Raw genomic sequence first — 57,671 nt, 5'->3', positions numbered from 1 at the left:
CACCCGCGACGAGGTCCCAGGCCATTCCACCGACCGACTTGTCGATCTTCGCGTTGCCGACGAACGAGACCGCCTGCGCGCCGCCGTCCGCGGCGCGGCCGACGAGCTTCGAGAAGCCGTCGATCGCACCGGGTTCCACCCGAAAGTTCACTTCTCCCCCATTGCCGGGATCAGAGCCGCGTACAGCCGCTCGGTACCGGGGCCGGCCACCGCTCGGTTCGAGGGCGAGGACCGGCCTCCGCTCGTTCAGGATCCAGCCGCCCCTAGTACAGGGACCAACCACGCCCGTCGTGACGCCGATTGCCGCCGGAACGGTTCTCGGACTCCGTGCGCCGCTCCTCCTCGAGCTTCTGGCGCTCCTCCTCCAGCCGGCGCTCTCCCTCCGCGGCGAGGGCCTGACGCTCGCTGTCGGACATGGCGGCCCACTTCTCCGCCAGCGGCGCCGACTGCTGCACGGCCTCCTCGGCGTACGCCGAGACGTTGGCGGCCTCGCGCAGCCCCATGCGCCCGGAGAGGACTTCCTGGGCCATCTCCTTGAGGGCCGGACCGCCCAGTCCCGAGGCGAGATGCTCCAGGGACTGCCGCAGGATCTTCGCCTGGGCGGGGTCCTGCTGGGTCATCTCCAGAAACTCGGAGTCGTCGACGCTTTTGTCGGAACTGTTCTCGGCGTTGTCCAAGGGAAACCTCATCAGGAGGGTCGGCGGGTCTCGACCGGCGTGAACCTACCAACGCATCTGCGAACGCTTCAACACACGCCCCGCGGGACATGCCCGCCCGGCGCTTCAACTCCACATGGGCCAGTAATGGTTGGCGCTCGACGATCGGTATCCCTACGTATCCCCGTGAACAGGCCCACTCGCGGCAAACGGGCTCGATATGCCTGCGTTTCTCCGGTACTCCTGGAAGATGCGACGGGCATGCCCGGTGTGAAAATTCCTGGGAGAAATCGTCACAAGCTCTTGAGGTCCGCCGACGCAGAGGCATCGACGGCTCACCCGAACTCGTTCCGAGCCCAGTCGTCGCCGACCCCCGACGCAGCCGGAGGGCCGGCGGGACGGGAGCCTGCCGAGGATGTCGCAGCCGTGGGCGCGCCGGCCGCCGCAGGTACGGCGGGCGGGTCGGCGGGTGCGTCTGTGGACGGGTCGGCGGGCGGGTCGGCGGGCGGAGTCGATTCAGCGGACCCCTGCTCCCCGCCCGCAGCCCCACCACGCCCGCTCAACGCGTCGACTCCCCGCTGCACACGGTCGCCGGCCGCGCCCGTGATCGCCTCCGTCCCACGGTCGATATACGTCTGCGGGTCGACGTAGCCGGCGAGCGACGAGCCCTCGCCCCCCGTGACCTCCGTCTTCAGGCCGTCCAGATACTCACCGCCCGCCTTCTTCGCGACGTCGGCCGTCTCCCCGAGATCGACGCCGGAGCGGGCGTCGAAGTAAGCCTCGATGCCCTGCTGGCCGACGTTCTGGGCCATGCCGACGGCGGCCTCGCGGGCCTTCTCCTTGGCCGCGTCGACGACCTTCTCCTGGACGATCTGCTGGACCTGCTCCTTGACGACCCGCTTGGCGACCTTCTTCAGGGCGTCCACGGTGGCGTGCTGCATGGCCTTGGTGACGGCCTCCATGACCTCCTTCTTCAGGCGGTCGAGCAGCTCGCGGACGATCACCCGGGTGGCCTGGGTCGCGCCCATCGCCCCGAGTTCGGACAGTCCGAAGGTGAAGGGCGCCGCGGCCTGCGCCGCGATGATCTCGATGGCCAGGGCGATGAGCTGGGCGATGACGGAGAGCTTCGCGGTGAGGACCGCGATCGCGGCCGCGTCGAAGGCCAGGGCGATCACCTCGCACGCGAGCTTCGCGTCGGGCAGATACCTGTCCTCGCCGTTGGCTCCGGTGTAGGCGCCCCAGTCCTTGCTGAAGCCCTCGATGGCGGAGCCGACGTTGGCGGCGACGACGGTGCGGGCGAAGCCCTCGCCCTCCGCCTCGATCTTCTCGAGTTGTGCGCCGAAGCCGCGCCAGGTCTCGGCGACCTGGTGGAGCGCCTCCTCGTCGGCCTCGGGCCAGTTGTAGCCGAGCAGATCCAGGACCCAGACGAGCTCGCCGGGCAGAGTGAGCGACATGTGAAGTACCCCCGCCCGACTCAGAGTTGCCCGGCGATGCCGCTCAACAGCCCGCTGTTCGACGTATCGGAGGCGTCGTACGTACGGGCGTTGTCCTGAAGCGTGTGCCCGATCTGCTGGAGCCGTTCGGCGAGGCTGTCCATCGAGGCGAGGATTCCGTCCCGGATCGGCGTGTAGATCTCACCGAAGACATCTCCGAAATCAGCGTCTGACCAGGGCTCTCCCAGCCCTTCCAGAGCAGTCCCCAGTTGTTTGGACGCCTTGGCGAAATCGGCTCCGAGGTCGGTGAAATTCTGGCCCTGCCGTCGCAGCACAGCCGTATCCACGTCAAATCCGCCGAACGTCATCAGTTCTCCCCCGAACTCCTGGTGCAGCACGCCATATTGCACGACAGGCCGGTAGCTTAGACTCCTCGCGCACGACCCGGAAAGTCGACGGGTCAAGAGATCGTCAAGTTGACCAAAGGACCCCCAAGTGGTGACGTCACCGCCGCATCGCCCCAGCTCAGCGGCCCTGTGGACAGGACGGCTCATCGGGCTCGGAGCAGTGCTCGCGGCGATCCTCATCGCCGCGGTGGCGATTCCGGAACTGCGCAGCGAACTTGGCGGAGAAGGCACCGAAGGAACCCTCACCGTTTCTTCATGCGAGGCACACACGAAAACGCGTTACGGCGGCGGCTCGCACCGGCGTAGCACCGAACTCCGGTTCAACTGCGCCGGAACCTGGACCGCTCAACACGGTGACCTTTCTTACGAAGACGTGGAAGTGGACACTTCATCGCGTTTCGAGACGGGTTCCAAGATCCCCGTGATACAGGTCGACGACACATTCGAACTTCCCCGGGACCGCGACCCCGGAGACGACGCCGCCGTCGTCGCGCTCTGCCTGTCCCTGCTGGCGGCGGGTGCCTACTGCCTGCTCACCGGCTTCGGCGCCCGCAACGGCCTCGGCTTCGCGGCCTCCTGGCACCGTCTGCCGGCCGCCACCGTCACCGGCCCGCTCCTGGGCGGCCTCTTCGGCCTGGGCCTCCTGGCGGCCCTGGTCTGCGCGCTCGCCCTGTGAGACCCGCCCGTACGACCGCACCTGGTCCCGATCCCGCCATCGGGACCGACCCAGCACCCGTTCCAGGACCCGCTACGGGCCCCATAGCCGCCCCGGCCATACCCACCGCACCCTGAGGAGCACCCCCATGACACAAGCACAAGCGAACTCGGCCTCATCGGGATCGTCGGGGTCATCGGGAGCTACGGGAGCCTCGGGATCGAGGAGCACAGACGGCCTCGGCCGGCTCATCGGCGTCGGCCTGCTCCTGGCCGGCGTGGTCCTCCTGGCCATGGGCGCCTACCTGGGCCCGTACACCTACGCAACATCCACTCCGGGCAAGCTGACGGTCGAGACCTGCACGGTCGACTACAAGCATCGCAGCACCAGTTCCAGCAGCTCGCGCAAGCGCACCAAGACCAAGTGGTGCTATGGCACGTTCACCGCGACGGACGGCTCCGTAAAGGACGTCAACGCCGAGTTGCGCAGCGACTCCCTGCACCAGCGGGGCGAGGTGATCGACGCCCTCGGGACGGGGGATACGTCGTACCAGCAGGACAGCGGCTGGGTCGGCTCGATCGCGCTGGGCTGCGCATGGTGGTTCGGCGCCCTGATCCCGCTCGCCCTCGGCCTCCTCTGCACCACCACCGGCTTCGCCTTCGGCGGCGCGTCCGACTTCAACCGGGCCAGGCAGGCGGTGGCACCCAGACTGCTCAGCACGGTCTACACGTTGCTCGCGGTGGGCGCGATCGGGGTCGTGCTCAGCCTGCTGGTGATGTTCTTCGCGTGACGCGGACCCCGGCGCAGCCTCTGTGAGACGAACGCCGGGTACGACCGTTCGGAACGGGCGGCGGCCCGTCAGGCGGGACGCGGAACCGCGTCGAGGTGGCTGAGCCGTACCGGAAACACGTCCGACACCTGGCTCCAGCCCTGGCCCGAGAAGTGGACCGAACACCACGAACCATCGACGAAGCCGATCTCGTGGTCACCGCCCACCACATCGCTTCGGTCCCGGATCCAGGCCACATTGCGGATGTCCGTGCCCCACCCGGCTTCGACCGGGCCTGGCTGGCCGGTGAGGGAGCGCACACGGGACACGTACACGATGTGCAGACGGCGGTCGGTCACCTGCATGACCACGAGCGCGGGGTTCGCCGGGTTCTTCGTGCGAGGGACAAGGCCGCGGGCAAGATGCCCGGCCATGCTGTTCCAGCCGCCGTGGAACGGCTTGCCCGGCTTCCTCTTCTCGCGCTCCGTGAACGCCTCGGTCAACCGCTCGAACGGACTCAAGGTGGCCGTGACAATTCTCAGGAGCCAGGCGAACGGGGTCAGCAACCAGCTTGTGAGCGCACGCCGTTCGGACGGAAGAACGCGCGGGCGACGGAAGTAGCCGGGCGAAGGCGCGCGCACGGCCAGACCGAGTATGTGCTCGGCGCGCAGCACTTCACCGGCCGGCACCGACGCCCTCGCCCGCTCAACCGTGTCACGAACGAAGTCCGCCTGCCCCATCCTGCTCACCCGAATTTTCCCCTCACAGTCCTTGCCGCGTCCGAAGGCGCGACGTCCGACGTCCGTACGCTCGCCGAGCCTTTCGGAGTCGGGACGCTGATGGTAGTCAGAACAGGCTTACACCTTCGTAGAACGCTTCCGGTCAGCGTCGTCGCTCGCAAAGAAGCCAAGGGCCCCCCACACCCCCAAGATTGCGACGATTCCCGTTGCCCAACGCCATACGCCCCGCACGTCGAAGGTCAGTAGTGCCGTGCAGGCGATGACCACCGCACTGGTTTGCAGGATCAAGGGCTCGACGAACAGCAGCCACTGTGAGCGGACGTCGAACAGCCGAAGCGGCCGGTCCCCTTGTGGAGTGGTGTCATTCCTGCTCATGGAGAGACTGCTGGCGTCTAGTTCCCGCGCCTCCTCGACCTTCATCATCCCGTGCAGGACCAACCCGTTGTCGAAGACCAACGCCGCAGGAGTCCGGCTCGGCGAGAAGCGCGTGCCACGCGCGCCCCGGCGCGCATCCCAGCACAGCCAGAGAGGCCAACCTCCCATGAGCTCGGGGAAGCCACGCCTGTCGATGTCCGCATGGAAACGGGCAACTCCGGCGTCGGTCTGAATCTCGAGGCAGGCGGGTCCTCCCATGGGCTTTCGTCCGCCTGCGGCGTAACGAATGGCGACGCGGACGTACCGCCCTCGAACAGCCATGTCCCTGTCTCCCAGACGGGAATAGGCCCGAAATGCAAATGTCGCCGACACATGGCCGACGGCACCCAGACAGCTGAGCACCCAAGCCCCGACGAACGACCAACGCAGGTACGCGGGCATGGTCTGCCCCCGCAGCGCGGCACCCAGCCTGCGCTCATCCCCGGCCACTGCACCCAGCTGCGGCTGCGAGGGCGCGTACAGGACGGACACCTTGTCCCCGACGCTCAACGGTTGATTGGTCGTCGGCTTGACCACAGCGGACACAGGCTCCTCACCTGGCGCGCCCGGCAGCCGGACGACCACTGTCGCTGTGTACGGGTCCTTGCCCCTGGACGACTTCCGCCCCACATCGCTGATCTTCTCCGCCGTCGCGAGGCCGAACTCGGCTCCTGCCCCGTGCAGACGTTCGACCCGCTCCGACCTCTGGGGCGCACCCGCCACGAGAGCGAGGATGCTCAGGAGTGCGGTGGAGCTCCCGACCACCCAGGCGAAAGCGCGCAGTTGCTGGCCTCGCCGTGAAGGAAGCACCCGCGGCAGAGCGGCCGGCTCGAGGGTTGAGTCCGACGTCTCCTCGGCCGCACGGACACACGCATCCTGGGCGACTTCACTCACCGATCTCTCGCCACCCAACGACCGTTGTCTCCAGGCGACGATCACGACGCAGACCAGCAGACCGGCGAGGCAAACCAGAATCAGAAGTCGACGCCGGTCCGGGGTCGTGCTGAACAGCCACAGGCCGAACACGGACAAGATGGCCATGAATGCCAGTCCCGCACACCATGGGCCCACCGCGGTCGAGGAGGTGCGGGGCGTACGGGCTGCCTCCACGTTCTTCGTCATCCGAAGTCCTCACGAATCCGGTCCGTGGCTGTCCTGCCGGCCCCGTCGCTGCCCCGCCCGGCAGACTTCCGCGCACCTTGGGAGCCCTCGTCCACCCCGTCGAAGCCGTCTTTCGCCGCGTTCGCTGAGACCCCTCCCGCGACCGGCGTGGACGCCCCGAACACGGCGTCCGTACCCACCTGCTGATGCTCCGGCCGATCGCCGGAGTAGGCGAAGTCGTTGTCGTTCCTCAGCCCCCGGGCCATGTCGTCAAGGCCCCTGTCGAACGCTCGAGCGCCACCGCCGAGCCCTCCGGCGGCGCCCCCTGTGATCCCCGTGACGGCGCTCTGCCGAAGGTCGAAGTCCTCGCCCTTACGCAAGGAGTCCAGGTAGTCCCCGGACATCCCACCGGCAGCGCCTCCGGCCATGCCGCTGAAGAATTCCTTACCGCCCACCGCGGTCGCCGCCCTGCCGGCGACGGTCCCGACGGTGGCACCGGTCAGCCCGCCGATCATATTCGTGCCGACCTCCCAGCCTTTGCCGCTGAACTGGCTGGTGATCATGCCCCCAGCCGTGCCACCGGCCCAGTTCAGGAGCCCCTCGGCCAGGATTCGTCGGGCCTTTCCGGAGTTGTAAAGGGTGCCGAATCTGGAACCGATCAATCGTAGGAACCGGCCGAGCCGTCCCGCAGCGTCCAGAGCCCTGGCGGCGAGCATGGTCACACGAGCTGTACCAACTGCGGCAGAGACACCCAGGGTGAGGAAGGACATTCCGACGGACACTCCGATGGAGATCCCGATCTCGACATAGATGTCCTCGATCTCCTCATTGACCTCGCGAATGCCCTTCGCGGCGTCGTCGAGACCCTTCGCAGCCTCGTCGAACGTGTCAGTGGCGCCGTTCACGGCGGCCGCGAACTCATCCCAGTGAGCTTGAAAGGCACGGGCCGCCTCGCCGCGCCAAGTGTGTCCCACCGTCGCCCGAACATCCTTGTCCAGGGCTTTCACCATGCCCTCGACCTCAGACTTCAGTAGGCGCCAGGCCTTCGCTGCGGCCTCCAGCTCCCCCGGACGTCCACCCGGCCTGACGACCTCGATGCCGAGCTCGACGATCTCTTCGCCAAGGGACTCGCCTCCGCTCACTGTTCACCGCCCGTCGACTTCCCGAAGAGGACCGCGAGCTCCTCGTCGGTGGTCTCGCTGTTCTGGTTCACCTTGCGCAGGGCGTCGGCGATCCTGTCCAAGTGCTCGTGCACGACCTTCATGGCACTCGCGACATCCGCCGAATAGGCGATGTAGGCGTTGGTGACCTCCGCAGACTCCGTCAGGACTCCGAAACCATCAGTGATGGCCTCTTCCCCCGTCTCCTCCTCGAACTTCTTGAGGTGGGCCCTCAGGTCGTATGCGTGCATCTCGAACGTGCGGGCCAGGCTTCTTCCGGCGGAGGTGTCGTAGTAGGAGGCTCCGTCGTCAGTCATCCACGGTTCTCGTTTCATGACGTGCCATGACGAACGAGGCAGACTGATCTCACGCCCGAGCCGGATTGGCGAGGGAGTACCCCTCGGTTCGCACGCTCACGACCGCGCTGCTTACTGGTCCCGGATGCGGGCTGCCCCGGTCGATCACTGGCCTTGGTGTGGCGGCATTTGGGTGTAGGGGTTCGGGGCCTGCGGTTGCGTCTGCTGTCCCGGAGAAGCCGGGTATCCCTGGTGCGGGGCCGGCGGGTACGGCCGCTGGACGGGCGGATACGTCGGCTGCTGGTAACCCGGGTGAGGCGCGTGAGGCCCAGGCCACGGCTGGCCGGGGACCGGACCGGCGTTGCGCCGGCTTCGACTCTTGGCGGCGACGACTATGGCGATCACGGCCCCTAGTACCGCTATGCCCACGACGAGGACGATGGCGCCCATGGGAAAGTCCCTTCTATATCTCGGACCGGATGCGCTGCCTGTCGTCTCTAACGACAGGTTCAGGCGGCGAGTAGCGCCGGCCAGGCACCCGTGTTGTGCCGCAGGGTGCACGGCCAGGTGCCGCGCGCCCTCAAGTTGATCTTCTGCTGGGGCGGCAGTCTATGAGCCTCGGTGCGGAGGCATCTGGGCGTAGAACCCCCAGACCGAGTTGCGACTCGACACCGTTGCTCTCTGCCGAGCTCTGGTCCGCGCGAGCAGGTATCCGATCACACAGGACGGGTCACGGCAGCACTGGGGTCACCGTCGGGCTCGAGACCCTGTAGGTGCCGCCTGACCAGACCTGCCGCTCGCCTTCGCCCTCTCACCACCGCGAGGCCGGAGGCGACGGCGAGAGCAACAGCCGCCACGTCACTGACACCAAACGTGATCACTGCCAGGGGCACGAGCGCGACCAAGACGCTTTGAAGAATCACGGAGTTGGCGTTCGTCACTACTCGGGAGGTGGGACGTAGGGCTCGTGGCTCTCCAGCGATGGGCAGCTCCCGGTGTGACGGGACGAGCGCGCTTGTCGGAAGGGGGACGGAAGCATCCGGTGACTCGAGCCATCCGCAGAGGTAGCACTGCCCGTCCAGGAGCACCACGGCATAGCCGACAGAATCCGCGTACGGGAGTTGCCGCGTAGGCGGTCGCCAAAAAACTCGGCCTCGAACGCCCACGAGCTCCTGCGCCAAGGGAACGGGGTCGACGATGTCATCGAGGTAGAAGTACAGCTCGCCGAACCCCGTGCTCGTCATGCGAATACGAGGCTTCAGGTGCTTCCTGCTCGACGCCGAGGCCGGGCGCTCATCGATTGCCACTCCCACACCTGCGACGACGATCGGGAGCTCGTGCAGCGTGCCCTGCTGCTTTGATCCGTGCAAACCAGCCACGGGATCTGACCGCCAGCGGCCGAACAGGTTCATGAACCAGCAGAACGCCAACCACCCGATGGCCAAGAACACAGTCCACAGATCGGCCCGTCCGCCGACCTCCTCCTCGAGCGACTGCCGGTCTCCGACGAACACGCCCAGTTCGGGCGACGAGGGAGCGAAGAGTACCCACACCTCTTCACCCGGAGTCGGCTTGTCCCCCGAGGTCAGAGCCACTTCGGTGATGCGTGGCCCTTGGTCGAACGGCACCGAGACCAACACTGTGGAGGTGTAGTGACCGGTGCGCTGGCTGCTCACGTACTTCGAGGACACAACCTTCTCGATCTCGGTCGTTCGCATCGCGGAGCCCGCGTCAACGATCTCCCAGGCTGCGGGCGTGGGAGACAGCGCGGCGTACGCCACGAAGAATGCCAACGCCGCCCAGGACCAGACGGCAAATCCGACCCAGCTGTTGCGCTGCTCGACCCACCAGTGCCGGCCTGCCGTCTCCCGACCGCCGGAGGCGCTGCGACGCAGGAGAAGAACTCCCACGCTGGCAGCGATCGCCGCCACTACAAGGCAGGACAAGAGATCCCACCGCGGAGGCCGAATGGCGGGCTGGATGAGTACGACGGCAACCGCCGCAGCGAGACTCAGGCCCAGCAGAGCCATACAGCGAGCCAATGCACTACATCTCGTCATCATCCGAAATCATCCTTGTAACTGGGCTGCTTGCAGCCGAACCGTCCTCGGCCGTGCGGCGACGTGTCCCAGCCCCCTCGCAAGGGGATGCCGTCCCTGTAGTGACCGGCGCCCCTGATGGCTCCAATGGCGCGACTTGGGCCAAGTAACGAGAGAGGCGCACCCACTTGAGACAACCGGGTGCGCCTCAGATCCCGCCGCCCAGGGTCTTCCTGCCTACTGCCCCTGATAAGGGGGCTGCTGGGAGTAGGGGTTCGGCTGCTGCGAGGACTGGCCGGGCGATGCCGGATACCCCTGGTTCGGACCTGGCCTGCCGTACTGCTGGTAGCCCGCGGGGGGCTGAGGCGGGTAACCCATTCCCTGAGACGGGGTCCCACCGCCTGAGCTGGAGCCACCGCTACCGCCGTTGCGGCGGCTGCGGAGTGCGGCGACGAGGATTCCGACAATGACCACCGCTGCCGCGATGCCACCGATCAGAAGAATGTTGCCGGAGGAGGACTTCTTCTTCTTTTTCTTGGCCTGGGTGTCGCTGTCGCTGTCATCCGTTCCGGCCGCTGAATTCGTCGAAGCCGACGACGACCCCTTGAGGAGCGGTCCCTGCTTGGGGCCTTTGGGGATGTCCATGGTCAGGGCAGTCCCCGGACGGGCGATGCCGTAGCCCATTTCACGGTCCGGGGCCTTCTTACCTTCATGCTGAAGGAAGGACGCAGATTTGACCAAGCGGTTGACGATTTGTCCGGCAGTCAGGTCGGGGTACTTGGATCGGAGGAGTGCGACGATGGCCGAGACGTAGGCAGTCGAGCCCGAGGTGCCATCTGCCACCACATAACCGCTCGGGCTGGTGGGATCAGCTTGAGGGGTCTCTACACCGGGCGCTGCGACTGTCACGGCGCCGGTATTGGACTTCGACCAGAAGTTCAGGCCCTGATCGACAGCAGATACGGCGACCACACCGGGGAGCGCAGCAGGATAGTTAACGGAACCGGCGTCATTCCCTGCACCAGCCACTACTACTGCGTCATGATCTTGCGCGTACTTGATCGCCTTAGCCGCCTTGGATCCGGGATAGGCCGAAGAGTCGACCAGCGACAAGTTGATTACAGTGGCGCCATGATCCACCGCGTAGCGGACACCGTCGGCCCATTCCGTCGTAGCGAGCTTATCGCCCCCAGCGCCGAAACGAATCGGCAGAATCTTTGCCCTCGGTGCAAGGCCTACGACTCCCGCGGAGTCATTCACCCCATGCCCGTGGCCAGCGATGAGGCTGGCCATGCCGGTTCCGTGCCCGTCATCATCCTTGTGCGGCTCGCCAGCGCTGGTGAAATCCTTTCCGGGCAGGACCTGACCAGTGAGATCGGGGTGACTGGCATCAACCCCCGAGTCGATCACCGCAACCGTGACGCCTTCCCCCCGAGACGTCTTCCACACTTTCTCAGCGTCATAGACGGTCAGAGGCCACTGAGCGTCTCTTACCTGATCAGCCGACGCCGTCGGCGCCAAGATGAGGAGCAAGGCTGCCGTCAGCGTTATGACCCCGGTAGTGGCTCGGGCTCGATTGACACCCATCCCCTGCTCCTTGCTCTGCGTTCGGCCACACGAGCCTGGCTCGCTGGACGAGGCTTTGCCGTCCTATCAATGATCTGCGGCATGCCGCGGCCACGGTCGTCCTCGGAATCTAGGTTTTGCCGCCCTTTGATGGGGCTCATTGCAGCCGGTTGTGCCACTCTGCATCGCCAACTCGCGGCGGCGCGCAATTCGCTATCTGACCGGTACTCAAACTTCCCGAATCCCACATGCTCGCGCCCCGGGCGTGTTTCTGCCCGGGGCGCGGGGCGAAGGGCGTTCCTTCTTGCGGGGAACTGTCAGGAGTAGGGGTTCGGGTTCTGCGGACCCTGGCCAGGGGCGGCATGGGGGTTCGGCTGGTAGCCCGGCCCCTGAGAGGGCGCGCCACCACCAGGTCCCGAGCCACCGTTGCGGCGGTTGCGGAACACCACGAAGCCGACGGCGCCGATGATCACGACTGCGGCGATGCCACCGATGAGAACAAGACTGCTGGAGGAGGACTTCTTCTTCTTTTTAGCCTGGGTCGAGGAGGCGGTTCCCTTGGATGACTGGCTGGAGACAGAGGACGACTGGAGCTGGCCAAGTGGGTTCTTTTTGGATCCGGCGGGGATGTCCATTGTGAGCGCCGAGTACGGTCGAACGATGCCGTAGCCGTACTCCTCGTCGGGCGCTTTCAATCCCTTGTGGTGGGCGAAGGTAGCCGTCTTGATCAGACGGTTGATTACCTGGCCTGCGGAAAGATTGGGGTACTTGGAGCGTACGAGGGCGGCTGCGGCGGAAACGTAAGCCGTGGCATCCGATGTGCCAGTTGACAAACTATAGTCCTGCGACCCAGTCGGATCTGCGGCCAACACCTTCACGCCGGGAGCCATGAGGGCAAGCCCTTTTCCGGTGTTGGAGCCATCCCAACGATTGGCCTTTTCGTCGATGGCGCCGACAGCGATCACGCCGGGCAGGGCGGCTGGCTCTTCGACAGCAACAGAACCGTCATTACCTGCGCTCGCAACAACGATGACGTCGTGAGCTTGCGCGTACGCAATTGCTGCACGACCGTCGCTACCTGTCCTGCTGCCATCACCGCCGAAAGATAGATTTACAACCTTCGCGCCTTGGTCGACTGCGTATCGAACCGCCGCAGCCCAAGTCTCGTCATGGTTGGCGTCCTTCTCCGTCTGGAGGGTACGCAGTGGCAGGATCTTCGCCTTCGGAGCTAGACCCATCATGCCGGAGGATCCTCCTGCGCCGTGGCCGTGCGCAGCGATAATGCTGGCCATGGAGGTGCCATGACCCATCGTGTCCTCTTGGGCGTTTCCTCCGTCGGTGAAGTCTTTGCCCTTAAGGACTTGACCTGCTAGGTCAGGGTGAGCTGCGTCGACGCCAGAGTCGACGACAGCAACCGTGACTCCCTCCCCTTGGGATTCAGCCCAAACGTCTTGTGCTGCGAATGCGTTCAAGGGCCACTGCTGCTCTCTGACGTAGTCCGCCGATGCCGTTGGGGCTGTAGTGAGGAGCAAAGCTCCTGTCAGTGTCACGACGCCCGCCGTTGACCGGACTCGCTTGAAACCCACTTCTCTGCTCCTCACTCAACACCGACTGGTTCCGCCAGTCTGCATGAGAGCGAGCCGCACGGTCCGTCCGTGCGGCTCACTCGCGCCCCTACTCGATGGTTCGCGGTACGTTGCGGTTGCGGTCTTCTTCCGAAATCCAGGTCTCCTCGTCTTCGACCAGATAGTCGGGACGGTCTCCCCGGCTGTTCTCATCCTCAGACCGGCGCCCGCTGCGACCGCCGATGCCACCGGCTCCACCCATCATGGCCCCACGCTGTGTACCACCACGGCTGCCATGGAGACCCGCACCGCCACCGGATCCCTTGCCAACAAGCCCCTTGGCGGCGCCAACAACACCGCCGCGGGCCTTCGCGAGTGCTCCCCGTCCAGCGGCGCCGGCACCGCCTCGGCCAGCCCCACCGGCTCCCGCGCCACCCATGCCGCCCATACCAGCTCGGCCTCCGGCGCCGCGCCCTGAGCCAGCACCGCCACCCATTCCAGCACGTCCACCTGGGACGCCGATGCCGCCACGTCCGGCCGCGCCGCGGCCGAGACCGCCAGCCCCACCAGTGCCCAGGATGCCCGGACCTTGAGCCCCACCGGCCCCGCCGCCCCCACTGATGTTGGGGCCACCGGTTCCGGCATTCGGTCCGGGCCCAGTCAAGCCGGGGGAGATACTGTCGATCTTCGTCTTGGCAGTCGGAAGCTGCGAGCCTCCTGTGATTCCTGGATCACGGGGCACCGCAGGCGTCGGCTTGATGCTGTTGGTTGAGCCTGCAGTCCACGGCTTATTACCGGGTACGGAGCCGCTCGGCGATGTCGCACCCCCGCTCGGAACGGTAACAGGCGGCGGGTACTCTACGTTGCCGTTGGGCTCCTTGATGTTGCCCTTCTCATCGATGAGGACTCGGTTCCTATCCAGGTTCCCTTTAACCCGGATGTACTGAGCCGCAAGATTCTCCATGACGGCAACACCGTTGAGTTGAGCCTCCCGGCTCGCCCCGATTTTGCCCTCGTTGATTTGCGCTACTTCGGCGGCGGTGAGCTTGCGATCCTTGAGATCACTCGCAACTGCTTCGCCATTGTCCCACTGCCAGTCGCTGAGGGCGTCACCGAGCTTGGCCCAGCCGCTGGGCTCCTCGATCTCGTCGAGCTGCGCCTTGAATCTGCGCAGCTGCGAGCCGGCGTCGGCCATTTGGCCGCTGTTGAGATCGGCGTGCCAGGCTGCATTCCTGATGCTCTGAGAGATTTCCCGAGCTTTCTTCTCAAAGCTGCGGGCCGCATCCCCCTCCCAGTGCTCCAAGACATTATCGACAGCCTTGTCCAGCAGACCTGCGATGCCACCGCCCTCGCCACCGGCGAGAAGCTCGTTCACCTTGCCCCAGTGACGGCCGGCTTCCTCGATGGCCCCGGGATTGGTGCCATCGAGCATCTGCTTGAGTTCTTTCAGCGAATAGTCGATGAACTGAGTCTTGGTCTGAGGACGCCCAGGGTCCGCGACACAGGTGTCATTCACGATCTCAGGCTTGGGCAGATCTTTCTCACCCATTTTGAACTCCTCCCTCTAATAGGTGATTCTCGATCGGACTACTTTGCGAACGAGCCGTTCGAGCCCCCCGTGTTACCACCCATTTGGTTCTTGTTCGCGTACTCCTGCTCGCTGTACTTGTCCTTGACCTTGGAGGTGCTCGTGCCGAACTTGTCAATCAACCCATGCAGGCTCTTGATCGCGCCCTCGAGGTCGGCCTTCATGGTCCCGTGGGCCGCATGCAGATCACCGGCCTCCTTGAAGAGGCAAGAGTTCCCGAACGCATCCATCGGGATCTCCGTGTTGTACCGCGATGTCTGCCCCGCCTTGTCCATGTCGTCCAGCAGCGTCCACAGCTTTCGGATGACCTCGTCCAACGCGCTCAGGTCAACCCGCATTCCGTTACTCATACCCCGTTGTCCTCTCCCCTGTTGTCCAAGTCCTCGGCATCCCCGGATGCCTGCTCATCGCGTGGTGCGGCTGGGTCGGCGGGAGCGCCAGTCCCGTACGGCTACGCCGCTGCCGGCGATCACCAGGGCCAGGGCGACTCCTGTGCCCAATACGTAGATGGCCGTGCGGCGTTCACGTTCCGCCTCCGTCTCACCCATCGTCACAGCCATCGGTACGACACCGCCAGACCCGGCCTTCACGGGCGGGTCCGGCTCCGGGGACGTGCTCGGGGTCGAGTCGTCCGACAGGGCCGCCACCGGGTCGACCACGCCCCAGCCGATGTAGCCGTTGGGGCCGCGGCCCGGGCGCTGGGCGGTCTCCTCGATGCGGGTGGCGATCTGGGCCGCCTTCCACTCCGGGTGCTTCTGCTTCAGCAGGGCCGCCACGCCCGCCACGTACGGCGCCGCGAAGCTCGTGCCGTCGGCGGTGCACTGGCCGCCGCCCGGGACGGTGGAGACCATGCCGACGCCGGGTGCCGCGACGTCCACGAAGTCGCCGGACTGCGAGAAGAACGCCCGCTCGTCGTTGCGGTCGGAGGCGCCGACCGCCAGGACGCCGTCGTACGCGGCCGGGTAGGTGTCGGCGAACTTGCCGTCCGCCCCGTCGTTGCCCGCCGCCGCGACGATCAGTGCGCCCTTGCCCACGGCGAAGGCCACGGCCTGGCGCAGCCCCAGGTTGTCCTCCTTGTTCGCCGTGTCCGAGGAGATGTTGATGACGTCGGCCCCGGCGGCGACGGCGGCGCGGATCGCCTGGGACATCGTCCCGGAGTCGCCCTGCTTCTCCTGCCCGCCCGTGTAGCGGTAGGAGAGGATGTCCGCGTCGGGGGCGAGCCCCACGAAGCCGGTGCCCTTCAGCGGGCGGGCGGCGATGATGCCCGCCACACGCGTCCCGTGGCCCTCGATGTCCCGGGCGGCGGAGCCGTCGACGAAGCTCTTGCCGCCGGTCACCGCTGCCGTCAGCTGCTGGTTCCGCTTGTCGACGCCCGTGTCGATCACCGCGACCTTGACGTCCTTGCCCGTGGAGTGCTCCCACAGCTGGTCCAGAAGGATCCGCTGGAGCGACCAGGGCGTGGACTTGATGACGTCGCCGCCGAACACGCACTCGGTGCTGGCCGACAGTCCGAAGTCCGGGCCGCCGTCGGCCGCCGCGGTCGGGGCGAACGGCGACGCGGTGACGCAGACCCCCGTCACCGCGAGCACGCCGAGGACCCGCTTCAGTGCGCGGGTCCCACTCGTGCGGCTACGCGAACCGGCCTTGTGGCCCTCCACGTTCAGGCCCCTCATCGTCCAGGCCCCCAGGGCTTCCTTGTGTCGACGGTGTCCCGGCCGGTGACGCGCGCGCCGCGCCGTCGGCCGGTGTGAAGATTCGGCGGATTTACCGTGTGCGGTCCGGAAGACGGTGTGAACGACCCGGAAGCAGAGGTCGGCCCAGCGGACGCCATGGCGTCGGCTGGGCCGAATCTCCTCATCCGATGTCCCCCGGCTCGCCGGCTGGCTCAGCCCCAGGTGGAGGCGTTGCTCTTCTCGGTGGCCTGGTAGTTCTCGGCGGCGCTCTGCAGGGCCGTGGAGATCTTCAGCAGGGTGGAGTGCAGGTCGGCGGCGGTCTGGTCCCACTCGCGCTGCTTGCGCTGGTAACCCTCCTGCGCCTCACCTTCCCAGGTGTTGGCGACACGCTTGACCGCGGCCTCGAGGTCGTCCAGCTGCTGCTTGATGCGGCCGGCCGTGGACTTCACATCGGTGGACGCGTTGGTGATGGTTGCGTAATTGACGAGGATCGACATCGTCATTCCCTTTCAGGAAGATTCGGAGGAAAGTCGCTGGACAGAGGGAGGAGTGAGCGGCGGCCCCGGCCGGTGGACGGCACGGCGCGCGACCGGTACGGCTCGATCAGCCGAAGTCCGACATGATCTTGCTGATCTCGGAGTTCTGCTGCTCCTCGGACGCGGAGTAGTTGCTCCGCGTGGAGTCCACGGCTTCCTTGATGTCGTTGAGGATGTCGCTCATCTTCTTCGCGTCCGCGTTCCAGCGCTCCTGCAGCTGGCGGTAGGACTGGGCAGCCTGGCCCTTCCAGCCGCCCGCGATCTGGTCGATCACTCCGTTGAGGCGGCGGATCTCGCCCTGCAGCTGACCGTTGGCGGTGCTGATGTCGCTGGAGAGCTTGGTGAGTTCGTCCTCTGTTACCCGGAACTGGCCGGCCATGTGAACCTTCCCCCATGTCGTCGTTGGTCCGGGAAACCTCAATCCGTTGCCCGGAGCTGCTTCGCACGCTTGAGCGCTGCAAACACTCTATCGTCAGCCTGTCACTCATCCACAGGCAAGGCCAATCAGTTACACGGCTCACACACTTGAGCGACGAAGCTGTGACCCGTGCGCCGTCTTGGTTCAAATGGCAATAAACGGCGGGCTGTTGGGGCCGCCTCGCCGGTTTCCCGAGCCGGCCCCGAGTCGGCCACGAGCCGGTAGGGACCAGGAGACCGGCCCCTACCCTCCGTCACTGACTCTGCGGCTGCGACGCCCCCGCAGTGTCGAGCATCGGCCCCTTGGGGATGAACGTCGCCCACGTCTGCGGCACGACCGCCGGCTGGTTGAGGTCCTCGTAGCCCAGCCGGGTGCGGGCCTTGTCGGTCTCGCTCGCGTCGCCCTGGGACGCGCCGGCGCCCGTCGACGCGGCCGGGTTCTGGGCGGCGGCCGCGCTGTCGTTGTTCTTCGGCAGGGAGTACCGCAGGCCCGTGTCCGTCAGCAGATACGTCGCCCCGCCGCCGGCGGCCGTACCGGAGACCTCCTGGAACAGCAGGCCGGAGCCGGACGAGACGTAGGCGCTCAGCGAGTCGGTGATGACCTTCTTGGGGTAGTCGGCCCCCGCCCAGGCCGCCAGGCTGGGCGTACGGCCGTCGAAGGTGCCCTTGTAGACGCTGCAGGACGTCCTGGCCGCCTCACCGGTCGTCGGGTTGGTGCTGTTGGCCTGCCGGGGCACGATCTCGGGCCAGCCCTTGTCGGCGTAGAAGCGGTCGGCGCGGCCGCCGTTGGCCTCGATGACGGCGCGGGTGTCGACCTTGAGGGCGCCGTTCTCGTCGCGAGCCACGAGCAGGGCGGCGACGAACGGCGAGACGGCGGCGACCTTGTCCTTCAGGACGATGTAGAACTGCTCGCCCTGGGCGTCGCGCGCCCGCAGCACCTGGCCGATCGTGCCGGCCTCGGCGGGGAGTCCCTGGACGGAGGTCGGGCCGCCGGCACCGGGCACGACGGGGAAGGTGATGTCCCCGCCGTCGTTCAGGGTGTTGAGCCATTCCTGGCTCACCGGCTGCGGGTCCGTGGTGGCGCTGCTGCCGGTGACGGCGGACCGCAGTTGCTCCATGGACGTCGCGTCGAGGCCGGCCTTGCCGCCCAGGAGGAAGCGGTTCCCCTTGCTGTCGACCAGGTACTCGGCCTTGGTCCTGGTGTCGGTGACGTAGAGGGCCTCGCGGGGGTCGACCTTCCCGGCGTTCTCCAGGGACTTGGCGTCGCTGTCGTCGAAGACGAAGACGGCGCGGTCGATGGCCGCCTTGGAGCCGGGCGCCGGACGCTCGCACACCGCCCAGGTCTTGGTCTTCTCGGCGTCCTCCTTGGAGGGGAGCCGGTCGGGCGCGTACGGGATGCCGATGGTCGCGCCGTGCCGGATACCGCTCTTGTCGATCTCCTTGCCGGGGACCTCGAGGACGCTTCCCTTGCCCTTGTCGAGCAGCAGCTTCGCGGAGGCGTAGTTGAGGACCGGGTGGAGGACCTTCTCCACCTTGCTGTCCTTGGGGTTCGGGTCGAGGACCACGTACCGCGTGGTGGAGTCGCTGTCGACGATGATGTGCTCGCCGGGGGTGTCCCAGCCCTTGGGAGCCGTGGGCTTGATCACTCCCCACGCGATGAAGCCGATGACCAGGACGATGCCGACGGCGAGGCTCGGCATCACCGTCCGCACGGGGCGCGGGGCGCCCTCCTCCGAGCCGCCCGGCGACGGCGCCAGGAAGGCCGCGACGGTGCGCTTGCGAGCGAACGTGTAGGCGGCGAGCTCGTCCCGACGCTTTGCCATGGTCCCCGTATCTCCCGTTTGGTGGTGCTTCGATCGCGCTCGAAAAGGCCGCAACGGCCGTGCAGGCACCTACTATGCCCTGCGGCGCCCACCGACGATCCCTCAGGTGTGGACAGCCCCCGGCATCTTCACAGAGCTTCTCCACAGGCCTCCACCACGCGGGCGCGGACCATGGCAGGCTGGTCACCTGGGGCCGGTGTGCCGTCCTCGGGTTCGGGTGTCCCCTGTGTCGCCCGGCGTGCCGCAGCGGGTACCGTGAGCCACCCGCATGGATGGTGTGGGCCGATGAAGCCCCTGGCCCGGCGCCGGGATCCGGGACAGCGGATCCCGCCCGCCCGACGGCCACTACTTCGCGAAAGGGATGTCCCGGGGGATGAGCAGCGCTACGAGCACTCGGCGCGGACGCCGCGCACCGCAGCAACCGGGGGGTCCGGACGGCAGACGTACGCCTGCCGCGCCCGCTGCTCCCTCCGCCGCCTCGCCGCGCACGCTGCCCCGTCCGGGCGGCCTCGGTCCGGTCCGTCTGCAGCAGCTGATCCTGGTGGAGTTGGCCGCGGCCGTCATGGTCGCCGCCTGGGCCGTGGGGACGTCCTGGCTGCTGGCCCCGGCCGGTGCCGTGGCGGCTCTGCTGCTGCTCCTCGCCGTGCTGCGCCGCGGCCGCCGTCCCCTGCCGGAGTGGTGGGAGACGACGCGCGCGCTGCGGCAGCGCCGGCGCGACGCCAAACTGCCCGTGCCGCCGGGGACGGACGCGATGCTGGCGCCGGTCGTGGAGTGCGACCCGGCCCTGCGGACGTACTCGTTCGTCTCCCGTGACGACCGCTCGATCGGGATGATCGGCGACGGCACGTTCCTGACGGCCGTCCTCTTCGTGCAGCCCGGCGACCAGCCGCTGCGGCCCGGTGCGGCCGAACGGCAGCTGCCGTTGAAGCTCATCCAGGACGCCCTGGAGGTCGACGGGATCCGGCTCGCCTCCGTGCAGATCGTGCAGCACACCCAGCCGGCCCCCGCGCCGCACCTCCCGCCGCAGTCGCTCGCCGCGCGCTCGTACGGCCCCCTGCAGGCGCAGGCCGGTTCGCCCGCGCTGCGGCTCACCTGGGTCGCCCTCAAGCTCGACCCGGAGCTGTGCCCGGAGGCGGTCAAGGCGCGCGGGGACGGCGTCCCGGGCGCGCAGCGCGCCCTGCTGCGGGTGGCGGACCAGCTGTCGAGCCGGCTGGCCGGTGCCGGCTTCAAGGCGACGATCCTCGACGAGACCGAACTGGTGCAGGCGCTCGCGACGTCGAGCTGCCTCAACCCGCGCGCCAACCAGCAGCACGCCCAGGACGGCCGCACCCAGCGCCGTACGGTCGAGGCGGTGCGCACTTGGCGGGTCGACGACCGCTGGCACACGACGTACTGGGTGTCCCGCTGGCCGCAGTTGGGCGCCGGCGGGGTGGCGCTGCCCGAGCTGGTGACGCGCTTCACGTCGCTGCCGGTGCTGGCCACGACGTTCAGCATGACCCTGAGCAAGGCCGGCAACCGAGGTGTCGCGCTCGCCGGGCACATCCGCGTCACCGCGCGCGGCGACGACGAACTCGGCCAGGTGGGCAGGGAGTTGGAGCGGACCGCGAGCACCGCGAAGGTCGGTCTGGTCCGCCTCGACCGGGAGCAGGTCCCCGGGGCCCTCGCCACTCTGCCGCTCGGAGGTACGTACTGATGTCCCAGCCCGCTCCGACCATGCCCCCGGGCCAGCAGGGCCGGGCCCCCGGCCGCACCCCGGCCCATGTGGCCTCCCCCACCGACACCGGCATGATCCCGATCATCCGGCAGCCCGAGCCGGCTCAGCGGCAACGGCGCATCTTCAGCCCTGGGTTCGGGCTGCGCGGCCCGCGCCGCAACCGTCATGTCGTGACCGTCGACGAGCTCGCGGCGATCAGCATGCCGATCGGTGACGACGGCGTCCTCATCGGCACCGACCCGGAGTCGCAGCCGGCGGTGCTCGGCCTGTCCCGTCCCACGCCCTTCGACGTCGTACTCGTGGGCGGTCTGTGGCTGGCGCAGGTGCTGGCGCTGCGGGCCGCGGCGACCGGCGCGCGGGTGGGCGTCGAGACCGGCCGTCCGCAGGCGTGGCAGCAGTTGGCCCAGGCGGCCGGCGGCGGTCAGCAGTGTGTGACGGTGTATCCGGTGGGACGGGTGCCCGCGCAGGGCCCGTCGGTGTCCAGCCCGGTGGTGCTGATCCGGGACTGCGGTATCCGTCCGCCGCGCGGGCGGGTGACGTCGGTGCCGTGGCAGGCCGTGGTGACGGTCCTGCCGTTCGTCAGCGAGCACGCGCCGCGGTGGCTGTCGCAGGCCCATCTGGTCGGCATCCAGCGCATCTCGCCGTACGAGACCGAGGCCGTGAAGGACACTCTGGGCATTCCGGAGGAACACCTTCAGCATCTGCCGACGCTGCACGACGGCGTCGCGCTGTGGTGTACGCGCAAGCACCAGAAGTTCGTGATGACCGAGGCCACGGATGCGGAGACGGGGCTGCTCGGTGTGGCCCGCCGGATGGACTGAGCCGTCGTTGGCGCCGGGCACGGGGTGAACGGGGCGGTCGGCGGGGGGCGTTGAGCCCGAGGGTCGGCCGACCGTGTCGTCCGGGTCCGGCCGTCACGTCCGGCGGGATCGGCGGTCGGGTCCTCTCGGCGGCCGGTGATCGTGTCCCTCCGGGGGCCGGTGGCCGTCTTCCACCGGCTCGGCGGTCGGGTCCCTCCGGGCTCGGAAAACCCTTCCGTCCACGGAGTCCGGGCTATAGCGTCCGCGCACATGGGGCCTTTTCCGTCCCGCCAAGCGAGTGATTAGGCTTCTGGTGGTGCGGTGACGATCGCAGTCGCGTGGGACTCGCCACTCGGTCCGCCCGGCCGCGACGACGACACGCTCAGCAGCAGTGGCTGACCAGGAGGCAAGCAGTGAACAGGGATCGGTCCGAGTACAACGGCGGGAGCCCTTCCTCGGACGGGGACGATCACGAGGTGGATCTCACGGGCGAGTTCGAAATCGTCTACACACCTCCCGCCTGGTATGCCCAGAGCACGCAGGGTGGCTCCTCGCCGAGCGGTCAGCCGGAACCCCCGGCACCGCCACCGCCGACCGGCACGCCCATCGGTACGCCCACGGGTCCGCCCGGCGTTCCGGCCGGCCCGGGCCCCGCACCGGCCCAGGGCGCTCCGGCCGCGCCGCAGCAGGGGCAGACCGCGGGTGGCTACGGATTCCCCCAGCAGCAGTCCGGCCCGGGCGCCGCTCCGGCGTCCGGCGGCTACGGCTACCCCCAGCAGCCCGGCGCGCCCGCACCCCAGCAGAGCCAGGACACCTCCGGCGGATTCGGCACGCCTCAGCCGAACACCCCCGGCAGTTACGGCTACCCCCAGCAGCCCGGCACGCCCGCACCCCAGCAGAGCCAGGACACCTCCGGCGGACTCGGCACGCCTCAGCCGAACACCCCCGGCGGCTACGGCTACCCCCAGCAGCCCGGCACGCCCGCACCCCAGCAGAGCCAGGACACCTCCGGCGGATTCGGCACGCCTCAGCCGAACACCCCCGGCGGCTACGGCTACCCCCAGCAGCCCGGCCAGCAGTCGCAGCCCCAGCAGGCCACGCCCGCACCGGCCGCACCGGTAGCACCGCCTGCCGCGCCGGTAGCTCCGCCTGCCGCACCAGCCGCTCCCCCGGCCGCGGCCTCCGCTCCTCCGGCCGCCCCCGGCTTCCCGGTGCTGCGCCCGGTCGACGAGAGCGCCCAGGCACCGGCGGCGCCCGCGCCCGCCGCCCCGGAACCGCCCGCCCCCGTTCCCCCGGTGGCCGAGCAGCCGGAGGCGGAGCGCCCCGAGCCCGAGTCCGAGTTCAACCACGCCGCTGCCGACGCCGAGGCCGCCCGCCTGTTCGGCGGTGACGACGACGAGCCGGAGCCGGAGCAGAACACCGAGCCGGAGGCCGACGCCACGCCCCAGGCCGACGCCCCGCGGCCGGAGTCCGCCGCTCAGCAGGAGCCCGCCACACAGCCCGAGGCCGACGCGCAGCCCGCGCCCCCGGAGGCGGCCCCCGAGCCGGAGGCTCGGCCCGCCACGCCCGAACAGCCGCAGGCTCAGGCGCCGATGCCCCCGCACGCCCAGCCCGGCGCCCCCGCACAGCCGCCCGCAGCCCCGGGTGAGCAGCCGCACGCGCAGCCCATCGGACAGCAGCAGCCCACCGGGCAGCAGCAGCCCGGCCAGCCGCTCCCGCCGCTCCCCCAGGGCTTCGTGCCCGCGCACCCGCAGCAGCAGGGAGCACCGCAGCAGGGCGTCCCGCAGCCGCCGGCCCAGGGCGCTCCGCCGGTGCCCGGTTACGGCTACCCGCAGCAGCCCGGCCAGCCCCAGCCCCAGCAGCCCCCGGCACAGGGCGGCTTCGGCCCGGCCCAGCCGCAGCCCGGCCAGCCCGCTCAGCCCGTCGACCCGCGCCAGGCGGCCCCCCAGCCCGCACCAGCAGGCCAGCCGGGCCAGCCCCAGCCGTACGGCTACCCCCAGCAGCCGGGCCAGCCCCAGCCGCACCCCCAGCAGGCCCCGCAGCACCCCGCCCAGCCCCAGCCCCAGCCCTACGGCTACCCGCAGCAGCCGGGCCAGCCCGGCCAACCGCAGCCGCAGCCCGGCTACGGCTACCCGCAGCAACAGCCGGGCTACGGCTACCCCCAACAGCCCGGCCAGCCCCAGCCGCAACAGCCGCAGCACCCCCAGCAGCCGGACGCGCAACAACCCCCGGCCCAGCCGCAGACGCCCGCCGCCTACGGCAGCCAGGGCGGCTGGTCGGCGCCCCCCGGTCCGCAGGCCGGCCCGGGTGCTCCGCAGCAGCAGCAAGCCGCGCCCGGCACCCCCCTCGGCTACAACGCCGCCGTGGAGCTGTCGTCCGACCGTCTGCTGCGCAACCAGCCGAAGGCCCGCAAGAACAACCAGGGCCCGTCCCGCTTCAAGCTCGGCGCGAAGAAGGAGCAGGCGGAACGGGAGCGCAAGCTCGGTCTGATCCGTACGCCGGTGATGTCCTGCTACCGGATCGCGGTCATCAGCCTCAAGGGCGGTGTCGGCAAGACCACGACGACCATGTCGCTGGGTGCCACGCTGGCCACCGAGCGGCAGGACAAGATCCTGGCGATCGACGCCAACCCGGACGCCGGCACGCTCGGCCGCCGGGTGCGCCGCGAGACGGGCGCCACGATCCGTGACCTGGTGCAGGCGATCCCGCAGCTCAACAGCTACATGGACATCCGCCGCTTCACCTCGCAGGCGCCCTCCGGTCTGGAGATCATCGCCAACGACGTGGACCCGGCGGTCTCCACCACGTTCAACGACCAGGACTACCGCAGCGCCCTGGACGTGCTGGGCCGCCAGTACCCGATCATCCTCACGGACTCGGGAACCGGTCTGCTCTACAGCGCCATGCGCGGGGTGCTGGACCTCGCCGACCAGCTGATCATCATCTCCACCCCGTCGGTGGACGGTGCGAGCAGCGCCTCGACGACGCTGGACTGGCTGTCGGCGAACGGCTTCGCGGACCTCGTGCAGCGGTCGGTCACCGTGATCTCCGGAGTCCGTGAGACCGGCAAGATGATCAAGGTGGACGACATCGTCGCCCACTTCGAGACCCGTTGCCGCGGTGTCGTCGTGATCCCCTTCGACGAGCACCTCTCCGCCGGTGCCGAGGTGGACCTCGACATGATGCGCCCGAAGACGCGTGAGGCGTACTTCGACCTCGCCGCCCTGATCGCGGAGGACATCGCGCGGACCCAGCAGGGCTTCGGCAACCCGCACATGCAGTACCAGCAGCATCCGCAGCAGCAGGGGTATCCGCCGCAGCAGCCCCAGCAGCCGTACGCCCAGCCCGGTGGTGCCCCGCCGCCCGGGCAGGGCTGGCAGCAGGCTCCGCAGCAGCCCGCGCCGGGCCAGGAGTGGCAGCAGCAGGCGCCTCCGCCGCCGCAGGAACCGCAGCAGGGGCAGCAGGGGCAGCAGGGGCAGCAGCCGGGCGTCGTCCCGCCCGGCTGGACCCAGCAGTAGCGGGACGCGCGAACGGCGGAGGGCCGGCACCTGTACGGTGCCGGCCCTCCGCCGTCGTAAAAGGAAATGCGGGTCAGGCCGGGTCGCCGGCCTCCGCGATCAGCTCACGGCAGCGCTGCACGTCCCGGGCCATGGCCTCCAGGAGCGCGTCCAGCGAGTCGAACTTCTCCTGGCCGCGCACATAGGCGAGGAAGTCCACCGCCACATGCAGCCCGTACAGGTCGAGTCCGACGCGGTCGATGGCGTACGCCTCCACCGTGCGCTCGGTGCCGTCGAACTGCGGGTTGGTGCCGACCGAGACGGCGGCCGGCATGACCTCGCCCTGGGCGTGCAGCCAGCCGGCGTAGACGCCGTCGGCGGGGACGGCGGTGTGCGGCAGGGTCTCCACGTTGGCGGTGGGGAAGCCGAGTTCACGGCCGCGCTGCGCGCCGCGCACGACGACGCCCTCCACGCGGTGCGGGCGTCCCAGGATCTCGGCGGCGCCCTCGACGTCGCCCTCGGCGACCAGGCGGCGGGTCAGGGTCGAGGAGAACGGCTCGCCGCCGCCCGCCTCACCGCTCACATACAGGTCGACGACCTCGACCTCGTAGTCGTAGATCTTGCCCTGCTCCGCGAGGAACTCGACATTCCCTGCGGCGCGGTGGCCGAAGCGGAAGTTGGGGCCCTCGACGACCGCCTTGGCGTGCAGCTTGTCGACGAGGACCTTGACGACGAACTCGGCCGGCGACAGCTTCGAGAACTCGGTCGTGAACGGCAGGATGAGCACCGCGTCCACGCCCAGCTCGGCCATCAGCTCGGCGCGCCGGTGGTGCGGGGCGAGCAGGGGCGGGTGGCTGCCGGGGCGGACGACCTCGCTGGGGTGCGGGTCGAAGGTGACGACGACGGCCGGGACGCCCAGCTCGCGGGCCCGGTCCACGGCATGCCGAATGATCAGCTGGTGCCCGCGGTGGACTCCGTCGTAGGAACCGATGGTGACGACGCTGCGCCCCCAGTCCTGGGGGATGTCCTCCAAGCCACGCCAGCGCTGCACTGTGCCTGCTCCTTGTCGCAAACTCGTCGAACCGGTGTCCGTCATTGCCCAAACGGTCTTACGCAGGTCTAAGGGTGCCATGCCGACGGCTCCCTGCCCGCATCGGCATGGGCGCTGTGACGGGGTGCACGCGCCGGTGCCCCGTTCAGACGGGGACCCGGACGCCTGCCAGGTTCTCGATCATGCGGCGGGTGCTGGGGCCGACGACGGCCGCCCAGTCCCGCGGAGTGTCGATGAGCCAGCCGGCGACCCGCGCGGCGAAGCCGGGGACGTCCCGGGCGAGGTCGACGAGACCCCGGTCGAAGCGGGCGGCGCCGTCGGGGGTGCGGACGAGCAGCAGCCCGGTGTGATGGACGAGGTCGCGCAGGTCGTCGTCCGGTGCGCCGCCGGTCCGGCGTACGGCGGCGTGCAGCAGGGCGTCCAGCACGGGCGGCGCCTGCTCGTGGGTGAGCAGGAAGTCGAGCAGCTCCCGGCGCAGTCCGCGGGAGACGGGGGTGCCGGGGGTGGCGAGCACGGTCGCGAGGGCGGCCCGCACCTGTTCGGGGCCGCCGTCGAGGAGGCTGGTGACGAGCGGGAAGAGGACGGCTCGGGCTCCGGGCCCCTGGTCGAGGCACCGGTCGACATAGGCGGCGACGTCGGCGGCGGTCTCCGGGTGCCGGGCCACCGCCTCCCGGACGAGACCGGCGACACGGCGGGCGAGGGCGGGTGTGGTGACGTCGGCGAGGGTGCGCAGCACGGCGCCCGTGCCGGGCCGCTCCAGCCGGGCGCGGAAGGCGTCGAGGACCGGTTCGGGGTGGGTGGCGAGCGCGGCGACGAGGGCGCTGGGCGGGAACTGCGGGTCGGCGGCCGTGAAGTGCGCGAGGGCCTGCGGGAGATGGCGGGCGCGGGTGACGGGGTCGCGGACGAGGAGGGCGAGGGCGCCGCCGTGCAGGGCACTGTCGGCGGGGCGGGCGAGCAGCGCGAGGGCGGCGTAGCGCAGGAGTTCGCGGTCGGCCTCGGTGTGGACGTGGGGTGCGGCGCGCAGCCCGTGGGCGAGGGCGGCGACGCGCCGGGCGGGCCGTTCGTCGTGGGCCCAGCGGTCCACGGCCCGGCAGACGGCGGACGGCTCCTCCTCGGCGAGGGCGGCGAGCAGTTCGTCGGCGCGGGGGTGGGCGCTGGCGACGAGGGTCTCGGTGAGGTCGTCGAGGGCGCGGTGCCGGTGGGTGTGGAGCAGTGCCTGGGCGGCGAGGGCGACGGTGGCGTGCGGGGTGGCGGGCAGCGGCCGGTCGTCGTCGAACCAGCGGGTGAGCCGGGGCTGTACGGCGGTGGGGTCGTCGGCGAGGAGACGGGCGACGGCGTCCAGGTAGCGGGGCGGCCGGGGTGCCTCGGAGTCGTCGACCGGGCCGTCGGCGGGGACGAGGCGGCGCAGCAGGTCGAGGCGCTCGGCGCCGGGGAGCGGCAGCGCGGTCCAGAAGCCGGGGCCGAGGTCGGCGGGCGCGGGGTGCCCCTGCCGCCGCCAGGCGACGATCCGGTCGGCGGTCAGCCGCAGGACGTCCAGGTAGGGCGTGGCGTCGGGGACCCGCAGCAGGGTCTCGGTGAGCAGCCGGGCCGCCCACCAGTCGGTCCGGTCGGTGTCGAGCGCGTCGGACAGCTCGGTCAGCCGGTCGGCGAGGCGTTCGGTGCCGTGGAGCCGTGGGAGGAGCAGCAGGGCTTGGAGGACGGGGCCGACGCGGTCGTGCGGAACAAAAGGGGCGGGCCGGTCCATGATCCCGCTGGAACAAGGGCGGAGGAGGGCGCGCAGAGCCTCGTCGAGGTCGAGGTGGAGGCCCTGCAGCCAGTCGGCCAGTTCCTCGTGGGCGAAGCGGTAGCCGTCGCCGGCGGGGACGAGGAGTCCTTCGGTGAGGACGGCGCGGGCCCAGCCGGTGGCGCCGCCGAGCCAGACGGGTGCCTGGCCCCAGGGGAACACGGCCTCGAAGGTGGGCCGGTCGAGTTCTCCCTGTCCGCTGCCGAGGCTGCGCCGGGCGGCCTCGTGGACCTGGCCGGCGACGCGGGCGGCGAGCCGGCGGACGGCGGTGCCGCGCAGGTCGTTCTCGGCGGCGAGGCGGACGGCGACGCGCAGGCACATCAGGTCGAGGTGGGCGGAGAGGACGTCGTGACGGTCGGCCCGGTGGGGTGCGGGCGCCCCGGGCCGGGCGGCGCACACGTCGGCGAGGAGGCGGAGGGTCAGGGGGTGTCGGGCGTCGGCGTCGGTGAGGGCGTCGTCCGGGATGCCGTGGCGGGCGCGGGCCTGCCGGGCCTCCTCCGGGGTGAGGTCGCCGAGGCGGAGGCACGGCGGCACGGTCCGGTGAGGCTGACCGTCGTGACCGTCGGGCGCGTGCAGCAGGTCCGCGGGGAATCCGGCGCCGGCCGTCTCCCAGAACTCGGTCCGGCAGGCCACCACCAGCCGGGCGCCGTGGTCCCGCAGCCACCGCGCGGTGGCGCCGGTCCACTCGGCGAGGCGGTCCGCGGCGCCGGGCGGCATCTCCTCGGGGCCGTCGAGCAGGAGCAGCAGGGGGCGGCCCATGGCACGGGCGAGCCGGGCCGGCAGCTCCGGGGTGAGGTCACGGGCGGGCTCGTCGGGGCCGGACGCGGCGACGATGCGCGCGGCCCGGTCCAGCGCCCGGTGGGCGGCGTCGGCGACGGAGGTGTCGTCGCCGCGCAGGTCGGCGCCGCGCAGCCACAGCGTGGGAGCGGGCTCGGGTCCTTGGCTGCGCCGCGCGGCGAGCCCCGCGAGTTCCGTCGTACGGCCGCTGCCGGGTGGCCCGACCAGGCCGAGCACCGCGGCGGGGCCGGCGAGGAAGGCGTCGAACGCTGCGGTCACGGCGGCCCGGGGCACGGGCGCGGGGCCGGACCCGGCGGGCGGAGCGTCCTGGGCGACGGAGGTGGCGGTCAGCTCCAGCACCCCGGCGAGGTTCAGGTCGGCGCCGTGAGCGGGCACCGTCGCGGCGTTGTCGGCGAGCAGGGTGGCCAGCGGTCCGTCCTGGGCGGGCCGCAGGGGTGCGGCGAGCACGGCGTCGCTGTGGGCGGACTGCAGGGCGGTGCCGAGGACGCCGAGGACGGCGCCGGTCGCGGCGTCGAGCACGGGTCCCCCGGCGGCGCCTCCGCCCAGCCGCAGCGCGTCCCGGCCCGCGGTGCCGATGGCGAGCTCCAGGACGCCGTCGAGGCCGTGGCAGCGGTCGGTCGCCGTGTAGGTGGCGGGCGTGGCGTCGAGTACCCGGGCCTGCCGCCAGCCGCCGGCCGGGATGTCTACGTAGGTGCCGGTCTCGCAGGCGTCCCGCACGGTCACCGGCAGCGGGTCGACGCCCAGTCCCTCGGTGCGGACGAGGGCCAGGCCCCGCTCGGGCAGCGGGGTCACCGCCTCGGCGCTCACCACACAGCTGCGGCTGCCCCCGGCGGTGTGCAGGACGAGCCGGGAGAGTCCGTCGACGACCTCGTGCGCGGTGACGACGGTGCCGTGATGGTCGGCCATGAAACCGAGGCCGCGGGGCCGCCCGGCCGCGTCGTGGACACGGACCAGGGCATCGTCACGGAGGGCAGCGGTCGGCGCATCACCATCGGGGCGCCGGGCGTGCCGGGCGCGGCCGTCGTCGTGGCGGGAGCGTCGAGCCCGATGGGACGCGGTAGCCACGCGGGGCTGCTCCGAGCCGCCGCCCGTCCCCCGCGCCCCGTCCATGTCCGCGTCCGCGTCCGCCGCCCGCGGGCCCCGTCCCGCCATCGTCGAACCTCCCCGCCCCGCACCCGCACGCTCATCCCTCGCACGCCCTGTCGCTTCGACGGTAGGCCGCGGATGATCAGTGGGACAGGTCGGATGCCGAACGCGCCCCCTTGCACACCCTCGGTTCACTCCGAGCGCCTGCCCGGACGGGTGAACAGGCGGGGGTGGGTGGATACACCCTAGGGGTGGGGGAACCGAGGGGGGACCGTGGAGCGGCGGGCAGAGGACGACCCCGTGACCGCCGCTCCACGGGCAGGCACCCGTGCCGTGCGGGCGCTCAGCCGAACACGGCGAGGCTCTTGGCCTTGCCCTTGTGCTCCTCGACCAGGGCGAGGAAGCGTCCCTCGGGGTCGAAGACCGCGACGGGCCCGGCACCGGCGTACTCGTCGGGCATGTCGAGGCGGACGCCGTTCGAGAGCAGCCGGGCGCGCCGGGCGTCGATCTCCCAGCGGCGGAAGGCCGCCGACGCGGCCTCGGCGATCGGCATGACCGTCAGCTCCTGCTGGAGCTGGTCCAGCGTCTTCGCGGCGTCCAGCTTGTACGGCCCGACGCGGGTGCGGCGCAGCGCCGTGAGGTGCCCGCCGACGCCCAGGTCGGCACCGAGGTCGCGGGCGAGGGCCCGGATGTAGGTGCCGGAGGAGCAGACGACCGAGACGACCAGGTCGAGGACGGGGGTCCCGTCGTCGGCGACGGCGTCCCGGAGGTCGTACACCGAGAAGGACGACACGGTGACCGGTCGCGCGGGGATCTCGAAGTCCTCGCCGTCGCGGGCCCGCTTGTAGGAGCGGACGCCGTCGATCTTGATGGCGCTGACCTTGGACGGCACCTGCATGATCTCGCCGGTGAGCTGGGCGATCCCGGCGTCGACGGCGTCGCGGGTGACCTTCGAGGCGTCGGTGGACCCCGTGATCTCGCCCTCGGCGTCGTCGGTGACCGTGGTCTGGCCCAGGCGGATCGTGCCCAGGTACTCCTTCTCGGTCAGGGCCAGATGACCGAGCAGCTTGGTCGCCTTCTCGACGCCGAGGACGAGCACGCCCGTGGCCATCGGGTCGAGGGTGCCGGCGTGCCCGACCCGGCGGGTGCGGGCGATGCCGCGCATCTTGGCGACCACGTCGTGCGACGTGAAGCCCGACGGCTTGTCGACGATGACAAGGCCGTCGGGCGTGGTGTTCTTCTGCGTCATTCCGCGGTGTCGCCGTCCGTCTCGTCCTCGGAGCCCGGCTTGCGGTACGGGTCCGCCTCACCGGCGTACCGGGCGCCCGCGGACGCCTCACGGACCTTCTCGTCGGACTGGCGCGCCTTGTCGAGGAGGTCCTCGATGGTCTTGGCGGTGTCCGGCAGGGCGTCGGCGACGAAGGTGAGGGTCGGGGTGAACTTCACCCCGGCGGCCCGGCCGACCTCGGACCGCAGGACGCCCTTGGCGCTCTCCAGCCCGGCCGCGGCGGCCGCCCGCTCCTCGTCGTCGCCGTACACCGTGTAGAAGACGGTCGCCTCCCGCAGGTCACCCGTGACGCGGGTGTCCGTGATGGTGACGTGCGAGCCGAGCCGCGGGTCCTTGATCCCGCGTTGCAGCTTCTGGGCCACCACCTCTCGGATGAGGTCCGCCAGCCTCTTGGCACGCGCGTTGTCGGCCACTGGTCCGTCTCCTTAAGTGCTTACGTCGTGCTTCAGTCTTCGTCGCTGTGGAGCCTGCGTCGAACCGAGAGCAGTTCCACCTCGGGCCGTCCGGCGACCAGCCGCTCGCAGCGGTCCAGTACGCCGGTGAGGTATCCCATGTCCCCGGATACCACCGCGAGGCCGATCTCGGCCCGGCGGTGGAGGTTCTGGTGGTCCGTCTCGGCCACGCTCACCGCGTACTTGCGCTGGAGCTCGGCCACGATGGGACGGACGAGGGAGCGTTTCTCCTTGAGCGAGTGGACGTCGCCGAGGAGCAGGTCGAAGGACAGAGTCCCCACATACATGTGTGTGTCCGGATGTCCCGCCGGTTCGGGGTACGGGCGCCAGGCTCGGCGCCGATACGGGAACCGTACACGCAACGGCCGGGGCCGATCGACGGAGTTTCCCTTCCGGGAACTCCCGCCGACCGGCCCCGATCGCGTGCTGGGATCAGACGCGCGGCTTCTCGCGCATCTCGTACGTCGCGATGACGTCGTCGACCTTGATGTCGTTGAAGTTGCCGAGGTTGATACCGCCCTCGAACCCTTCGCGGATCTCGGTGACGTCGTCCTTGAAGCGACGCAGGCCCTCGATGTTGAGGTTCTCCGCGACCACCTTGCCGTCGCGGATGAGGCGCGCCTTGGTGTTGCGCTTGACCTCGCCCGAGCGGATGAGGACACCGGCGATGTTGCCCAGCTTGGACGACTTGAAGACCTCGCGGATCTCCGCCGTGCCGAGCTCGACCTCTTCGTACTCCGGCTTGAGCATGCCCTTGAGGGCCGCCTCGATCTCCTCGATCGCCTGGTAGATGACCGAGTAGTACCGGACGTCCACGCCCTCGCGCTCCGCCATCTGCTGCGCACGGCCGGCTGCCCGGACGTTGAAGCCGATGACGATGGCGTCGGAGCCCATGGCCAGGTCGATGTCGGACTCCGTGACCGCACCGACGCCGCGGTGCAGGACGCGGATGTCGACCTCTTCGCCGACGTCCAGCTGGAGCAGCGAGGACTCGAGGGCCTCGACCGATCCGGACGCGTCACCCTTGATGATCAGGTTCAGCTGCTGGACCTCGCCGGCCTTGAGCACCTTGTCCAGGTCCTCGAGCGAGACACGGCGCGTGCGCTTCGCGAAGGCCGCGTTGCGCTCACGGGCGGCGCGCTTCTCCGCGATCTGGCGGGCCGTACGGTCCTCCTCGACCACGAGGAAGTTGTCACCGGCGCCCGGGACGTTGGTGAGGCCGAGGACCTGCACCGGCGTCGAGGGACCGGCCTCGGCGACGTTGTTGCCGTTGTCGTCGAGCATGGCGCGCACCCGGCCGTAGGCGTCGCCCACGACCATCGTGTCGCCGACCCGCAGCGTGCCGCGCTGGACGAGGACCGTCGCCACGGCACCGCGGCCGCGGTCGAGACGGGACTCGATCGAGATGCCCTGCGCGTCCTGGTTCGGGTTGGCCCGCAGGTCGAGCGAGGCGTCGGCCGTGAGGATCACGGCCTCCAGCAGGGAGTCGATGTGCAGACCCTGCTTGGCGGAGATGTCGACGAACATGGTGTCGCCGCCGTACTCCTCGGCCACCAGCCCGTACTCGGTGAGCTGACCGCGCACCTTGGTCGGGTCGGCGCCCTCGACGTCGATCTTGTTGACCGCGACGACGATCGGGACCTCGGCCGCCTTGGCGTGGTTGAGCGCCTCGACCGTCTGCGGCATGACGCCGTCGTTGGCCGCGACGACCAGGATCGCGATGTCGGTCGACTTCGCACCACGGGCACGCATGGCGGTGAACGCCTCGTGACCCGGGGTGTCGATGAAGGTGATCTTGCGCTCTTCGTCGTTGACCTCGGTCGCCACCTGGTAGGCACCGATGTGCTGGGTGATGCCGCCGGCCTCGCCCGCGATGACGTTCGTCTTGCGGATGGCGTCGAGGAGGCGGGTCTTGCCGTGGTCGACGTGACCCATGACGGTGACGACCGGCGGACGGACCACCAGGTCCTCCTCGTCGCCCTCGTCCTCGCCGAACTCGATGTCGAAGGACTCGAGGAGCTCGCGGTCCTCCTCCTCCGGGCTGACGATCTGAACGGTGTAGTTCATCTCGTCCGCGAGGAGCTGGAGCGTCTCGTCGGAGACGGACTGGGTCGCGGTGACCATCTCGCCGAGGTTCATCATGACCGCGACGAGCGACGCCGGGTTGGCGTTGATCTTCTCCGCGAAGTCGGTGAGCGAAGCACCGCGCGACAGGCGAATGGACTCGCCGTTGCCGCGAGGCAGCATCACGCCGCCGACCGACGGGGCCTGCATGGCCTCGTACTCCTGGCGCCTCTGACGCTTCGACTTGCGGCCACGACGCGCGGGACCGCCGGGACGACCGAAGGCACCCTGCGTGCCACCACGGCCACCGGGACCGCCGGGACGACCGCCGAAGCCGGGACGGCCACCGCCGCCACCGGGACCACCGGGACGACCGGCGAAACCGCCGCCACCGCCACCGGGACCGCCCGGACGACCGGCGAAACCGCCGCCACCGCCACCGGGACGGCCGGCGAAGCCGCCGCCACCCGGACGACCGCCGCCGCCACCGGGACGACCGCCGCCACCGGGGCCACGGCCACCGGGACCGCCGCCACCGGGACGCGGGCCCGCTGCGGGACGCTGCGGCATCATGCCCGGGTTCGGACGCGGGCCACCGGGACGGGGACCGCCGCCCTGCGGACGGGGCATGCCGCCCGGCGTGGGACGCGCACCGCCCGGAGCCTGCGGACGGGGACCGCCCGCGGCGCCCTGGGGACGGGGACCGCCCTGGCCCTGGCCCTGCGGACGCGGAGCGCCGCCGGGAGCGCCGGGGCCACCCGGACGCGGGGCACCGCCGGGACGGGGCGTCTGCGGACGCGCCATACCGGTGGAGCCGCCGGAGGTGAAGGGGTTGTTGCCCGGACGGGGACCGGCCGGACGGGCGCCGGGACGCGGCGCCTGGCCACCCGGACGCGGCGCGCCGGTGCGCTCACCGCGGCCCTGGCCGCCCTGCTGGCCACTCGGACGGGGAGCACCCGGACGCGGGGCCTGACCACCCGGACGCGGGGCGCCCGGACGCGTGCCGGAACCCTGGCCCTGGGAGGCCGCCGGAGCGGCGGGCGCCGACGGGGGCGCCGTGAACTCGGGCGTGGTCGGAGCCGGGGACGCCGGGGCGGGCCGCGGCGCGGGCTTCGGGCCCGGGGTCGGACGGGGGCCGGAAGAGGCCGGCGCGGCGGGAGCCGCGGGCTTCTCGGCGGCCGGCTTCGGGGCCGGCGGGCGCGGGGCTGCCGGACGGGCGGCCTGCGCGGGAGAGGGGGCGCCCGGCTTCGCCGGGGCAGCCTTACGGGCGGAGGCGGGCTTGCCGCCACCGTTGCCCTGCTGGAGGGCGTCCGTCAGTTTGCGGACTACGGGCGCTTCGATGGTCGAAGACGCCGAACGGACGAATTCACCGAGTTCTTGGAGCTTGGCCATGACGACCTTGCTCTCAACCCCGAACTCCTTGGCGAGTTCGTATACCCGGACCTTAGCCACTTCGCTCCTTTTAGGTCCGGGTTGCGGCCGGACCGTCGCTACTTCATGGGCGTACTCATCGCGTACTCATCGAGTGCTCATCGCAATCTCGACCTACTTCCGACTCGCGAGGTACCTGGGCCGCACGGGGTTCCGCGCGACGCTTCTTACGGTGTTGCCTGCTCGACAACTGTTGTCTGCTCGACGTAACGGCGCAACGCCTTTGTGTCGAGCGCTCCCGGGGCACGCAACGCCCTCGTGAACGCCCGGCGGCGTACCGCCTGGTCGAGACAGATCAGGGCGGGGTGTACATACGCACCCCGGCCGGGCAGCGTACCGCGAGGATCGGGGACGCACTCGTCCTCGATCGCCACGATCCGCAGCAGATCAGCCTTGGCCGCTCGCTCCCGGCACCCCACACAGGTGCGCTCAGGGCATGCGCGGACGCGTGTCCGGCCAGACACAGCTAAGTCTACCTCCCCGTACCGACCTCACCCCTTTGGGGCAGGATTCGAACAGTTGCCGGGCGATAACCTGACGTGATCTGAGCGACCTGAGGTCTGGATCTATTCCCCGGCCTGCTCGGTGTCCGGCCGGATGTCGATGCGCCAGCCGGTGAGCCGGGCCGCGAGCCGGGCGTTCTGCCCTTCCTTGCCGATCGCCAGCGACAGCTGGTAGTCCGGCACGGTCACCCGGGCCGACCTGGTCGCCATGTCCACGACCTCCACCTTGGAGACACGGGCCGGGGACAGCGCGTTCGCCACCATCTCGGCCGGGTCGTCCGACCAGTCGACGATGTCGATCTTCTCACCGTTGAGCTCGCCCATGACATTGCGCACCCGGCCGCCCATGGGGCCGATGCAGGCGCCCTTGGCGTTCAGGCCGCTGCGGGTGGAGCGCACGGCGATCTTGGTGCGGTGACCGGCCTCGCGGGCGATGGCGGCGATCTCGACGGACCCGTCGGCGATCTCCGGCACCTCCAGCGCGAAGAGCTTCTTCACCAGGTTCGGGTGGGTGCGCGACAGGGTCACGGAGGGCCCGCGGACACCCTTGGCGACCCGCACGACGTACGACCGCAGCCGCATGCCGTGCGGGTAGGTCTCCCCGGGGACCTGCTCCTGCACCGGCAGGATGGCCTCCAGCTTGCCGATGTCCACCAGGACGTTCTTCGGGTCGCGGCCCTGCTGGACCACGCCGGTGACGATGTCGCCCTCGCGGCCGGCGTACTCACCGAGCGTCGCGTCGTCCTCGGCGTCGCGCAGCCGCTGCAGGATGACCTGCTTGGCGGTGGTGGCGGCGATACGGCCGAAGCCGGACGGGGTGTCGTCGAACTCGCGGGCCTCCTGGCCCTCCTCGAGGTCCTCGGGGTCCTCCTTCGCCCACACGGTCACATGCCCGGTCTCCCGGTTGAGCTCCACGCGCGCGTGTCGGCGGCTTCCCTCGGTGCGGTGGTAGGCGATGAGGAGGGCCGACTCGATCGCCTCGACCAGCAGGTCGAAGGAGATCTCCTTCTCCCGAACCAAGCCCCGCAGGGCACTCATGTCGATGTCCACGGCTACGCCTCCTCTTCCTTCTTGTCCTTGCGGTTGAACTCGACCTGCACGCGCGCCTTCTCGATCTCCGGGAACGCGAGCCGGCGGCTGGTCGCCTTGCGGCCCTTCACGCCGGGCACCTCGAGGTCGAGACCGTCGTCGTCGACCTTGAGGATGCGGGCCACCAGCTCGCCGCCCTCGGTCAGCTCGAACTTGACCAGCCGGTCGACGGCGCGCACGTAGTGGCGGTGCTCCTTGAGGAGGCGTTCCGCGCCCGGGGTGCCGACCTCGAGGGTGTACTCGCCCTCACCCATCGCGTCCGTCTCGTCCAGCTTCGCCGAGAGCGCGCGGCTCACATCGGCGATCCGGTCCAGGTCGGCGCCGGTGTCGGAGTCGACGACGACGCGCAGCACACGCTTGCGTCCGACCGAGTCCACTTCGATCTCTTCGAGGTCCAGTCCCTGGGAGCTGACGAGGGGTTCCAGGAGTGCTCGCAGCCTCTCGCTCTGGGTGGTGCTCATCCGGGTGACTCCTCGGCCGCGTGTGCTGTTGTGGGATGGGGCGCGTGTCAGGTCAAAGGGTATCCGGTCGCAGGGTGTGTTGCCGTCCACCTGTGGGTGACCGGTGCCGGTGAGTGGCGCGTTCGCCTGGCGCGGGTACGGTGATCACGGGCACGCGGCCCGCTGACCGGGCAGCCGCCGTCGCAAGTGCTTTCGTACGAACTCCCCTGAGGAAGTCGCCCGTGCCGTACCCCCCGCCCCCGCGCGCCCTCCCGGGGCCGCGCAGAAGAACCCTGCTCGCCTCGGCCGCGGGCGCCGCGCTGCTGGCGGGCTGCTCCGCCGGTCCCGCCGACCCGGACGGCGGTACGGGCGGCAGTCCGTCGCTCGCCGAGCGGGCACGCGCGCGTGCGGCCCGGGACAGCGAGGACCTGGTCGCCCGGTACGACGCCGTCCTCGCCGCCCATCCGGCGGTGGAGCGGCTGGTGGCCCCCCTGCGGGCGGAGGCGGTACGGCACGCGGAGGCGTTCGGCGGGGGCGCGTCCGGCCCGTCGTCCTCCCCGTCGGCCACCCCGCCCCCCTCCGCCTCCGCGTCACCGTCCGCCTCGGTGCGGGCGGTTCCCGCGGACCAGCGGGACGCGCTCACCGAACTCGCCGCCGCCGAACGGACGCTCGCCGACGAACGGGCGAAGGCGCTGCCGGGTCTGCCGGGTGAACTGGCACGGCTGCTCGCGTCGGTGGCGGCCGCCGGGGCCGCGCACGCGTTCCTGCTGACGGAGGGTGCCAGGTGAGCGACACCGACAAGGCGGGCAAGGCCGGCAAGGAGACGGTGACGGCGCTTCAGGCGGCCCTGGCCGCTGAGCACGCCGCCGTCTACGGGTACGGCGTGGTCGGCGGGCGGATCGGCGAGGACCGGCGCTCCGACGCGCGGGCCGCGTACGACGCCCACCGCGCGCGGCGGGACGCGCTGGCGCGCGAGGTGCGCGACCTGGGCGCCGACCCGGTCGCCGCGAGCGCCGGGTACGCGCTGCCGTTCCCGGTGACGGACCGGGCGACGGCGGTGCTGTTCGCCGCCGAGCTGGAGAGCCGGCTGGCCGGTGTCTACGCGGATCTGGTGCGGGCGGCCCGGGGCGCGCTGCGCGGTACGGCCGCCGAGGCGCTGCGGGAGGCGGCGGTGCGGGCGGTGCGCTGGCGGGGCGAGAGCGTAGCCTTCCCTGGGCTCGCCGAGCGGGCGGACACGTCCTCCGCGCCGGCGGCGCCCCCCGCGTGACGCGGGCCGCAGGGACACCGACGGGCAGGACGGAAGGGGACGACTCGCGCATGGCTTTCGAACCGCCGCAGCGTCTGGTGAGGGCGCTCGGTGAGACGGCGCCGGACGGTGACGCCTGGCTGGAGAGGCTGCCGCAGGCGACCCGGGAGGCCGTCGAACAGCGCGAGTTGACCGTGGAGCGGGTGCAGCTGCCGGGCGGGCGCAGCAGTCTGGTGGTGCTGGTCCGGCGGGCCGACGACACCCCGGCCGTGCTGAAGCTGGCGCCGCCGCGCGCACGCCCGGAGAGTGAGCGGGCCGCGCTCGCGCACTGGGGCGGCACGGGTGCCGTCCAACTGCTCGAGCCGTTCGTGACGGAGGGCGTGCTGCTCCTTGAGCGGCTGCGCCCGGACCGGTCGGTGCGGTCGCTGCCGGAGGCGAAGGCGCTGCTGGAGGCGGCGGGGACGCTGCGCCGGCTGTGGGTGGAGCCCCCGGAGGGGCATCCCTTCGAGACGGTGGCGGAGCGGACGGAACGCCAGGCCGAGGCGATGCGCGCGACCGCGTCCCGGCACGCCGACGTGAGCGCGCTGGTCGACGCCGCGCTCGCGGCCCGCGACGAACTGCTGGCGGCGCCTCCGGAACGGCAGCTGCTGCACGGCACGTTCCGGCAGAGCAAGGTCCTCGCCGGGGAGCGCATGCCATGGCTGGCCGTGGGGCCGGACCCGGTGGTCGGCGAGTGCGCGTTCGATCTGGCGCGGCTGGTGCGGGACCGGGTGGAGGATCTGATCGCCTCGCCGTCGGGGGCCTCGACGACCCGCCGCCGGGTCAAGCGCCTCGCGGAGTCCCTGGAGGTCGACCAGGAACGGCTGCGCGGCTGGACCCTGTTCCGCGCGGTGGAGTCGGGCGTACGGGCCCTGCGGGTCGGACGCCCCCAGGACGCCGAACTGCTCCTGGAGTTCGCGAGCTGGCTGTAGGCCGAGCCGCGCCCCCCTGCGGGGAGCTCTCGCAGGGGGGCGCGGTGGGTCCGGCCGACGTGCCTCCCGAGCCTGCCGGCCGGAGTCCGGCGGGTGTGTCAGCGGTCGTCGGGGGCCGTCGTGAACAGCATGCCCTCCATGGCCAGCAGCCGGGTGTGCCGCCGCAGATGGGCCGCCTGGTCCCAGCGCGTACGGCCGTACGGTCCCGAGCCGTGGCGCGCGTACGGGATGTGCGCGAACTGCCCCAGGTCGGCCGGGTGCAACGGCCATGACAGCTGGCGCCCGCCGGCCTCGATGCGCAGCTGGTGGATGCCGTCCGCGCCCCGGACGAGGACGGCGCTCGCCGGGTGCAGCGCTGCCAGCCAGGCGAGGAGCTGGGCGCGCTCGAGCCGTACCCGGGTCAGGTCCCGCTCGTAGGAGTCGGCGTACCGCTGCCAGCGGTCGCGCTCCTGCCGGCACAGCTCCAGCTCCCGGTCGCTCCCCTTCCGGGGCCGGTCGCCCACCCGGAGACCCCGCCACAGCGCGGCGGCCGCCCGGCGCAGGCGTCCCGGTGGCCGGGGGTCGCCGGGCGCGGGTCCCTCGGGCGGCGGGGACGAGGGGGACGTGGGCATGGGGGACTCCGTGGCGGTGGGCGGACGGCGCGCGGCCGGACCGCCGGGCACCGCGGCGCGGCACGCGGACAGGGGCGGGCGGCGGCGCGGGAGAGGTGCGCGGGGCGAGGGCGCGGAGGGCCTGGACATGCGGTTCTCCGGAGACGGTCGGCGAACGGGCTGCGGCTGGGTGCGGCGGCAGGTCCTGGGCGGACGCGGGTCAGGCGGGCGGACGCGGGGGGCGGGCACGGGTGGTGCCGGTACGGCGATAGCGCCCGGCCTCATAGGTGTTGGCGGCCCGGCACGCCGCGTCGACGGGTTCGCCCCGCCGTAGATGCCGCTGGTAGGCGGCGCGCGTGCCACAGGGCGCCGGGCGTATGCGCGAGGGCGCATCGCCTCGCTCGGACGTACGCCGGTCGGGCGGGGGTGGGGACGGGGGCGCCTCGTCGGACCCGGGGCGCGAAGCCTGGGGCGGCGCCGGGTCCGGTGAGGTGTCCCCGGACGCGACGGCCGCCTTCGGCGGAGGCCGGTCGGCGGCGACAGCGGCGGTCGGGAGCGCCTCCCCCGGGCGGGACCGCGCTGGTTCGGGCGCGGCCGTCGACGCGGGCCGAGGTGCCACGGCGGAACGTGCGGGCGCGGACGGCCCGGCGGGACGCTCACCCGGAAGCTCGGCCGGGACCGGAGAGCCGGGTGAGCCGTGGTCCGCCTGTTCCAGGGCGTGCCGTTGGGGGCCGGTCAGGCCCGCGACGACGCCCTGCCGGCGGCAGCGGGGAAGGCCGCGCTCCCGGCGCAGCACGGCGGCCCGGCAGGGTTCGAGCACGGGGCACAGCGTGCAGATCGCGACCGCGAGGGGCCAGGTGCGCCGGGTGAACCACAGATCGGCGTCCCACTCCCGGCAGGCCGCGCGCAGTTCCCAGACCCGTGATCCGCCGTCGGATACCGCCGGGGTCATCCGGCCGGCTCGGACGGGGACGTGCGGTCCTCGGCGCGATCGGTGTCGCGCACCGCGGACAGGGGGCCCAGATGGGCCGCCACATTCGCCAGGGAGCAGCGTTCGGGCCGCCCGTCCAGGGAGAGCAGCGGCATCCCGTCGGGCCGTCGGCAGCCCTGGTAGTACCAGACGTCGCCGTACGCGTCGCGCAGCGGTGCGGCCAGGTCGTAGGTGGCGTCACCGACGCGGAAGGGGCGGCGCCCCCGCCGGCCCGTCGCGGCGCCGTGGGCGACGACCGTGACGCGCACGCCGTCGCGTTCGCCGTCGCCGACCAGGGTGTGCGGGCGGCTGCCCTCGCCGACGACCGTGATCTGGAAGTAGGCGCGCCAGCGGGCCCAGCACTCGGCGCCGTCCACGCGCAGCACGACCCGGACCCGGTCGCCGTCCACGCGGACGTCGGAGGGGCCCGCGTGCCCGGCGAGGTGGCGTGCGACCGCGCGGGCGACGGAGCGGGCGCGGGCGCACGCGGCGTCCCAGGCGAGGGCCTTGCGCTCCAGTTCGGTGAGCGGGCGGGGCCCGCGGGACCAGCCTCCGTCCGCCGTACGGTGCAGGACCACGACCGGAGGGCGGCCGGGGCCGGTGAGGAGCCGTACGGGTGCGGCGGCTCGTTCGGGGTCCGCGGGCCGCGGGATCCGGCCGATCACGCCGGCGACGCGCGGGCGGGTGGCGTTCACGCGGACACCGCCTCCGTCGACCAGCGCAGTTTCCGCAGGGCCCGGTAGGTCAGGGTCTTGACCGCACCGACGCTGCGCCCCATGGCCAACGCGGTCTCCTGCGCGGACAGTTCGTCCAGGAAGCGCAGTTCCAGGCAGTGCCGCTGGTGGGGGTTGAGGCGGTGCAGGGCGGTGTGGACGGTCTCCTGGGCCTCGACGGCGTCCAGTTCGCGCAGGACGAGCGCCTCGGTGCCGCGATGGGTGTCGCGGGGGTCGTCGAACTCGGCGACCGGGGTCTCCCAGCGCGTGCGTCCGCGCCCGAGTTCGTCGAGCCAGAGGTTCTTGGCGATCGTGGTGAGCCACCCGGCGAAGGCGGTGCCCTGCCAGTGGAAGGTGCCGATGCGGCGCAGTGCGCGGACGAACACCTCCTGGGTGAGGTCCTCGGCCAGATGTCTGTTGCGGGTGCGAACCAGGAGGAACGCGTAGACGGCGCGATAGTGCTCGAAGTACAGGGCGGCGAACGCCTCCCGGTCGCCCGCGCGGGCCCGGGCGACCAGTTCGGGCTCCGGGCCGGCGGCCGGGGCGGTGGTGAGGTGGTCCGGCTGGGACACGACGGCTTCTCCTCTGCAATACACATGTAGATGTAGATTCTTCGACGGGACGTGCGCAGGCCACGACGGAAACCCGCGATCCCCTCCCAGGGCGTCTACAGTCTTCATGTAGATGCATATCGTGTCAAGAAGCCTACGGAGCGTGAGACTTGAGGGCGCGGGCGGGGCGCACAGGAGCACCGGCTCCCCCGGAACGCTCCGGCGTGCGCCCGAAGACCCGGCGCCGATCTGCGATCTACTTGCGCTTGTAGATATTGATGGCCGATCCTCTGAGCGTGACGAACCAGCGGAGCCGCCCCCCAGCAGATCCCGAACCCCGTCGGCATGCCCAGCACGGGGACGAGGACCTGGCGGCCCTGCTCGAACGTCTGCTCGCCCAGGTGCCCGACCGGACGCAGAAGGATCTGGCCGCGGAGTCCGGCATCTCGTACCCGACGCTCAACGCCTGGATGAACCGCACCCGCGGCACCTCCCGCATCGACCCCGAGAAGCTGCGCGCCATGGTCGACGTGTTCCGGCGCTGGGGCGTGCGCACGACCCCCCGGGAGTTCTTCGAGGCCGTGGGCCGGCCGGTGCCGGGCCCCAGCGGCGACGAGCGCGAGGCCCGGCTGCTGAAGCTGTACCGGCAATTGCCGGAGTCACGGCAGCGCGCCCTGCTGAAGGACGCCGAGGCGATGCTTCAGGTCAGCCGCATCGTGTGAGGTCAGCGCCGTACTGTCGGCGCGCGGTGAGAGCCGCTCACCTCCCGGGGCTCTACCGGACACCGGGCGCGCCCCGGAAGAATATGACGAAAGTCCTCACGAACCCCACACACATCGGTACCATCAGTCAGCCGCTGACCTCCCGGAGCGGAACGCTCGTGCCGTAGCGCATTCCTGGGGAGGCAGTTGTGTGCGTTCGCATTGCCGTGACGGACGGTCTGGCGAGCATCGCGGTCTGGGACCCCGACGAGGTCAGCATCCGGGTGGCCCGCAGCGCGCCGGCGGGTGACGTGCTCCGAGAAGTGGCGGACATCCTCATCGTCGACCTGGGGGCTCCCGCATCCCGGGGCGGACCGCTGCGCTGCTTCTGCGGCATGGGTGTCGAGCTCCCCCATGAGCTGCTGCCCCGGGTGCTCGCCGCCGAAGCCGGCTGAACCCTCGCCGGTCCCGCAAGCGGTCACGGGCCGCTCCCCCACGCCGGGGAACGGCCCGTGACCGAACGGACGGTCAGGCGGTCAGACGGGCGATCGCCTCGTCGACCGTCAGCTCCTCGCGCTCACCGGTCCTGCGGTCCTTCAGCTCGACGACGCCCTCGGCGGCGCGGCGCCCGGCCACCAGGATCTGCGGGACGCCGATCAGCTCCGAGTCGGTGAACTTCACGCCCGGCGAGACACCGGCACGGTCGTCGCACAGCACCCGCAGACCGGCCGCGGACAGCTTCTCGGACACGTCGAGGGCCAGTTCGGTCTGCAGGGCCTTGCCGGCGGCGACCACGTGGACGTCGGCCGGGGCGACCTCGGCGGGCCAGCACAGGCCCTTGTCGTCGGCGGTCTGCTCGGCGAGCGCGGCGACCGCGCGGGAGACGCCGATGCCGTACGAGCCCATGGTGACGCGGACCGGCTTGCCGTTCTGGCCGAGGACGTCGAGCTTGAGGGCGTCGGCGTACTTGCGGCCCAGCTGGAAGATGTGGCCGATCTCGATGGCGCGGTCCAGCTTCAGGCCGGTGCCGCACTTGGGGCAGGGGTCGCCCTCCTGGACGACCACGACGTCGACGTACGTGTCGACCTCGAAGTCACGGCCCGCGACGACGTTCTTCGCGTGCGTGCCCTCCTTGTTGGCGCCCGTGATCCAGGAGGTGCCGGGGGCCACGCGCGGGTCGGCGAGGTAGGTGACCTTCTCGCCCAGGCCCTGCGGGCCGACGTAGCCGCGCACCAGGTCGGGGCGCTCGGCGAAGTCCGCCTCGGTGACCATCTCGACGACGGACGGGGCGAAGTGCGCCTCGACCTTGTCGATGTCGACCTCGCGGTCACCGGGGACACCGACGGCGACGATCTCGCCGTCGACCTTGACCAGGAGGTTCTTCAGGGTGGCCGAGGCCGGGACGCCGAGGTGGGCGGCGAGGGTCTCGATGGTCGGGGTGTCCGGGGTGGGGATCTCCTCCAGCGCGGGCACGTCGGCGGCCTCGACGGGCTTCAGCTCGTAGGTGATCGCCTCGGTGTTCGCCGCGAAGTCGCAGTTCGGGCAGTCGGCGAAGGTGTCCTCGCCGGCCTCGGCGGGGGCCAGGAACTCCTCCGACTTCGAGCCGCCCATCGCGCCGGCGGTCGCCGCGCAGATGCGGTAGTCCAGGCCCAGGCGCTCGAACACGCGCTGGTAGGCCTGGCGGTGCAGGGCGTAGGACTGCGCGAGGCCCTCGTCGTCCGTGTCGAAGGAGTAGGAGTCCTTCATCAGGAACTCGCGGCCGCGCAGGATGCCGGCCCGGGGGCGGGCCTCGTCGCGGTACTTGTGCTGGATCTGGTAGAGGATGACCGGCAGGTCCTTGTAGGAGGACGCCTGGTCCTTCACCAGCAGGGTGAAGATCTCCTCGTGGGTCGGGCCGAGCAGGTAGTCGCCGCCCTTGCGGTCCTTGAGCCGGAACAGCTCCTGGCCGTACTCGTCCCAGCGGCCCGTGGCGTCGTAGGGCTCACGCGGCAGCAGGGCGGGCAGCAGCACCTCCTGGGCGCCGATGGCGTCCATCTCCTCGCGGACGATGCGCTCCACGTTGGCCAGGACCCGCTTCCCGAGGGGCAGCCAGGACCAGATGCCGGCCGCCGTGCGACGGACGTAGCCGGCGCGGACCAGCAGCTTGTGGCTGAGGACCTCGGCGTCCGCCGGGTCGTCGCGCAGCGTCTTCGCCATCAACTGGGACATGCGCTGGACCGGTGCTTTCGCCATGGTTCTCGTACTCCTGCCGGATGTGGTTGATGGCAGGAGGTTAGCCGGGCGGGACGGGACGGTGGAAATCGGTTAACGGCGCAGCGGCAGCGGGGCGCCCATCACGGCGTACGGCTTCGGGGCGCTGGGGAACAGGACGCGGCGGGCGAGGTCCTGGTAGCCGAGGGAGCGGTAGAGGCCCCGGGCGGGGCTCTCGATGTCGATCGCGGAGAGGATCGAGCGGGGCTCGTCGGCGCTGTCCGTGATGGTGGTGATCAGGGCGCGGCCCACGCCGCGGTTCTGGTAGCCGGGGTGGACGTGCAGCTCGGTGATGACGAAGGAGTCGTCGAGCCAGTCGTCGAGGCCCTGGGCGCGCAGATACGGCTCCACCACCGTGGACCACCAGTGGCCGCGGCTGTTGGGCATGCCGTAGACGAAGCCGACGAGGCGGTCGCCCTCGGTGGTGGCGCCGAGGGCGCGGGCGCCGGGGTAGGTCATGTGGCGCAGGACGATCTGGCGGCGTACGGCGACTTCGTCGGCGCCGAGTCCGAACGCCACCGCCTGGACGGCGAGGGCCTCGTCGACCCGGGCCGGGAGGTCGAGGGGGCCGATCACGATGTCGTCGGGGTGGCGGCGGTGTGCGTGACCGGGAAGGCGCATGGTGGGGAGCCTACAAGCAATGACCTGCCGAGGTCGTGGTGCCGCCCGCCGTCGCCGGGGGGGCGGTGCGGGCCGGTCAGAACAGGACGCTCATGAAGGCGCCGACCTCCTGGAACCCCACCCTCTGGTACGTCCGCCGGGCCGCGGTGTTGAAGTCGTTGACGTAGAGGCTGGCGACCGGGGCCACGTCCGCCAGGGCGTAGCGCAGGACGGCGGCCATGCCGGGTGCCGCGAGTCCCTGGCCGCGGTACTCGGGGGCCACCCAGACGCCCTGGATCTGGCAGGCGCGGTCGGTCGCGGCGCCGATCTCCGCCTTGAAGACGACCTTGCCGTTCTGATCGAGGCGGGCGAAGGAGCGGCCGGAACCGACGAGTTCGGCGACCCTGGCCTGGTAGAGCAGGCCGCCGTCGCCCGCGAGCGGCGAGACGCCGACCTCCTCGGTGAACATGGCCACGCACGCCGGGAGGATCGTCTCCATCTCGTCCTTGCGGATGCGGCGGACGTACGGGTCGGGGGCGATGTCGGCCGGCATGTGGTCGGTGACCATGAGCGGCTGGTGGGCGCGGACCTCGCGGGCCGGTCCCCAGGTGGGTTCCAGCAGCCGCCACAGCTGGGCGGTGGGCTCGGCGGGCCCGACGATGGAGGAGCAGCGGCGGCCGGCCCGGCGGGCTCGGTCCGCGAAGGCGCGCACGGCGCGCGGGGTGGCGCAGATGGGGACGAGGTTGGCGCCCGCGTAGCACAGGGACGTCAGCATGCCGTCGTCGTACCAGCCCCACATCTCGCCGCCGAGGCGCCAGGGGTCGAGGCCGGCGACCTGGACGCGGGACGTCACGAAGGCGTTGGCGACCGGCTCGCGGTCGAGGACGGCGAGCGCGGCGTCCAGGTCACTCGGTTCGAGCACCCGTGAGGTGGTCTGGGTCAACACGTGCGGGGCCTCACGCTGGGGTTCTGCTGGTCCCCGCACTGTACCCGCGGAATCTGTGCAGTGCCGCCCCGCGGTCGTGACCGGTGGTCCCGGCCGGGGGCGGTGCCGGAGCGGGCGGTCAGCCGGCGACCGCGATGGAGGGCTCGCCGCTGGGGACGCCGTCGGCCTCCATCTGCTCGGCCAGCTTCATGGCCTCCTCGATGAGGGTCTCGACGATCTTGGACTCGGGGACGGTCTTGATGACCTCGCCCTTGACGAAGATCTGGCCCTTGCCGTTGCCGGAGGCGACGCCGAGGTCGGCCTCGCGGGCCTCGCCGGGGCCGTTGACGACACAGCCCATGACGGCGACGCGCAGGGGGACCTCCATGCCGGTGAGACCGGCGGTGACCTCTTCGGCCAGCTTGTAGACGTCGACCTGGGCGCGGCCGCAGGACGGGCAGGAGACGATCTCCAGGCCGCGCTGCTTGAGGTTCAGGGACTCCAGGATCTGCAGGCCGACCTTGACCTCCTCGGCCGGCGGGGCCGACAGGGAGACGCGGATGGTGTCGCCGATGCCCTGGGAGAGGAGCGCGCCGAAGGCCACCGCGCTCTTGATGGTGCCCTGGAACGCCGGGCCCGCCTCGGTCACACCGAGATGCAGCGGGTAGTCGCACTGGGCCGCGAGCTGCTTGTACGCCTCGATCATCACGACCGGGTCGTTGTGCTTCACGGAGATCTTGATGTCCCGGAAGTCGTGCTCCTCGAAGAGCGACGCCTCCCACAGCGCCGACTCGACCAGGGCCTCGGGGGTCGCCTTGCCGTACTTCTGGAGCAGACGCCGGTCGAGGGAGCCGGCGTTGACGCCGATACGGATCGGGGTGCCGTGGTCCTTCGCGGCCCGCGCGATCTCCTTCACCTTGTCGTCGAACTGCTTGATGTTGCCCGGGTTCACCCGCACCGCCGCGCAGCCCGCCTCGATCGCCGCGAACACGTACTTCGGCTGGAAGTGGATGTCCGCGATCACCGGGATCTGCGACTTCCGCGCGATCGTCGACAGCGCGTCCGCGTCGTCCTGCGTCGGACACGCCACCCGCACGATCTGACAGCCCGACGCCGTCAGCTCCGCGATCTGCTGCAGGGTGGCACCGATGTCGGACGTCCGGGTCGTCGTCATCGACTGCACCGACACGGGTGCGTCCCCGCCGACCGCGACGGACCCGACCTGGATCTGCCGGCTCTTGCGGCGCTCGGCGAGCTTGGTCGGAACGGACGGCATGCCGAGAGAAATCGCAGTCATCTGCTGTGCAACCCCAAGTCGTGGATCAAGGTCCGGTCCCGTCAGCAGCGGGCTCCGGGCTTCGAGATTACGGCACCGGCGCACACGACCACACATCACGCCCCCGTAAACCCACTCGATGGAAGGCGGCCCGGGACTCGGAGTCCCGGGCCGCCTTCCATGCCGTGCTGCTAGGAGATGGTGACCGGGTTGACGACGTCCGCGACGAGCACCAGCAGGGTGAAGCAGACGAAGATCCCGGCGACCACGTACGCGACCGGCATGAGCTTGGCCACGTCGAACGGGCCGGGGTCCGGCCGGCGCAGCACCCGCGCGAGGTTGCGGCGCAGCGACTCCCACAGGGCGCCCGCGATGTGGCCGCCGTCGAGCGGCAGCAGCGGGAGCATGTTGAACAGGAACAGGGAGAGGTTGAACCCGGCCAGCAGGAAGACGAAGGTCGCCAGCTGCTGCGACGCCGGGATGTCGAGGGTGGCGATCTCGCCGCTGACCCGGGCCGCGCCGACGATGCCCATCGGTGAGTCCGGCTCGCGGGGTCCGTCGCCGAAGGCGGCGTCCCACAGGGCGGGGATCTTGGAGGGCAGCGCCACCAGGGAGTCGACGGCGTCGCCGACCCGGTCCGACATCCAGGTCACCGAGTCGCCGAAGTCCTGTTTGACGACGCCCTGGGCCGCGCTGAAGCCGAGGAAGCCGGCCTTGACGTACTCGCCCTCGACGTAGGCCCCGCTCGCGTCCTTCTTCACGACCCGGTTGGTGGCGATCTCCGCCTGGAGGGTGAGCTCCCGGCCGTCCCGCTCGACGACGATCGGCACCTGCTTGCCGGCGCTGTCACGGATGAGGTCGGAGAGGGTGTTCCACTCCTCGGTGCGCACACCGCCGAAGGCGACGATCTTGTCGCCGGCCTTCATGCCCGCGGCCGCGGCCGGGGACTTCGGGTCGGACGCCTTGCAGGTGTCGCGCTTCTCGGTCTGGGCGATGACGCACGGGGAGACCGAGCTGACCGTGGTGGTGTCCTGCTGGATGCCGAAGCCCATCAGCACGGTGAGGAACAGGCCGAACGCGAGCACCAGGTTCATGAAGGGGCCCGCGAACATCACGATGACCCGTTTCCACGGCTTGCGCGTGTAGAACAGGCGGTTCTCGTCGCCCGGCTTCAGCTCCTCGAAGGCCGCGGAGCGCGCGTCCTCGATCATCCCGCGCCACGGCGAGGTGGAGCGGGCCTCCAGCCGGCCGTCGGGGCCGGGCGGGAACATGCCGATCATGCGGATGTAGCCGCCGAACGGGATGGCCTTGATGCCGTACTCGGTCTCGCCCTTGTTCCGCGACCAGAGGGTCGGGCCGAAGCCGACCATGTACTGCGGCACACGGATGCCGAACAGCTTGGCCGTGGACAGGTGCCCCAGCTCGTGCCAGGCGATCGAGAAGAGCAGCCCGATCGCGAACAGCACTATGCCGAGGATGAACATCAGGGTCGTCATGCACGGGCCTCCGCCGTGTGTGCCGCCAGTTCCCGGGCGCGTGCGCGGGCCCAGGTCTCCGCTTCGAGGACGTCCGCGACGGTCAGCGAAGTTCCCGAGCGCGGGGTGCCGTGCTCCTCCACCACCCGCGTGACGGTCTCCATGATGCCGTTGAACGGCAGTGCGCCGGCCCGGAAGGCCTCGACGCACTCCTCGTTGGCGGCATTGAACACCGCCGGGGCCGTGCCCGCGAGCTCGCCCACGTGCCGGGCCAGGTTCACCGACGGGAACGCGTCGTTGTCGAGCGGGAAGAACTCCCACGTCGACGCCTTGCTCCAGTCGAAGGTGGGCGCGGCGTCCGGGACGCGCTCGGGCCAGCCCAGCCCGATGGCGATGGGGCCGCGCATGTCGGGCGGCGTCGCCTGGGCGATCGTGGATCCATCGGTGAACTCGACCATCGAGTGGACATACGACTGGGGGTGCACGACCACCTCAATGCGGTCGAAGGAAATGTCGTAGAGCAGGTGCGCCTCGATCACCTCCAGCCCCTTGTTGACGAGGGTCGCGGAGTTGATCGTGATGACCGGGCCCATCGCCCAGGTGGGGTGGGCGAGGGCGTCCTCGACGGTGACGTCGGCCAGCTCGGCCTTGGTCCGGCCGCGGAAGGGGCCGCCGGACGCGGTGACGACGAGCTTGCGGACGTCCGCGCGCGAGCCGGACGCCAGCGCCTGGAAGAGGGCGGCGTGCTCGGAGTCGACCGGGATGATCTGCCCGGGCTTGGCGAGCGCCTTGACCAGCGGGCCGCCGACGATGAGCGACTCCTTGTTGGCGAGCGCGAGGGTGCGGCCCGCCTCCAGGGCGGCGAGCGTCGGGGCCAGGCCGATGGAGCCGGTGATGCCGTTGAGGACGGTGTGGCAGTCGGAGGCGGCGACCTGGGTGGCCGCGTCCGGGCCGGCCAGGATCTCGGGCAGCGGCTCCCCGGCGCCGTACCGCTCGCGCAGCGCGTCGCGCAGGGCGGGGACGACGTCCTCGCGGGCGACGGCGACGGTCCGGACCTTCAGCCGGTGCGCCTGCTCGGCGAGGAGCGCGATCCGGCCGCCGTTGGCGGACAGCGCGGTGACCCGGAACCGGTCGGGGTTGCGCAGCACGAGGTCGATGGCCTGGGTGCCGATCGACCCGGTGGAGCCGAGGATCACCACGTCCTTGGGACCGTCGCCCGCCAGCGGGTCGTAGACGAGGTGCGGGTCGGCGAGTGGGGAGGCTGGACTGTCGCTCATCCCCCCATTGTGGCCGTACCGTCACGCGGACAGGACCGCGTGTCCTCATCCGGTGGGTGACGATGCGGTGAGGGGCCACCGCGGGCGGTGACCCCTCGGGGGTGGTCAGCGGATCGGGCGGTGGACGTTCTCGTGGGTGCTGGGCCCCGGGGTGGCGTCGGCGATCCAGACGCCGCCGTCGTCGGACGGGTCGACGATGCCCTGCTCCAGCCACTCGTACGTGCCGGACATCACGCCCTTGACGACCTTGCGGTCCAGGTCGTCGGTGTTGGACCACAGGCGCCCGAACAGCTCCTCGACGCGCAGCCGGGACTGCCGGCAGAACGCGTCGGCGAGCTGGTAGGCCTCGCGGCCGTGCTCGCCGCGCGCCCGCAGGTGCTCGGCGCGGACACAGGCGGCGCTCATCGCGAACAGCTCGGCGCCGATGTCGACGATCCGGCCGAGGAAGCCCTGCTTGGTCTCCATCCGGCCCTGCCAGCGGGACATGCCGTAGAAGGTGGACCGGGCGAGCTTGCGGGCGGTGCGCTCGACGTACCGCAGATGCCCGGAGAGGTCGACGCCCTGCTTGAACTCGCTGTAGGTGTACGGCAGTTGCCCCTGTCCGGCGATCAGCTTCGGCAGCCACTTGGCGTAGAAGACACCGGCGTTCGCGCCCGCCTTCGCCTTGTCCTGGAGGGACTTGTCGGGGTCGATGAGGTCCCCGGCGACGGACAGGTGGGCGTCGACGGCCTCGCGGGCGATGAGGAGGTGCATGATCTCCGTCGAGCCCTCGAAGATGCGGTTGATCCGCAGATCGCGCAGGACCTGCTCGGCGGGGACGCCGCGCTCGCCGCGCGCCCGGAGCGAGTCGGCCGTCTCGAAGCCCCGGCCGCCGCGGATCTGGACCAGCTCGTCGGCGATGAGCCAGCCCATCTCGGAGGCGTACAGCTTGGCGAGGGCGCCTTCGATCCGGATGTCGTTGCGGTCCTCGTCGGCCATCTGGGAGGCGAGGTCGGTGACGGCCTCCAGGGCGAAGGTGGTGGCCGCGATGAAGGAGATCTTCGAGCCGACGGCCTCGTGGTGGGCGATGGGCTTGCCCCACTGCTCGCGGGCCGCCGACCACTCGCGGGCGATCTTCAGGCACCACTTGCCGGCGGCCACGCAGGACGCGGGCAGCGAGAGCCGGCCGGTGTTCAGCGTGGTCAGCGCGATCTTCAGGCCGGCGCCCTCGGGGCCGATCCGGTGGGCGGCGGGGACGCGGACCTGGTGGAAGCGGGTGACGCCGTTCTCGATGCCGCGCAGCCCCATGAAGGCGTTGCGGTTCTCGACGGTGATGCCGGGCGAGTTGGTCTCGACCACGAAGGCGGTGATGCCGCCCTTGTGACCCTCGGACTTCGGGACGCGGGCCATGACGACGAGGAGGTCGGCGACGACGCCGTTGGTGGTCCACAGCTTCACGCCGTCGAGGACGTAGTCGTCGCCGTCGGGCACGGCGGTGGTGGCGAGCCGGGCCGGGTCGGAGCCGACGTCGGGCTCGGTCAGCAGGAAGGCGCTGATGTCGGTGCGGGCGCAGCGCGGCAGGAAGCGTTCCTTCTGCTCGGGGCTGCCGAACAGCTTCAGCGGCTGCGGTACGCCGATCGACTGGTGGGCCGACAGGAGCACGCCGATCGCCGGGGACGCCGAGCCGACCAGGGTGAGGGCCTTGTTGTAGTAGACCTGCCCGAGGCCGAGACCGCCGTACTTGGTGTCGATCTTCATGCCGAAGGCGCCGAGCTCCTTGAGCCCGTCGACGACGTCGTCGGGGATGCGGGCCTCGCGTTCGATGCGGGCGCCGTCGACCTTCGTCTCGACGAAGTCGCGCAGTTTGGCCAGGAACTCCTCGCCGCGCTGGGTCGCCTCGTCCGTGGGCATCGGGTGCGGGTGGATGAGGTCGAGGCGGAACCGGCCGAGGAACAGCTCCTTGGCGAAGCTCGGCTTGCGCCACTCCTGCTGGCGGGCCGCCTCGGCGACCTGCCGTGCCTCACGTTCGGTGACGGTGGGTTTGGGGGGTGCTGCGGACATGAGGCTCACCTCGCCGCGAATCGGGATCATGGGCCATGTGGCTACCGACGGGTGCTACCCGATCGTATGTACCCGATTACGGACGCCGCCACCACCCCACGCGCGGCCGTTCTCCCGGCCCCTGCGGGCTCGCGGGGGCCGTCCGGGCCGGTGGGCCCGCGTACGCGGCCGGGCGGGCGGCCTGGGCCGGACGGGTGGCACGCCGAACGGCCGGAGCCCCCGCACAGTGGGCTCCGGCCGTTCGGATCAGGGTGGTGTCAGAGAGCGAGGCCGGTGAGGACCAGGACCCGCTCGTAGGTGTAGTCGTCCATCGCGAAGCGCACGCCCTCGCGGCCGACACCGGACTGCTTGGCACCGCCGTACGGCATCTGGTCGGCGCGGTAGGAGGGGACGTCGCCGATCACGACACCGCCGACCTCCAGCGCCCGGTGGGCGCGGAACGCGGCCTGCAGGTCGTGGGTGAACACGCCCGCCTGGAGGCCGTACTTGGAGTCGTTGACGGCGGCGAACGCGGCGGCCTCCCCGTCGGCCCGCTGCACGGTGAGGACGGGTCCGAAGACCTCCTCGCAGGCGAGGGTGACGTCGGAGGGGACGTCGGTGAGGACGGTCGGCGCGTAGGAGGCGCCGTCGCGCTTGCCGCCCGTGAGGAGGGAGGCGCCGGCGGCGATGGCCTCGTCCACCCAGGTCTCGACGCGCTTGGCGGCGTCCTCGCTGACCAGCGGGCCGACGTCGGTGGCGTCGTCGGCCGGGTCACCGGTGACCTGGGCCTCGACGGCGGCGACGATGCGCGGCAGCAGCCGCTCGTACACCGAGGCGTCCGCGATGACGCGCTGCACGGAGATGCAGGACTGGCCGCCCTGGTAGTTGGAGAAGGTCGCGATACGGGTCGCGGCCCGGTCCAGGTCCTCGTCGGAGGCGAAGTCGGCGAGCACGACCGCCGCGCCGTTGCCGCCGAGCTCCAGGGTGCAGTGCTTGCGCGGCACCGAGTCCATGATCGCGTAGCCGACCTTCTCGGAACCCGTGAAGGAGATGACCGGCAGACGCTCGTCCTGGACCAGCGCCGGCATCCGGTCGTTCGGGACCGGGAGGATGCTCCAGGAGCCGGCCGGGAGGTCGGTCTCGGCGAGCAGCTCGCCGATGATCAGGCCGGACAGCGGGGTCGCCGGGGCCGGCTTGAGGATGATCGGCGCGCCGGCGGCGATGGCCGGGGCGATCTTGTGGGCACACAGGTTCAGCGGGAAGTTGAAGGGCGCGATACCGAGGACGACACCCTTCGGGAAGCGCCGGGTGAGGGCCAGCCGGCCCTGGCCGCCGGCGTCGGTGTCGAGCCGCTGCGCCTCGCCGCCGTTGAACCGGCGGGCCTCCTCGGCCGCGAAGCGGAAGACGGACACGGCACGGCCGACCTCGCCGCGGGCCCACTTGATCGGCTTGCCGTTCTCGGCGGAGATCAGCCGGGCGATCTCCTCCGTGCGCTCGACGAGGCGCTTGCTGACGTGGTCGAGGGCGGCGGCGCGGACATGGGCCGGCGTGGCGGCGAACGCGTCACGGACGGCGTACGCGGCGGCCACGGCCTCCTCGATCTGCGCGTCGGTGGGCACGCTGACCGTGCCGACGACACGGCCGTCCCACGGCGACGTGACGTCGAAGCTGTCCTCGCCGCTGACCTGGCGGCCGGCGAGCCAGAAGGCGTGGGTGGCTGCCACATCGTGCTGGGGCATGTGAGTCCCGGCCCTTCCGCGTTGGGGGTGTCCTGGTCTGTCGAGACCCACGGTAGGGGCGCCGGGCCACCCGGGTGTTTGGCCGGGGTGTACTGGTGGAGTGCCGGGCTTCGACGGATTGGCGCAGCCCGGTCCGGTCCTACTCCTCGGCCGAAGTCGCCTTCAGGGCGAGCCACAGCTCCATGCGCACGTCCGCGTCGTCCAGGGAGCGCCCGAGGATCTCCTCGACGCGCCGCATCCGGTAGCGCAGGGTGTGCCGGTGGACGCCCAGGTCGGCGGCGGCCGCGTCCCACTGGCCGTGCCGGGACAGCCACGCCCGCAGCGAGGCCACCAGATCGCCGCGGCCGGTCGCGTCGTGCTCGTGCAGGGCCCGCAGCAGCCCGTCGGCGAACGCCCTGACCGCGTCGTCCGCGAGCAGCGGCAGCACCGACCCGGAGGCCAGCTGCTCGTGCTCCACGCACACCCGTCCGCGCCGCCGGGCCACCGACAGTGCCTGCTCGGCCTGCTTGTAGGCGGCGGCCGCGGCGATCGGCCCGGCCGGTGCCGACAGCCCGACGACCAGTTCGTCCTGGTCGCCCGCCGGCTGCTCCGGTACGGCCCCCGCGCGCGCCGCCTCCAGGCCCGCCGCGTACTCCCCGCACGCGGCGACCGCCGCGCCGCCGTCGGAGGCGAGCACCACCAGCCGCCCGGTCTCCGTCTCGGGCACCACCAGCACCGCCTCCCCCGCGCGGGCCGCCGCAGACTCGACGACCTCGGTGAGCGCCCCGAGCGGGTCGCCGGCGTCGGCTGCGACGACGAGGGCCGCGGCGGACGCCTTGGTCAGCGCCACCCGGGTGCCCGAGTCCACGACCCGGGCCGCCGAGACCGGCGCCGCCTCGGCGACGATCACCCGGAACGGCGCGTCCAGCAGACCGCCGTACAGGCCGCCTGCCACCGCGCGGGCGTGGTCGGGCTGTCCGGCCAGCAGCATGCGCAGGACGGCGGCGCCGACCCGCTGCTCGGCGGCCTGGAGCGAGCGGGACCGCTCGGTGGTCAGGGTCAGCAGCGCGATCGCCGAGTGGACGGCGTACCGCTCGGCGGTGCCGAGCGCGGCGGCGGTGCCCACGGCGAGCGCGGCGCGCGGACGGCGCCCGGTGCCCAGGCTGTGCAGTTCGACCCGGTCCTCGTTCTCGGGGCCGCCGACCACGGAGGACGCCGGCGCAGGCCGCTCCCGCAGCCTCTCCACGTCGGCGGTGAGGCGGGTCGCCCGCCGCCCGGCCCACTCGGGGGCGGTGGCCACGACGGCGCCGGACGCGTCGTACAGCGCCGCCCAGCCGTTGACCTGGGAGGCGAGCGCGGCCAGCAGGCCCTCGGGTCCGGAGGCCAGCGCCTGCCGGGTCAGTTCCCGCTGGGCGGCGAAGCCCGCGGTGACCGCGTGGTACTGCTCCGCCGCGATGGCCGCCGAGACGGCCTTGCTGATGGCGAGGAAGGGGGTGCGGCGCGGGACCTCGAGGAGCGGCAGGCCCTCCTCGTCGGCGGCGTCGACCAGCGCCTTCGGGATCTCCTCGTAGTTCACGCCGACCGCGAAGCCGAGCCCGACCACCCCGGCCCCGGCCAGCCGCCGGACATAGCGGCGCATCGCCTCGTAGTCCTCCGCGTCCAGCTGGAGCGCGGTGATCAGCAGCAGCTCGCCGCCCTCCATATAAGGGACGGGGTCGGCGAGCTCGCTGACGTGCGCCCAGCGCACGGGCACGTCCAGGCGGTCCGCGCCCGCCCGCACGGTCAGCTTGAGCGCGGAGTGGTGGACGAGCGAGGCAAGCGTCGGGGGCATGAGGCCTTCACATCGGTGTGATGGGGTGTGATCGCCGGATCTTCGGTGGATCCTGTGATCAGTTGGCCGCCATGTATGAACGGCCTGTGCCGATTCTGCCTCACCGTACGGTCATCGCGCGGCCCCGCTCCCGGATCGCGCGCTCACCCCCGCAGATCGACCAGCAGCGGCGGGGCGTGCTCGCCCCGGACGCTGGTCACCGACAGCACCGCGTGCCCCGGCGGCACCCCGTGCGCCAGCTCGGAGGCCGACCAGCGCTCCCGCTCGACCTTCCGGACGGTCACCGCCTCGGTGGTGACCGCCTTGCCGGTGACCAGCTTGCGCAGCCGGTGCAGGGCCCGGGTCATGGGCTGGTCGGCGAAGACGGTGTGCTGGGCGACGTCGCGGGTCTCCACCCACTCCGTGCCCCAGGCCTCGGCGAAACGGCTGCCGTCCCAGGTGGTCACGCCGGACAGCGCCATCCGGCAGCCGACGGCCCCGTACAACGGCCCGTGCAGCGCCTCCGGTACGTCGGACACCGTGCGCAGCGCGAGCACGACCCCGGCGTTGCGCGGGCGCAGCCGCTGGATCCGCCGGACGGACTCGGGGGTGACGGCGCCGGTGGCGTCGTCGAGGACGAGGGCGGCGAAGTGCTCGCCGGGCCCGTCCTGGACGATCTCGGTGAACTGGGCCAGCACCAGCCGGGCGATCAGCCGCGAGACCTCGGCGTGGGTGCGTTCGGGCAGGTCGATCCGGACCCGCAGGGGGTGGTGGGCGACCGCCCGCAGCGAGAAGGGCCGGTGTTCGCCGCCGCCGGCACCGAGGAAGCCGGCGAAGGCTGGGCGGTCCAGCAGGGCGAGCCGGCCGGCGAGGACCGGGCCGGGGTCGCCGGTGGTGCCGGTCAGCCGGACCCGGGCGTCCAGGTCCCGGCGCATCGCCGTGTGCGGGTCGCCGGCCAGCCGGGCACGCAGGTCGGTGAGGGCGCGTTCGTCGCCCTCCAGCAGGTCCCGCAGGACCGGGAGGGTGGGGAAGCGTCCGTGGGCGGCCCGGTAGGGGCCGAGCAGTTGGGCGAGCGCGGTGGTGGCGCGCTCGGCGCCGACCGCGTCGAGGTCCCCGGCGAGCGCCTCGGCGAGGAACCCGGCGGCCTCGTCCGGGTCGTCGCTGCCCGCGTAGGGGTCGAGGTCGTGGGTGGAGGCGGGGTCGCCGACGCGCACCACCACGTCGTACGACGAGTCGGGCCCGACCGCGCTGCCCGCGGCGCACACCACGACGACCGCGCAGGTCCCGGTGAGCGCCTGCAGTGCCAGGGACTCGGCGAGCGGGGCGATCACCTGCCGGGTCTTCCCGGACCCGGACGGTCCGACGACCAGCAGCGAGGTGCCCAGCGTGGCCGGTTCGAGCGCCGCCCCGGCACCGCCGTACGCGGCCGGGGTGCGCTCGGTGGCGGCCCAGGTGCCGATGCGCACCTGCCCGCCGAGCAGGTCGTGCCGTGCGGTGCGGCCGGGCAGGTCCCGGGCGCCGGACGGATGGGCGAACGCGGCGGCGCCCTGCCGCAGCACGGCGTCGGTGAACTCCGCCGGACGGCCCTCGCCCCGGGCGCGCGCCCACTCGTGCTCGACGCGGGCGCAGTCGACGTCGTTCATCCGTCCGGCGAGGACCTCGGCGGCGAGGACGTCGGCGGCCTGGTGCTGGCCGGCCTCGCGCAGTCCGGGGAAGCGGGACCGGGGCACCTCGACGACGGGGGC

50 protein-coding genes (2 of these 50 running past the window's edge) are annotated in these 57,671 nt (G+C 71.3%); 10 read left to right on the top strand and 40 right to left on the bottom strand.

The genetic code is table 11. From position 1 onward, the window contains the following. The 4 genes from DC008_RS25745 to DC008_RS25730 all read right to left on the bottom strand — a co-directional run. Window positions 1–139, bottom strand: partial view of a hypothetical protein gene (locus DC008_RS25745; protein ID WP_108708974.1) — the start only. 977 nt of this gene lie to the left of the window's left edge; the window shows 139 of its 1,116 coding nt (coding positions 1–139); the start codon lies at window positions 137–139; its stop codon lies beyond the left edge, outside the window. A gap of 124 nt (window positions 140–263) precedes the next feature. Continuing rightward, the gene (locus DC008_RS25740; RefSeq protein WP_108708973.1) at window positions 264–677 is read right to left on the bottom strand and encodes a hypothetical protein; all 414 of its coding nucleotides are present in this window, start codon (window positions 675–677) and stop codon (window positions 264–266) included. A gap of 314 nt (window positions 678–991) precedes the next feature. After that, window positions 992–2,110, bottom strand: coding sequence for a WXG100-like domain-containing protein (locus DC008_RS25735; RefSeq protein WP_208645980.1), 1,119 nt, complete (start codon window positions 2,108–2,110; stop codon window positions 992–994). Window positions 2,111–2,130: 20 nt separating this feature from the next. Further along, window positions 2,131–2,499 (bottom strand): WXG100 family type VII secretion target, encoded by a 369-nt coding sequence (locus DC008_RS25730; protein ID WP_244221417.1) that lies wholly within the window; start codon window positions 2,497–2,499, stop codon window positions 2,131–2,133. 157 nt (window positions 2,500–2,656) lie between these two features. On the opposite strand from DC008_RS25730, the gene DC008_RS35280 reads away from it, so the two are divergent. Both DC008_RS35280 and DC008_RS25720 read left to right on the top strand, forming a co-directional pair. Further along, on the top strand, window positions 2,657–3,172 hold the full coding sequence (locus tag DC008_RS35280; RefSeq protein ID WP_123954037.1) for a hypothetical protein: 516 nt from the start codon (window positions 2,657–2,659) through the stop codon (window positions 3,170–3,172). A 127-nt stretch (window positions 3,173–3,299) separates the two neighbouring features. Next, window positions 3,300–3,941 carry a hypothetical protein gene (locus DC008_RS25720; RefSeq protein ID WP_123954036.1) on the top strand — a complete coding sequence of 214 codons (642 nt, stop codon included), beginning with the start codon at window positions 3,300–3,302 and terminating at the stop codon, window positions 3,939–3,941. Window positions 3,942–4,009: 68 nt separating this feature from the next. On the opposite strand, the gene DC008_RS25715 is transcribed toward DC008_RS25720, so the two are convergent. The 13 genes from DC008_RS25715 to eccB form a co-directional block, all read right to left on the bottom strand. Next, a complete protein-coding gene (locus tag DC008_RS25715; RefSeq protein ID WP_123954035.1) occupies window positions 4,010–4,660 on the bottom strand; it encodes a hypothetical protein in 651 nt (216 codons plus the stop codon). Between the two features lie 117 nt (window positions 4,661–4,777). Beyond that, window positions 4,778–6,196: a hypothetical protein gene (locus DC008_RS25710; protein WP_123954034.1), complete on the bottom strand. Its 1,419-nt coding sequence runs from the start codon at window positions 6,194–6,196 to the stop codon at window positions 4,778–4,780. Beyond that, complete coding sequence (locus tag DC008_RS25705) at window positions 6,193–7,317, bottom strand: WXG100 family type VII secretion target (RefSeq protein ID WP_108708968.1); 1,125 nt, start codon at window positions 7,315–7,317, stop codon at window positions 6,193–6,195. Before DC008_RS25705 ends, DC008_RS25710 begins: the two co-directional genes overlap by 4 nt. Further along, entirely contained in the window at window positions 7,314–7,652 is a 339-nt protein-coding gene (locus DC008_RS25700; protein ID WP_244221416.1) for a hypothetical protein, read from the bottom strand. The genes DC008_RS25705 and DC008_RS25700 overlap by 4 nt, the downstream gene beginning before the upstream one ends. 695 nt (window positions 7,653–8,347) lie before the next feature. Next, window positions 8,348–9,661, bottom strand: coding sequence for a hypothetical protein (locus tag DC008_RS25690; RefSeq protein ID WP_108708966.1), 1,314 nt, complete (start codon window positions 9,659–9,661; stop codon window positions 8,348–8,350). 246 nt (window positions 9,662–9,907) lie between these two features. Then, window positions 9,908–11,257: a S8 family serine peptidase gene (locus DC008_RS25685; protein WP_164492375.1), complete on the bottom strand. Its 1,350-nt coding sequence runs from the start codon at window positions 11,255–11,257 to the stop codon at window positions 9,908–9,910. 296 nt (window positions 11,258–11,553) lie between these two features. Next, the gene (gene mycP / locus DC008_RS25680) at window positions 11,554–12,786 is read right to left on the bottom strand and encodes a type VII secretion-associated serine protease mycosin (RefSeq protein WP_244221509.1); all 1,233 of its coding nucleotides are present in this window, start codon (window positions 12,784–12,786) and stop codon (window positions 11,554–11,556) included. A 124-nt stretch (window positions 12,787–12,910) separates the two neighbouring features. Further along, window positions 12,911–14,350 carry a hypothetical protein gene (locus DC008_RS35275; protein ID WP_123954033.1) on the bottom strand — a complete coding sequence of 480 codons (1,440 nt, stop codon included), beginning with the start codon at window positions 14,348–14,350 and terminating at the stop codon, window positions 12,911–12,913. Between the two features lie 38 nt (window positions 14,351–14,388). Continuing rightward, on the bottom strand, window positions 14,389–14,727 hold the full coding sequence (locus DC008_RS25670) for a hypothetical protein (protein WP_108708963.1): 339 nt from the start codon (window positions 14,725–14,727) through the stop codon (window positions 14,389–14,391). Window positions 14,728–14,793: 66 nt separating this feature from the next. Continuing rightward, window positions 14,794–16,062 carry a type VII secretion-associated serine protease mycosin gene (gene mycP, locus DC008_RS25665; RefSeq protein ID WP_164492374.1) on the bottom strand — a complete coding sequence of 423 codons (1,269 nt, stop codon included), beginning with the start codon at window positions 16,060–16,062 and terminating at the stop codon, window positions 14,794–14,796. 212 nt (window positions 16,063–16,274) lie between these two features. Further along, window positions 16,275–16,565, bottom strand: a complete 291-nt coding sequence (locus DC008_RS25660) for a WXG100 family type VII secretion target (RefSeq protein ID WP_055623213.1) — start codon at window positions 16,563–16,565, stop codon at window positions 16,275–16,277. Between the two features lie 100 nt (window positions 16,566–16,665). Continuing rightward, window positions 16,666–16,977: a WXG100 family type VII secretion target gene (locus DC008_RS25655; protein WP_055623214.1), complete on the bottom strand. Its 312-nt coding sequence runs from the start codon at window positions 16,975–16,977 to the stop codon at window positions 16,666–16,668. 292 nt (window positions 16,978–17,269) lie between these two features. Continuing rightward, window positions 17,270–18,838, bottom strand: coding sequence for a type VII secretion protein EccB (gene eccB / locus DC008_RS25650; protein WP_108708962.1), 1,569 nt, complete (start codon window positions 18,836–18,838; stop codon window positions 17,270–17,272). Window positions 18,839–19,211: 373 nt separating this feature from the next. On the opposite strand from eccB, the gene eccE reads away from it, so the two are divergent. From eccE to DC008_RS25635, 3 genes are all read left to right on the top strand, one after another. Then, a complete protein-coding gene (eccE, locus tag DC008_RS25645; protein WP_199835447.1) occupies window positions 19,212–20,531 on the top strand; it encodes a type VII secretion protein EccE in 1,320 nt (439 codons plus the stop codon). Next, entirely contained in the window at window positions 20,531–21,373 is an 843-nt protein-coding gene (locus DC008_RS25640; protein ID WP_055623216.1) for a hypothetical protein, read from the top strand. Before eccE ends, DC008_RS25640 begins: the two co-directional genes overlap by 1 nt. A gap of 317 nt (window positions 21,374–21,690) precedes the next feature. Further along, window positions 21,691–24,870 carry an SCO5717 family growth-regulating ATPase gene (locus DC008_RS25635; protein ID WP_341867300.1) on the top strand — a complete coding sequence of 1,060 codons (3,180 nt, stop codon included), beginning with the start codon at window positions 21,691–21,693 and terminating at the stop codon, window positions 24,868–24,870. Between the two features lie 73 nt (window positions 24,871–24,943). Here DC008_RS25635 and DC008_RS25630 read toward each other — a convergent pair whose 3' ends face one another. The 9 genes from DC008_RS25630 to rimP all read right to left on the bottom strand — a co-directional run bounded on the left by DC008_RS25630 (window position 24,944) and on the right by rimP (window position 36,855). Continuing rightward, window positions 24,944–25,900, bottom strand: coding sequence for a bifunctional riboflavin kinase/FAD synthetase (locus DC008_RS25630; protein ID WP_108708961.1), 957 nt, complete (start codon window positions 25,898–25,900; stop codon window positions 24,944–24,946). Window positions 25,901–26,045: 145 nt separating this feature from the next. Beyond that, window positions 26,046–29,387, bottom strand: coding sequence for a hypothetical protein (locus DC008_RS25625; RefSeq protein WP_108708960.1), 3,342 nt, complete (start codon window positions 29,385–29,387; stop codon window positions 26,046–26,048). 523 nt (window positions 29,388–29,910) lie between these two features. After that, window positions 29,911–30,816, bottom strand: coding sequence for a tRNA pseudouridine(55) synthase TruB (gene truB / locus DC008_RS25620; protein WP_108708959.1), 906 nt, complete (start codon window positions 30,814–30,816; stop codon window positions 29,911–29,913). Beyond that, window positions 30,813–31,268, bottom strand: coding sequence for a 30S ribosome-binding factor RbfA (gene rbfA, locus DC008_RS25615; protein WP_108708958.1), 456 nt, complete (start codon window positions 31,266–31,268; stop codon window positions 30,813–30,815). Before rbfA ends, truB begins: the two co-directional genes overlap by 4 nt. 32 nt (window positions 31,269–31,300) lie before the next feature. Next, complete coding sequence (locus DC008_RS25610; RefSeq protein ID WP_108708957.1) at window positions 31,301–31,594, bottom strand: DUF503 domain-containing protein; 294 nt, start codon at window positions 31,592–31,594, stop codon at window positions 31,301–31,303. Between the two features lie 145 nt (window positions 31,595–31,739). After that, on the bottom strand, window positions 31,740–34,823 hold the full coding sequence (gene infB / locus DC008_RS25605) for a translation initiation factor IF-2 (RefSeq protein WP_108708956.1): 3,084 nt from the start codon (window positions 34,821–34,823) through the stop codon (window positions 31,740–31,742). Window positions 34,824–34,969: 146 nt separating this feature from the next. After that, window positions 34,970–35,266 carry a YlxR family protein gene (locus DC008_RS25600; RefSeq protein WP_108708955.1) on the bottom strand — a complete coding sequence of 99 codons (297 nt, stop codon included), beginning with the start codon at window positions 35,264–35,266 and terminating at the stop codon, window positions 34,970–34,972. Window positions 35,267–35,368: 102 nt separating this feature from the next. Next, a complete protein-coding gene (nusA, locus tag DC008_RS25595) occupies window positions 35,369–36,355 on the bottom strand; it encodes a transcription termination factor NusA (protein WP_055623225.1) in 987 nt (328 codons plus the stop codon). A 2-nt stretch (window positions 36,356–36,357) separates the two neighbouring features. Continuing rightward, window positions 36,358–36,855: a ribosome maturation factor RimP gene (gene rimP / locus DC008_RS25590; protein WP_108708954.1), complete on the bottom strand. Its 498-nt coding sequence runs from the start codon at window positions 36,853–36,855 to the stop codon at window positions 36,358–36,360. 221 nt (window positions 36,856–37,076) lie between these two features. Here rimP and DC008_RS25580 point away from each other — a divergent pair, with 221 nt between their 5' ends. The 3 genes from DC008_RS25580 to DC008_RS25570 are packed head-to-tail and all read left to right on the top strand — an operon-like array spanning window position 37,077 to window position 39,051. Then, entirely contained in the window at window positions 37,077–37,622 is a 546-nt protein-coding gene (locus DC008_RS25580; protein ID WP_108708953.1) for a hypothetical protein, read from the top strand. After that, a complete protein-coding gene (locus DC008_RS25575; RefSeq protein WP_235074449.1) occupies window positions 37,619–38,101 on the top strand; it encodes a ferritin-like domain-containing protein in 483 nt (160 codons plus the stop codon). Before DC008_RS25580 ends, DC008_RS25575 begins: the two co-directional genes overlap by 4 nt. Before the next feature lie 50 nt (window positions 38,102–38,151). Next, window positions 38,152–39,051 carry an aminoglycoside phosphotransferase family protein gene (locus DC008_RS25570; RefSeq protein ID WP_108708952.1) on the top strand — a complete coding sequence of 300 codons (900 nt, stop codon included), beginning with the start codon at window positions 38,152–38,154 and terminating at the stop codon, window positions 39,049–39,051. A gap of 98 nt (window positions 39,052–39,149) precedes the next feature. Here DC008_RS25570 and DC008_RS25565 read toward each other — a convergent pair whose 3' ends face one another. The 4 genes from DC008_RS25565 to DC008_RS25550 all read right to left on the bottom strand — a co-directional run bounded on the left by DC008_RS25565 (window position 39,150) and on the right by DC008_RS25550 (window position 41,896). Further along, complete coding sequence (locus DC008_RS25565) at window positions 39,150–39,662, bottom strand: hypothetical protein (protein ID WP_108708951.1); 513 nt, start codon at window positions 39,660–39,662, stop codon at window positions 39,150–39,152. A 199-nt stretch (window positions 39,663–39,861) separates the two neighbouring features. Then, window positions 39,862–40,593, bottom strand: a complete 732-nt coding sequence (locus DC008_RS25560) for a WhiB family transcriptional regulator (protein WP_108708950.1) — start codon at window positions 40,591–40,593, stop codon at window positions 39,862–39,864. After that, window positions 40,590–41,306: a BN159_2729 family protein gene (locus DC008_RS25555; RefSeq protein WP_208645979.1), complete on the bottom strand. Its 717-nt coding sequence runs from the start codon at window positions 41,304–41,306 to the stop codon at window positions 40,590–40,592. Before DC008_RS25555 ends, DC008_RS25560 begins: the two co-directional genes overlap by 4 nt. Next, entirely contained in the window at window positions 41,303–41,896 is a 594-nt protein-coding gene (locus tag DC008_RS25550) for an RNA polymerase sigma factor (RefSeq protein ID WP_055623233.1), read from the bottom strand. The genes DC008_RS25555 and DC008_RS25550 overlap by 4 nt, the downstream gene beginning before the upstream one ends. A 275-nt stretch (window positions 41,897–42,171) precedes the next feature. On the opposite strand from DC008_RS25550, the gene DC008_RS25545 reads away from it, so the two are divergent. Both DC008_RS25545 and DC008_RS25540 read left to right on the top strand, forming a co-directional pair. Continuing rightward, complete coding sequence (locus tag DC008_RS25545; RefSeq protein ID WP_234350895.1) at window positions 42,172–42,597, top strand: helix-turn-helix domain-containing protein; 426 nt, start codon at window positions 42,172–42,174, stop codon at window positions 42,595–42,597. 188 nt (window positions 42,598–42,785) lie between these two features. Beyond that, window positions 42,786–43,031 (top strand): hypothetical protein, encoded by a 246-nt coding sequence (locus DC008_RS25540; protein ID WP_108708947.1) that lies wholly within the window; start codon window positions 42,786–42,788, stop codon window positions 43,029–43,031. A 73-nt stretch (window positions 43,032–43,104) separates the two neighbouring features. Here the strand turns inward: DC008_RS25540 and DC008_RS25535 are convergent, their stop codons facing one another. From DC008_RS25535 to DC008_RS25490, 10 genes are all read right to left on the bottom strand, one after another. After that, on the bottom strand, window positions 43,105–44,808 hold the full coding sequence (locus DC008_RS25535; RefSeq protein ID WP_108708946.1) for a proline--tRNA ligase: 1,704 nt from the start codon (window positions 44,806–44,808) through the stop codon (window positions 43,105–43,107). 72 nt (window positions 44,809–44,880) lie between these two features. After that, window positions 44,881–45,447 carry a GNAT family N-acetyltransferase gene (locus DC008_RS25530; protein WP_055623237.1) on the bottom strand — a complete coding sequence of 189 codons (567 nt, stop codon included), beginning with the start codon at window positions 45,445–45,447 and terminating at the stop codon, window positions 44,881–44,883. A gap of 76 nt (window positions 45,448–45,523) precedes the next feature. Next, a complete protein-coding gene (locus DC008_RS25525) occupies window positions 45,524–46,372 on the bottom strand; it encodes a GNAT family N-acetyltransferase (RefSeq protein ID WP_055623238.1) in 849 nt (282 codons plus the stop codon). Window positions 46,373–46,490: 118 nt separating this feature from the next. Beyond that, window positions 46,491–47,648 carry a flavodoxin-dependent (E)-4-hydroxy-3-methylbut-2-enyl-diphosphate synthase gene (ispG, locus tag DC008_RS25520; protein WP_055623239.1) on the bottom strand — a complete coding sequence of 386 codons (1,158 nt, stop codon included), beginning with the start codon at window positions 47,646–47,648 and terminating at the stop codon, window positions 46,491–46,493. A 170-nt stretch (window positions 47,649–47,818) separates the two neighbouring features. Beyond that, window positions 47,819–49,111 (bottom strand): M50 family metallopeptidase, encoded by a 1,293-nt coding sequence (locus tag DC008_RS25515; RefSeq protein ID WP_208646126.1) that lies wholly within the window; start codon window positions 49,109–49,111, stop codon window positions 47,819–47,821. An 8-nt stretch (window positions 49,112–49,119) separates the two neighbouring features. After that, a complete protein-coding gene (dxr, locus tag DC008_RS25510) occupies window positions 49,120–50,379 on the bottom strand; it encodes a 1-deoxy-D-xylulose-5-phosphate reductoisomerase (protein WP_108708944.1) in 1,260 nt (419 codons plus the stop codon). Between the two features lie 105 nt (window positions 50,380–50,484). Further along, the gene (locus DC008_RS25505; RefSeq protein ID WP_108708943.1) at window positions 50,485–52,419 is read right to left on the bottom strand and encodes an acyl-CoA dehydrogenase family protein; all 1,935 of its coding nucleotides are present in this window, start codon (window positions 52,417–52,419) and stop codon (window positions 50,485–50,487) included. Window positions 52,420–52,676: 257 nt separating this feature from the next. Further along, window positions 52,677–54,122: an aldehyde dehydrogenase family protein gene (locus DC008_RS25500; protein WP_108710848.1), complete on the bottom strand. Its 1,446-nt coding sequence runs from the start codon at window positions 54,120–54,122 to the stop codon at window positions 52,677–52,679. Between the two features lie 154 nt (window positions 54,123–54,276). Beyond that, window positions 54,277–55,947, bottom strand: coding sequence for a PucR family transcriptional regulator (locus DC008_RS25495; RefSeq protein ID WP_108708942.1), 1,671 nt, complete (start codon window positions 55,945–55,947; stop codon window positions 54,277–54,279). A 143-nt stretch (window positions 55,948–56,090) separates the two neighbouring features. Next, window positions 56,091–57,671: the 3' portion of a type IV secretory system conjugative DNA transfer family protein gene (locus tag DC008_RS25490; protein ID WP_244221414.1), read on the bottom strand. It continues 723 nt past the right edge of the window; the window shows 1,581 of its 2,304 coding nt (coding positions 724–2,304); its start codon lies beyond the right edge, outside the window — the gene reads right to left on this strand; its stop codon occupies window positions 56,091–56,093.

Source organism: Streptomyces nigra (assembly GCF_003074055.1).
GTDB classification, from domain to species: Bacteria; Actinomycetota; Actinomycetes; order Streptomycetales; family Streptomycetaceae; genus Streptomyces; species Streptomyces nigra.
The sequence above is the reverse complement of the archived record's forward strand: the minus strand, read 5'-3'. Positions and strand labels throughout refer to the sequence as shown.

What these genes read in the sequence shown, in the direction of transcription:
- DC008_RS25735 (WP_208645980.1), bottom strand. Translation starts at nt 2,110, where the DNA reads ATGTCGCTCACTCTGCCCGGCGAGCTCGTCTGGGTCCTGGATCTGCTC.
- DC008_RS25720 (WP_123954036.1), top strand. Translation starts at nt 3,300, where the DNA reads ATGACACAAGCACAAGCGAACTCGGCCTCATCGGGATCGTCGGGGTCA.
- DC008_RS25715 (WP_123954035.1), bottom strand. Translation starts at nt 4,660, where the DNA reads ATGGGGCAGGCGGACTTCGTTCGTGACACGGTTGAGCGGGCGAGGGCG.
- DC008_RS25710 (WP_123954034.1), bottom strand. Translation starts at nt 6,196, where the DNA reads ATGACGAAGAACGTGGAGGCAGCCCGTACGCCCCGCACCTCCTCGACC.
- DC008_RS25700 (WP_244221416.1), bottom strand. Translation starts at nt 7,652, where the DNA reads ATGACTGACGACGGAGCCTCCTACTACGACACCTCCGCCGGAAGAAGC.
- DC008_RS25690 (WP_108708966.1), bottom strand. Translation starts at nt 9,661, where the DNA reads ATGGCTCTGCTGGGCCTGAGTCTCGCTGCGGCGGTTGCCGTCGTACTC.
- DC008_RS25685 (WP_164492375.1), bottom strand. Translation starts at nt 11,257, where the DNA reads ATGGGTGTCAATCGAGCCCGAGCCACTACCGGGGTCATAACGCTGACG.
- DC008_RS35275 (WP_123954033.1), bottom strand. Translation starts at nt 14,350, where the DNA reads ATGGGTGAGAAAGATCTGCCCAAGCCTGAGATCGTGAATGACACCTGT.
- DC008_RS25670 (WP_108708963.1), bottom strand. Translation starts at nt 14,727, where the DNA reads ATGCGGGTTGACCTGAGCGCGTTGGACGAGGTCATCCGAAAGCTGTGG.
- mycP (WP_164492374.1), bottom strand. Translation starts at nt 16,062, where the DNA reads ATGAGGGGCCTGAACGTGGAGGGCCACAAGGCCGGTTCGCGTAGCCGC.
- DC008_RS25660 (WP_055623213.1), bottom strand. Translation starts at nt 16,565, where the DNA reads ATGACGATGTCGATCCTCGTCAATTACGCAACCATCACCAACGCGTCC.
- DC008_RS25655 (WP_055623214.1), bottom strand. Translation starts at nt 16,977, where the DNA reads ATGGCCGGCCAGTTCCGGGTAACAGAGGACGAACTCACCAAGCTCTCC.
- eccB (WP_108708962.1), bottom strand. Translation starts at nt 18,838, where the DNA reads ATGGCAAAGCGTCGGGACGAGCTCGCCGCCTACACGTTCGCTCGCAAG.
- eccE (WP_199835447.1), top strand. Translation starts at nt 19,212, where the DNA reads ATGAGCAGCGCTACGAGCACTCGGCGCGGACGCCGCGCACCGCAGCAA.
- DC008_RS25640 (WP_055623216.1), top strand. Translation starts at nt 20,531, where the DNA reads ATGTCCCAGCCCGCTCCGACCATGCCCCCGGGCCAGCAGGGCCGGGCC.
- DC008_RS25625 (WP_108708960.1), bottom strand. Translation starts at nt 29,387, where the DNA reads ATGGCCGACCATCACGGCACCGTCGTCACCGCGCACGAGGTCGTCGAC.
- truB (WP_108708959.1), bottom strand. Translation starts at nt 30,816, where the DNA reads ATGACGCAGAAGAACACCACGCCCGACGGCCTTGTCATCGTCGACAAG.
- DC008_RS25610 (WP_108708957.1), bottom strand. Translation starts at nt 31,594, where the DNA reads ATGTATGTGGGGACTCTGTCCTTCGACCTGCTCCTCGGCGACGTCCAC.
- rimP (WP_108708954.1), bottom strand. Translation starts at nt 36,855, where the DNA reads ATGAGCACCACCCAGAGCGAGAGGCTGCGAGCACTCCTGGAACCCCTC.
- DC008_RS25570 (WP_108708952.1), top strand. Translation starts at nt 38,152, where the DNA reads ATGGCTTTCGAACCGCCGCAGCGTCTGGTGAGGGCGCTCGGTGAGACG.
- DC008_RS25565 (WP_108708951.1), bottom strand. Translation starts at nt 39,662, where the DNA reads ATGCCCACGTCCCCCTCGTCCCCGCCGCCCGAGGGACCCGCGCCCGGC.
- DC008_RS25560 (WP_108708950.1), bottom strand. Translation starts at nt 40,593, where the DNA reads ATGACCCCGGCGGTATCCGACGGCGGATCACGGGTCTGGGAACTGCGC.
- DC008_RS25535 (WP_108708946.1), bottom strand. Translation starts at nt 44,808, where the DNA reads ATGGCGAAAGCACCGGTCCAGCGCATGTCCCAGTTGATGGCGAAGACG.
- DC008_RS25530 (WP_055623237.1), bottom strand. Translation starts at nt 45,447, where the DNA reads ATGCGCCTTCCCGGTCACGCACACCGCCGCCACCCCGACGACATCGTG.
- ispG (WP_055623239.1), bottom strand. Translation starts at nt 47,648, where the DNA reads ATGACTGCGATTTCTCTCGGCATGCCGTCCGTTCCGACCAAGCTCGCC.
- DC008_RS25515 (WP_208646126.1), bottom strand. Translation starts at nt 49,111, where the DNA reads ATGTTCATCCTCGGCATAGTGCTGTTCGCGATCGGGCTGCTCTTCTCG.
- dxr (WP_108708944.1), bottom strand. Translation starts at nt 50,379, where the DNA reads ATGAGCGACAGTCCAGCCTCCCCACTCGCCGACCCGCACCTCGTCTAC.
- DC008_RS25505 (WP_108708943.1), bottom strand. Translation starts at nt 52,419, where the DNA reads ATGTCCGCAGCACCCCCCAAACCCACCGTCACCGAACGTGAGGCACGG.
- DC008_RS25495 (WP_108708942.1), bottom strand. Translation starts at nt 55,947, where the DNA reads ATGCCCCCGACGCTTGCCTCGCTCGTCCACCACTCCGCGCTCAAGCTG.